Genomic DNA, 57,671 nt, shown 5'->3' with positions numbered 1-57,671 from the left:
GGCTGATGCATCGAGAACGGCTGTCGTGGTTCCCGTAGAGCTGGAAATTAAAGACCTGCGCACGATTGTGAAAGAAGTTGTAAGCAAAACGAGCGGAAAAGTGGATTTGTCCGAAGCGAAGGTAGTCATCTCTGGTGGTCGCGGAGTGAAGAGCGCAGAAGGCTTCCAGCCACTGTATGATCTGGCAGAAGTATTGGGTGCAGCTGTCGGTGCTTCTCGCGGTGCATGCGACGCTGACTACTGCGATTACTCGATGCAAATCGGTCAGACAGGTAAAGTGGTTACACCGGATTTGTACATTGCGTGCGGGATTTCCGGAGCTATTCAGCATTTGGCTGGCATGTCCAGCTCCAAAGTGATCGTGGCGATCAACAAGGACCCGGAAGCGCCGATCTTCCAAGTGGCCGATTACGGTATCGTTGGCGACTTGTTCGAGGTTTTGCCATTGCTTACGGCAGAGTTTAAAAAAGTGTTGGTGTAAGCCTGGTATATTCAGAAGCGAAGCGTCCCTTTTTAGGGGCGCTTTTTTTGCCTCTTACACTTACCCTATGCTTGGTTAGCTTGCCCTGGAATGCGTTGGAAACGATAAGAGAAGAGCGGGCTGGATAGACTAACAGTGAGAAGAAAGTGTTGTGCGCCGTAGTCATTTCGGTTTTGGGATGATATACTGTTTAGCGTATGGAACCTTTTAGTAATTGAATTTGAGGAGGTAACTTTCCATGGCAATTGTTAATGGAACTGACCAAAACTTTTCCCAGGAAGTAGAGCAAGGCGGTACAGTCCTGGTTGATTTCTGGGCTCCATGGTGCGGACCTTGCAAAATGATCGCTCCTGTATTGGAGCAAATTGATGGTGAAGTGGGCTCCCAGCTTAAAATCGTCAAAGTAAACGTGGATGACAACCCGGATTCAGCAGGCCGTTTTGGCGTGATGTCCATTCCTACCCTGATCGTATTCAAAGACGGTCAGCCAGTTGACAAAGTAATCGGCTTCCAACCAAAAGAAGCTCTGATGGCAACTGTAGGTAAACACCTGTAAGGAAAAGGGATTTTGTGCCAGAGAGCGGTATTTGCATGTATGTGCAGATGCCGCTCTTTTCATATGTAAACTAGATTGAATGGTTGGAAAATGATAGCGGTTTCAAATGGGTAATGGCGCCAAATAGGGACCAAAGCCATAAGTAAATTCTGAGCGGTCGTTTGTCAAAAAATTAAGTTTACTTAGAGAAAATTATTTGCGTTTTTATAATACTTTGATTAAACTTCTTGTATTCCATTTATTTAGAAAGAAAAAGGGAGGTTTTACAATGAAGGGGTTTCATTTATTACGATCTTTGGCAACAATCTCTTTAGGTGCCGTTCTTATGGTAGGATGTTCCAGCGGCAATACGAGCGCACCAGCAGCAACTGACGGAGGTGCCAAACAAGAAGCAAGTGCAGGTGGACAAGAGTTCACAGCCAAAATTGGTGTGGTTGGATTTCTGTCTGGATCTGGAGCTGCTTATGGTGAGGCACAAAAAGCAGGTTTGGAGCTGGCTTTGGGCGAGCTAAACGAAGCGAACAAAGGCAAACTCAAGATGGAATTAAAGTTTGAAGATTCTGGCGGAGACAAAGAAGGGGCAATTAATGCTGTAAATAAACTGATTAATCAGGATAATGTTGTAGCAATTATCGGCCCTACCTTATCCGGCGAAATGTTTGCTGCAGGACCTGTAGCGAACGAAGCTGAGACGCCAATCTTTGGAATTTCCAATACATCCGAAGGAATCAACGATATCGGTGAGTACGTGTTCCGTAACTCTCTGCCTGAGTCTATCGCGATTCCAACAGCGATGAAAGCTGCGGTAGAGAAACAAGGCTTTAAAAAGGTTGCGCTCATCTACGCATCAAACGACGATTTCTCCGTGAACGGATACAAAGTGATGAAGGCAACTGCAGAAAAAATGGGTCTGGAAATTACCGGTGAAGCGACATTCTCCAATGGCGATGTTGACTTCTCCGCACAATTGACCAAGCTGAAACAAACAAATCCCGACGCACTTCTGGTTTCCGCACTGTACAAAGAGGGTTCCATGGTTGTAAAAAAAGCGCGTGAATTGGGCATCACTGGCACGATTCTGGGCGGCAATGGCTTCAATAACCCGAAAGTATTTGAAATTGCTGGACCAGCAGCAGAAGGTTTGATTGTAGCAACCCCATTTAGCCCAGAGAAGCAAGATGAAAAGGTACAAGCTTTCGTAAAAGCTTTTGAAGCGAAGTACAACAAGAAGCCTGACCAATTTGCAGCACAAGCCTACGATTCCCTGTACATCATGTCGCAATCTCTGCTCGGAGCGGGCAAGGCTGATCGTGAAGAATTGCGCGGACAACTGGCAGGGCTGAAAGACTTTACAGGCGTATCCGGCAAGCTTTCCTTTGACGAAAAACGCAACCCAATCGGCGATGCAGTAGTCGTTGTTGCAAAAGACGGGAAGTTTGTACCGTTTGAATAGGAGGATTGCCCGGGCTCCCCGGGCTCTTCTTTGCAATAAGGGCACAAGTTTGGCTACTTCTTTTTTTTGAGATTGACCATCTGCTCCGCCAGTTTTGGCGGAGTAAAGTTTTCTCGCTGGATCAGAAAGTACGAGCCCGGGTCTATCGCTTCTTGATCCAGCGAGAACAACTCCAAATGTTCGAACGATTTAAACGACTTTCAGTGAGGTGAGGCAGTTTGTTTTGGCAGCAATTAGTCAATGGCTTAACGGTAGGCAGCACCTATTCCTTAATCGCATTGGGCTATACTCTTATTTTCGGTGTCTTGGGAATCATTAATATGGCTCATGGTCAAATCTTTATTTTCGGTTCACTTGTTGGACTTGTCCTGATGACCAGCCTGAACTTGCCGCTAGGTGTGGCGCTTATTGCGGCAGTTGTCATATCGGCGATTTTGGGACTTGTTCTGGAGTATACAGCGCTTCGACCACTTCGCAAGAAAAATGTTCCCCATCTGGCATCCCTGATTAGTACGATTGGGTTTGCAATTCTGGTAGAAGAAGCGATGCACAAATTGTTTGGTGCGGATTCCCGCGCTTTTCCCCAATCTTTTGGAGATAAGTCGTTTGATTTGGGTATCATTCAAATTCGCAGTGTGGATCTCATTATTTTAGGTATTTCATTAGTTTTGATGTTTGTTTTGCATTTTTGGATTCAGAAAACCAAAATGGGTAAAGCGATCCGTGCAACAGCGGAAAATACGGATACGGCTAACATTTTGGGGATCAATACCAACATGGTCATTGTCGTTACTGTCATGCTGGCGTCTGCTCTGGGGGGTGTCGCAGGTATTCTGATCGGAATGGCTTACTCTGCGCTGATTCCAACGATGGGAATGACGCTCGGATTCAAAGGCTTGGCGGTGCTGATCCTCGGTGGGGTCGGAAGCATTCCCGGTGCGATGGTGTGCGGGGTGCTGCTCGGAATCATTGAGGTGTTTACGGTCGCCTACGGAGATTCTTCCTATCGGGATGCCGTAGCTTTTGGACTGATCATTGTGATTCTGCTCTTGAAACCAGAAGGACTATTTGGACGCAAAGCGTAAGGAGGTGCAAACATTGGATATTCTCAATCCTTATAATCTACAGGTATTAACCTTTATTTTGTTAAATAGCATACTCGCTATCAGTATTTACATTACGCTCTCTACTGGACAGCTTTCCTTGGGGCATGCAGGTTTCATGAGCATTGGCGCTTTTACTGCGAGTATCTTGACCAAGCAAGCGGACATGCCGCTGTTTATTGCCATCATCATCGGGGGGCTGGCAGCGGGGATCATCGCTCTTTTGATTGGGGCTCCTACCCTGAAACTCCACGGTTTGTACCTTGCGATTGCGACCTTAGGCTTTGGTGAGGTCATCCGGGTTATTCTGTTGAATTTGGAGATTACAAACGGTGCACTCGGTCTTACCGGGCTGCAATCGATCGGCAACTACTTGTATGACTTTGAAAAAGCGATTGGCTTAAAGGCTCAGACAGTCGGTGTCTCCGTTATGCAAATGAAAGCACTGTCGACGTTTCTTTTCATGCTGATTTTGTTCGCGGTCATTTTATTCCTGACGCTGCGTCTGAATCGTTCGCGGCTTGGCCGCGCGTTTGAAGCGATCAAAGCGGATGAAACAGCCGCGCGTGCGATGGGGCTGCAGGTGGCTTATTACAAAATGCTCGCTTTTATTATCGGCTCGGTCTTGGCTGGAATGTGTGGCGGGTTGTTTGCTCATATCACGACAACGATCACTCCGGACGATTTTAACTATCACAAGGTTGTAGAGATTTTGTCCTATGCCGTTATCGGCGGCAGCGAAGTCGTATGGGGGCCGCTGTTTGGTGCTCTCGTGCTGACCGCTTTGCCTGAGGTACTGCGCGGCCTTGCCGAATACAAGATGCTCATGTACGGCCTTATCATGGTCGGAGTGATGGCCTTCCGTCCGCACGGCTTGATTGGAACAGACACCTTCCAGAAGTTGCTGCGTCGCCGCAAGGGCAAATCGTCGGGGAATGAAGCGAAGGGGGGACTGTGACGTGTTGCTGGAACTGACTAACGTAGGAAAAAGCTTTGGCGGCATCACCGCCCTGCGCGATGTTTCCTTTTCCGTAGGCGAAGGCGAGATTGTTGGGCTGATCGGACCGAATGGAGCGGGCAAGACGACCATTTTTAATATGGCGACCGGTATTTTCGAGCCGACGACCGGAACATTCTCGTTTGCCGGTCAAACGCTGAACGGGACGCAGCCTAATAAGATTACCGAAATGGGCATCGCTAGAACCTTTCAAAATATTCGCTTGTTTGGCCATATGAATGCACTGGACAATGTCAAAGTGGGCTGCCATTCGCGGATGAAAGCTGGCTTCTGGGCTTCTTTGCTCAAAACTCCTGGACAGCGGGCAGAAGAGAAGGCCGTAACCAAAAAAGCAGAGGAGCTGCTTGAATTCGTTGGGTTGTCTGATGTAGCAGAGGTGCGCTCTGATACGCTTGCCTACGGGCAGCAGCGCAGGCTGGAAATTGCACGTGCGCTCGCTACCGAGCCGAAGCTGTTGCTCCTGGATGAGCCGGCAGCGGGGATGATTGAGAGCGAAACCAAGTCACTTATGGAGCTTGTGCGCAAAATTCGCGATAATGGGACGACCGTCCTCTTGGTTGAGCATGATATGGGACTGGTCATGAATTTGTGCGACAAAGTTGTCTGCATTAACTTTGGGGTAAAAATTGCTGATGGTACGCCGGGAGAGGTACAGAATAATCCAGACGTGATTGAAGCCTACCTCGGCAAGGAGGACGAATAGCATGTTGAGCTTACAAAACCTAACGACCTCCTACGGCCAGATCAAGGCGATCCGGGGGATTTCTCTGGAGGTGCCAGAAGGCAAGATCGTTTCTTTGATCGGGGCAAACGGCGCAGGGAAGACGACCACGATGCGGACGATTGCAGGTCAGCTCAAGCCAGAGGCAGGGACGATTACGTTTCGCGGACAGCGTATTGAGGGCGCAAAGCCGCATCAGATCGTTAAAGCTGGACTTGCACTCGTGCCAGAGGGACGTGCCATTTTAGGCAAAATGACCGTGCTGGAGAACCTGGAAATGGGTGCTTTCCAACGCAATGACGTACAGGGCATCAAGGATGATATGGAAAAAATGATGGCGTGGTTTCCAATTTTAAGGGAACGACTGACGCAATTGGGTGGAACCATGTCTGGTGGTCAACAGCAGATGCTGGCGATTGCTAGAGCGCTGATGTCGCGTCCCAAGCTGCTGCTCCTGGATGAACCGTCCATGGGTCTGGCACCGATTGTCGTTTCAGACATTTTCAAGGTGATCAAAGAGATCAATGCAGAAGGAACTACTGTGCTGATCGTGGAACAAAACGTCAAGCAAGCGCTCAAAATCGCTGATTTCGGCTACGTCCTGGAAGCGGGACAAATCGTGCTGGAGGGGACGGCTGAGTCCCTGTTAAATGATGAGCGGGTAAAAGAAGCATATCTGGGTGGACGCAAGCATTAGGCCTTCTGCTTTTTGAACAGGATTCTTAGGAAAAAACTGTCGCTGGAAACACGAGGCGGCAGTTTTTTTCATCTGTCATTCATGCTACTATGGAGAGTGGAACGTATATTCCTATCACGCAGTTAACGAGGAAGGATGCTTGACGCCCATGCCAGCAAAACTGACGAGAGAACAAACCGAATATCTTGTTCATCAAGTCCAGCGATATTTTCATGAAGAACGATCTGAACAGCTGGGAAATCTGGAAACAGAAGATTTACTTGCCTTTTTTTCCAAAGAGCTAGGTCCCTTCTTTTATAATCAAGGAGTACAAGATAGCCGGAAGCTGCTTACAGAACGCATGAGTTCTCTAGAGGATGAGCTGTACGTGCTGGAAAAGCCAATCAAAACCAAGTGAAGCCAATATTTTAGATAAATAGATGAAGGAGGGGAGCAGCCATGAATAGCTCCTTGAAAGATAAGCTGGCCGTCCTGCCAGAGAAGCCAGGCTGCTACCTGATGAAAAACGCAAGCGGGGAAATTATTTACGTGGGAAAGGCCAAAGTGCTCAAAAACCGCGTCCGCTCTTATTTTACAGGCAGTCATAATGGAAAGACGCAACTCTTGGTCAGTGAAATCGTAGACTTCGAGTACATTGTCGTATCTACTCCGATCGAAGCGCTTATTTTGGAGTGCAACCTGATCAAAAAGCATGATCCGCGCTACAATGTCATGCTCCGCGATGACAAAACCTACCCTTATATCAAAATTACGAATGAAGCCCAGCCGCGTCTGGAAATTACCCGCAAGGTCTTGAAAGACAAGGCACGTTATTTTGGTCCGTATCCGAATGCTGGGGATGCCTCCGAGGTGAAGAAGCTTTTGGATCGCCTCTATCCGCTGCGCAAATGCCGCAATATGCCTAAGCAAGTGTGTCTCTATTACCATTTGGGACAATGCCTCGCCCCCTGTGTGTACGAGGTGACAGCAGAGGAAAACCGCCGATTGGTAGAGGAAATCAGCCGATTCCTCGATGGCGGTCACGAAGAGATGAAGCAGCAGTTGACGGAGAAGATGATGCAAGCTTCAGAGAATATGGAGTTCGAGCGGGCAAAGGAATTCCGCGATCAGATCAAAAGCATCGAAGCGGTGATGGAAAAGCAGAAAATTACGTTTAACGATACGGTAGATCGGGATATTATCGGATTTGCTGTGGAGAAGGGCTGGATGTGCATCCAGATTTTCTATATGCGTCAGGGCAAGATGATTGAGCGCCAGACTACGTCTTTTCCTTATTACGGGGATGAAAGCGAAGACTTTATGTCCTACGTCAGTCAATTCTATTACGACAAACAGAACGCCTTGCCGAAAGAAATTCTGTTGCCCGAAGAAAGTGACACGGAATTGTTAAGTGATTGGTTAGGGGTCAAGGTGCATGCGCCCAAACGCAGCAAGAAGCGTGAACTGGTAAAAATGGCATCGGAAAACGCGCGGATTGCTTTGCAGGAGAAGTTTGCGCTCATGTCTAAAGACGATGCCCGTACCGTCCAGGCCGTGCACAATCTCGGTCACATTCTAGGTATCGGCGTTCCTCATCGCATCGAGGCCTTTGACAACTCCAACATACAAGGTACGGAGCCTGTATCGGCGATGATCGTCTTTACCGATGGCCGACCCGATAAAAAGGAATACCGCAAATTCAAAATCAAAACAGTCGAAGGTCCCGATGATTATGGATCCATGCGAGAGGTCATTCGTCGCCGCTATTCCCGGCTGCTCAAGGAAAACCAGCCGATGCCTGATCTCATCGTCATCGACGGGGGAAAAGGGCAAATCAGTGCAGCGATGGATGTATTGGAAAACGAGCTGGGGCTCTATATTCCGGTCTGTGGTTTGGCAAAAGACGATAAGCACAGGACAGCTCAGCTTATGTACGGAGATCCGCCTGAGCCTGTGAATTTGAAACGAGACAGCTACGAGTTTTATTTGTTGCAGCGTATTCAGGACGAGGTGCACCGGTTTGTTATCACCTTTCACAGGCAATCTCGAACCAAAACGATGCTCTCCTCCCAACTGGATGAGATTCCTGGCATTGGAGAAAAACGGCGCAAGCTCCTGTTTACTCATTTTGGTTCGATGAAGAAAATGCGTGAGGCAACCGTAGAGGATTTCCGCCAGTTAGGAATCGGTGACAAGCTGGCAAAAGAAATTATCGCCCATTTGCGGAAGGTAGATTCGTAATAAATCGTGAAAAACGATTGAACTGTTTGTCAGCCCATGATATAATGCCTTTCAAACAGAATAGTAAGCCTCACTTCCATATATGGAGTGAGGTAGAGGCGCGAAAACCAAAAGTACCACCCTGAGATCGGGTATCTGTGAAGGGTATGGGAAAGGGGAATTCGCCGAAGTGTGGAGGGGAACCCGCTTTTCTCCATGCTGGGTCTGCATTGAATAAATGCAGGACTGTCATCTCGGCAATCACCAGTTGCCAGATGGAGAGCTATCTCACGGTGAGTCCGTGTGAGTCATGATGGTTGATTCTGTCATGCTACATGGACTGGACCGCGTGTATTGGAGGGGAGGAACCGGTATGTCGAAACAATAGGCAGCGGCAGGTACTTATTCCTAGTCGATGCCTTTTTTTAATAGTACGAATTCATGTATACGATAGAGACCATACAGATAAAAATCAGACGAAACCATACAAAAAAAAACAGAAACCATACCTGATAAATCATTGGATATGAAAAGGGAGAGAAGCCGCATGGGGTTGATCGTGCAGAAATACGGAGGCACCTCTGTAGGTACCATTGAGCGAATTTTACGAGTAGCGGATCGAATCATCAACTATAAAGAGGAAGGGCATGATGTGGTCGTGGTCGTCTCGGCGATGGGCAAGTCTACGGATGTATTGGTAGACATGGCTAAGCAGATCACCGCGTACCCATCAGAGCGGGAAATGGATATGCTCTTGACCACGGGGGAACAGGTATCCATCTCGCTTTTGGCAATGGCTTTGCACACAAAAGGCTATGACGCTATTTCCTTGACTGGCTGGCAAGCAGGCGTTACGACGGAAGCGATTCACGGTCGAGCTCGAATCAAGCAGATTGATTCGGAAAGAATCCAAGCCGAACTGAGTCGTGGACGCGTCGTGATCGTAGCAGGCTTCCAGGGAATCAGCGATGAGGGTGAAATTACTACGCTTGGCCGAGGTGGATCGGATACATCTGCGGTCACATTAGCAGCCAGCCTGGGGGCAGAGAAATGCGAGATCTTTACAGACGTGTCAGGCGTATACACAGCTGATCCACGTATGGTCCCGGCAGCAAGCAAGCTGGACACGATCTCCTATGATGAGATGCTTGAGCTAGCGAATCTTGGAGCTGGAGTCTTGCATCCGCGTTCGGTGGAGGCTGCTAAGAAATACAAGGTACGGCTGGTGGTCCGCTCCAGCTTTACTGGTGAAGATGGTACGTACGTTGAGGAGGTTGCCAATATGGAAACAGGAAGAGTAGTAAGTGGAGTCGCGCATGACGAAGATGTAGCAAAGATTACGGTTGTCGGTATGCCTGCCAAGGTAGGAACCCTCTCCCGCCTGTTCAATACTTTGGCTGACAACCAGGTGAACGTGGATATTATTATCCAGAGCTCCTATGATGCCGCGGTAACGAACATTTCTTTTACAGTAGCAGCAGATGATTTGAAAAAGGCGCTGGATACGCTTGGCGCGAATCAGACGGTGCTGGGCTTTGAAAAAGTAGACTTCGAGGAAAACCTGACCAAGGTTTCCATTGTAGGCTCCGGCATGATCAATAATCCAGGAGTTGCAGCTGAAATGTTCCGCGTCCTGGCTGAAAAGGAAATTTCTATTAAAATGGTATCTACTTCTGATATCAAAGTATCATGCGTGATTCCAGCAAGCCTGACAGAGCTGGCAGTTTGCAGTCTCCACACAGCCTATGGCCTGGATGTAGCTGAAACAGCTGTCGTGCACGGCTGAGAAAAATCCCCCTCTCCCCGCAGGTAGAGGGGGCTACTTATGTGAGCGATTGCTCATTTTTGGCTACGTGTGACAATCCGAACATCATCGTTGCTTGCTATTTCTAGCTGGGCTACGATTTCTGTTCCTTTCCACCTCTCCAAGGCCCCGGCGACGATCCCCGATTCTAGAGAAAGCGTTCGAGACAGACGTTCCGGTGACTGGTAGCTATGAATCGTATGCGAGAGTTTATAGGTCGTGCACTCCTCTGTGGCCTCCAGTAGGTCTAATTGCCCGAGACCAAGTCTCATAAACGGCAGAATGATGCCATTTGCCGATTGAATAGGGATTTTCCGACCAATATCTTTGCCTAGCCAGTAGAGAATGGGGCTTTCGCTATTACCGAGCAGGGTGTTGGTCAACGTTTCGCGGAGGAAATGATAGCCAAGATAGGGCATGTTCATCCGTTCAGCATAAGGAATCGTTTGGGCAGGCAACAGGGCTGCCAGTTGATCCGTCTCTTTCATTGTGCTCCCTCCTGTCTGTACTAGATTATGAGGAGGGGGCAGTTTTCATGACCAATTTAAGAGAGAAAAATAGCGGAATTGAGCATTGTTATTCTAACAATAGATTTAGTCTATTGATTGGCTTGACGCTCTCAGTCGACAAGAGTACAATTGGATTTGGTCAAAGTTTTGCCCAACTTTTTTTCGTATTTTGACACATTACGACAAGGTTGGACGAGAAGAAAGACGGTTTTTCGTCATGTCTAACGAGAATCGCAATGGGTTAGGATATGGGAGAAAGGTCTATCAAAACGGCCAAGGCCGTTTTGTCGACCGAAAGCGGGCATATGAAATGAGCACTACATACATCGAAAGGGGGACCATTGTATGGCGAAAGGCCATAGCTTTCTCAGCCACAAGCTGCACTCACTTCTTGGTTTGTTTCCGATCGGGCTCTTCTTGCTGTTCCACTTGATAGCCAACTATCAAGCAACCCACGGAGCAGAAGCATTCAACCAGACGGTTAGTCTGATTGATCGCGTTCCACTTATCTTGATTGTTGAATTCGTCTTCATCTACATCCCGATCCTGTTCCACGCTGTTTACGGTCTCTACATCGCATTCCAAGCGAAGCAAAACGTAGGGAACTTCAGTTACTTCAGGAACCAAATGTTCCTGTGGCAGCGTCTGACAGGGGTTATTACCCTCATTTTCATTGTTTGGCACGTTTGGTCAACGCGCATCGCAAAAGCAATGGGTGCTACAGTAGATTTTGACATGATGGCTAACATTCTTAGTAGTCCGGCAATGATCGTATTCTACACAATTGGGATTATTAGTACGGTTTTCCACTTCTCCAACGGACTGTGGTCGTTCTTGGTTCACTGGGGAATTACGGTTGGACCGCGTTCCCAGCGAATTGCAACATACTTGACTATGGCCGTTTTCGTAGTCGTAACTTACATCGGCTTGCGTGCGATGTCGGCTTTCATTCTGTAGGGATAGGGGGACTAAACAATGGCAAAAGGTAAACTAATCATTGTCGGTGGCGGTTTGGCCGGCTTGATGGCTACCATCAAAGCAGCAGAAAAAGGCGTTCCCGTTGAGCTTTTCTCCCTGGTTCCGGTAAAACGTTCCCACTCTGTTTGTGCACAGGGCGGTATTAACGGTGCGGTAAATACCAAAGGGGAAGGCGACTCCACATGGGAGCACTTCGACGATACAGTATATGGCGGAGACTTTTTGGCGAACCAACCGCCAGTAAAAGCAATGACTGATGCGGCACCAGGTATTATTTACATGCTGGACCGCATGGGCGTAATGTTCAACCGTACTCCGGAAGGTCTTTTGGATTTCCGTCGTTTCGGTGGAACCAAACATCACCGCACAGCGTTTGCAGGTGCAACAACTGGACAACAGCTGCTTTACGCATTGGACGAGCAAGTTCGCCGTTATGAAGCAGAGGGTCTGGTTACTAAGTACGAATATTGGGATTTCCTCGGAGCCGTTTTGGACGATACAGGAACCTGTCGCGGGATTACTGCGCAAAACATGCGTTCCGGTGAAATTCAATCCTTCCGTGCAGATGCCGTCATTTTGGCAACAGGCGGTCCTGGGATCATCTTTGGTAAATCGACGAACTCGATTATCAACACAGGTACAGCAGCTTCTGCGGCTTACCAACAGGGCGTTATCTACTCTAACGGCGAAATGATCCAGATTCACCCGACTGCAATTCCTGGCGACGACAAGCTGCGTCTGATGTCCGAATCTGCTCGCGGTGAGGGTGGACGCGTTTGGACTTACAAAGACGGGAAACCTTGGTACTTCCTGGAGGAAAAATATCCAGCTTACGGTAACTTGGTACCGCGTGACATCGCGACACGCGAAATTTTCTCTGTCTGCGTAGATATGAAACTGGGTGTAAACGGCGAAAACATGGTATACCTCGACCTGTCCCACAAAGATCCGAAAGAACTGGATGTAAAATTGGGCGGTATCATTGAGATTTACGAAAAATTCGTTGGGGACGACCCGCGCAAGGTTCCAATGAAGATTTTCCCTGCCGTTCACTACTCCATGGGCGGTATGTGGGTAGACTACAACCAAATGACCAACATTCCTGGTCTGTTCGCCGCAGGTGAGTGCGATTACTCTCAACACGGTGCAAACCGTCTGGGTGCAAACTCCCTCTTGTCCGCGATCTATGGCGGTATGGTTGCCGGTCCAAAAGCGATTGAGTACATCAAAGGCTTGAACCAATCTTCGGATGACTTGTCTTCTGCACTCTTTGACAGCCACGCAAGTAAAGAACAAGCAAAATACGACAACATCCTGAAAATGGACGGAACAGAAAATGCTTACCTGATCCACAAGGAACTGGGTGAGTGGATGACTGACAACGTAACAGTGGTACGTTACAATGACCGTCTGCAAAGAACGGATGACAAAATCGTTGAATTGATGGAGCGCTACAAGAAAATCAACATCAACGATACGAATAAATGGAGCAACGCAGGTGCTTCCTTTACCCGTCACCTGTGGAACATGCTGGTATTGTCCCGTGCGATCACGATCGGCGCGCTCAAGCGTGACGAGAGCCGCGGTGCTCACTACAAGCCTGACTTCCCAGAACGTGATGACGAGAACTTCATGAAAACGACAATGGCGAAGTTCAACGCTGAAACGACTGCACCAGAAATCTACTACGAAGACATTGACGTTTCGTTGATCGCACCACGCAAACGTGACTATACGTCTGACAAGAAGCACTAAGAGAGGAGGAAACTGATCATGGCCGAAAAATTGATTCATCTGATTATCACTCGCCAAGATAGCCCTGACAGCACTCCGTACAAGGAAGAGTTCAAGATTCCATACCGTCCTGGCATGAACGTAATTAGTGCGCTGATGGAGATTCAACGCAATCCGCTCAACGCGCAAGGACAAAAAACGTCTCCAGTTAACTGGGAATCGAACTGCTTGGAAGAAGTTTGCGGTGCGTGCTCGATGGTGATTAATGGAAGACCGCGCCAAGCGTGCTCTGCATTGGTTGATAAGCTGGAACAGCCTATTCGTCTCGAACCAATGAGTACCTTCCCTGTACAACGTGACCTGTCAATTGACCGCAGCCGCATGTTTGATGCATTGAAACGTGTAAAAGCGTGGGTCCCAATTGATGGTACGCATGATCTTGGACCTGGTCCTCGCATGCCTGAAGTAGAGCGTCAATGGGCGTATGAGCTCTCTAAATGCATGACTTGCGGTGTTTGCCTGGAGGCATGCCCGAACGTGAATGCGAAGTCCGACTTCATTGGACCGTTTGCGATTTCTCAAGTCCGCCTGTTCAATCAGCATCCAACTGGTATGATGAACAAGCATGAGCGTCTGGAAGCCTTGATGGAGGATGGCGGTATCGGTGATTGCGGTAACTCGCAAAACTGCGTACAAGCTTGTCCAAAAGGAATTCCACTCACCACTTCGATTGCTCATATGAACAAAGAAACAACCAAACATGCGGTGAAGAAATTCTTCTTCTCGTAAATGATTGCCATGAAAAAGGCGTGCACCGGTTATCCGGTTTGCACGCCTTTTTTTACTGTAGGTAAGCTTATGTCCCCTGGTATTAACGCTTTCTCAAAGTAACGGCTCACTCTTTCTTCGGTGCATGTACCGCAAGGGCTAATTTTTCAAAACAAGATACAAAGCTCTCCATTTCTTCGGGAGAAAGAGCGGAGAAATGCTGCTGCAGTGTATCTTGCCTTTTTTGTTTGGCCTGACTCAAAATGTCTTTGCCTCCGTCTGTCATGCGAATGTGGACCACTCGCCGATCCTCTTCATCGCGGTCGCGGATAACGTAGTCATGCTTATCTAAACGATCAATCATGGCTGTTATGGCACTAGGCTTGACACACATGGAATCCGCCAATTCGCCGACAGTGCATCTCCCCTTTTGTTCAAGTTGATACAGAATGTAATATTGTTGGCCTGTTAATCCTGGGACGGGCTCAGACAACTGAGGCCCGATTACACGCATGATAGAACGAAACGCCTCCTGCAGACGCTCAATACTTTCTTTTAGATTGGATGACATGCTGGTTTCAGCTCCTTGTACCGATAGGCATCAAAACTTATTATACCAAAAATGATTCCACATAATGTTTGACGTATTTCGATATATTTCAACCCGGCTTGTTTATTGACTGTTCATTTGCAACGAAGGGAATACCTTAGAGCTTCCCTGTGAAAACTTAAATCAATGGATGCTTTACCAAAAAGGGGGCAAACGATGAAAAAACAGGTTTTCAGCTTAGGGTTGGCGTTAGTTTTGCTTCCCGTGACGACAGTAAATACAAGTAGGGTTGAGGCACTTGCTGGAATAGACACCACCGCATTTCAAACACAGATCATGCAGGACTTGCATGATGCAAATTGGCCTTTGACTGCAGGAGTGCGGGCAATGATGACAGAGAGTGACGCCCGGTTTCTGGCGGCAGATGAGTGGCTACGTACGGAGCACTCCTTTTTAGGTGAAAAGGTATCGTCACCCCAGACCTCCTCATTGGAGATGATTGAGGCGACAAAGGCTTGGCAGGAAGGGGATGTAAAAGGAGAAGGCATGCTGGTATCTGTAATCGATACGGGAGTCAATCCTAAGCATCCTGATATGCCCGTCCCACGTGACAAAAGGCTGGCACAACAAAAATCAGGTTCGACAAAAAAGGTGCTCCCTGGATACAACTGGGCTGACCGTAATCAAACGACAGAGGACGTGGGCGAATCTCAGCACGGAGTTCACGTGGCAGGAATTATTGCGGCAAATGGAAAAATGAAGGGAGTCGCTCCAGAGGCTCAGATCCTGAGCCAAAAGGTTTTTTCGAACTATCAAGGGGAGGTGCCTGGACTCAGTGAGTCGATCTTGTTCGCGATTAACGATTCGATTACAAAAAAAGCGGATGTCATCAATCTCAGTCTCGGTTCCTCAGCGGGCTATGTAGACGAGGGCAATACGGAGCAAATGGCGGTCAAAAGGGCGGTAGACAACGGTGTGATAGTGGTTGCAGCGGCAGGAAATGACGCGTACTTCGGCAGTAATAAGGTACAAGCGCAAAATCCTGATGTGGCGATGATCGGTTCTCCAGGATTGGCTCCGGATGCATTGGCTGTCGCCTCTGTCAATGCTACCACTTTGGCAGGCTATAGCTTCGGCGTGCAGGGCGTAGTGGGTCTGGAACGTGTCGTCTACCTTCACGGGCATGTGGGGACTGGAGCGGCGATCAACCCCGTTACAACCCTTTTGAAGTCGTATCCGCTCGTTTATATGGGGAAAGGGAAGAAGGAAGACTACAATGTCTCGGTAAAAGAAAAAATAGTGCTTCTGGAGCGCGGAGACATTTCCTTTGATGAAAAACTCCGCTTAGCTAAGGAGGCTGGTGCCGTTGGAGCGATCATCTACAATAACGAAACCGGGCCGCTTTTGATCAGCGCGGATCATCTCAAACAGATTCCTGCCGTCTCTGTCTTGAAGCAAATGGGTGAACAACTGGCGCAAGCTATAAAAAAAGGTAAGAAAGTGAGCATCACATTCGATGGGGAGTTTGCTCAAAATCCGATGCCTTATCCCGATGGCGGGACGATCTCCGCGTTTTCATCCTGGGGACCAACACCCGACTTGCAATTCAAGCCGGAGATTTCTGCCCCTGGCGGAGGGATTTTATCGACAGTCAAAGACTCGGAGTATGCAGTGAAAAGCGGAACGTCCATGGCAACCCCGCATGTGGCAGGAGGCATGGCTCTCCTGAAGCAAGCTTATCAAAAGCAAGGGAGAAATCTGCAGGGTAGGCAGCTCGTGGAGACGCTGAAAGCAGCGGCTATGAATACAGCAAAACCGATCATGGATCCACAGCAAAGCGTAGCAGTCTTTGAGAAAGCCCGTATGCCCAAAATGCCCTATAGTCCGCGTGTACAAGGCGCAGGAATGATGCAAATTGCCAAGGCTATCCAGACTCCAACCATCGTCGTTGATGGGAAAGGAAAGGCAGGGGTATCACTCGGAGAGATTGGCCCCACAACTTCATTTTCATTGTTTGTAGACAATAAATTTGGCAAAAAACCGATAACGTACCAGTTGCAGGATGAATTCGGGGTGTTGACGGATTTACGAAAGGATGGGGTGAATCTCTTGACGGAGGGGCCTCTTGAGGGGGCCAAGCTACAATTTTCCGCACCCCACGTCACGGTTGCTCCAGGCAATCGGGCTGAGGTAAAAGTGACGCTCCAGATTCCAGAGGGAACAGCACGTAATTTGTTCGCAGAAGGCTATATTTCGTTTCAGCCAGACGACAAGACACTTCCTACACTGCACGTACCCTACTTTGGATTTTATGGGAATTGGAACGAGCCGCGGGTCATGGATCAACCAATGTGGGAAGCAGGAAGCCAGGAAAAACGGACAGGCATCAAAACGACCTGGTACCATGACAAGCGCAATGACAAGTGGAAGTACCGCGATTACTTAGGCGTTATAGGAGTAAGCGAGGATGGAGCGGTCCAGATTGATCCAAATCAGATAGCTTTTTCACCGAACGGAGACGGTCATTACGATATCGCAGCCCCTTCCATTACCTTTTTGCGCAATGCGAGGCAGGTCATCGTGGAAATAACCGACCAATCGGGTAAGCCGATTCGTACTCTCGTTCGGGATGAAAAGGTAAGCAAATTTGACCAATCCAAACTGGGTACAGCCTATTATTATACGGAGCGAGAAGCATGGAGCTGGGATGGCAAAGCATACGTACCTGAAAAAGGAAGCTATGAGCAAGTGGCAGACGGGAACTACCATTTCGCCATTAAGGCTAAAATCGACGGGCGAAACGCGAACTGGCAATCCTTGACTTTGCCGATCCGGGTCGACACCAAGCCCCCTGTGATCTCAGCATCGCTCTCAGGAAATCGTGTCCACTGGAGTAGCCGGGACAGAGACGTACAAGGCTATGTACTCTACGTCAATGGTAAAAAAGCAGGAGGACCTTATTCGCCAAAAGTGACGAGCACCATCATCAATCAGCCGGATAAAAAGATAAGTGTAGTGGCGTTTGACTACGCAGGCAATATTAGTGTGGTTGATTTGAACGGGAAAAGTGATACGACACCTCCATTCGTTGAGTTTCCTGATGATCTATTCTCGTATCTGAAAATATCCAAACAGCCGGACGTCGCCATACGCGGAAAAGTTTCGGGTGAGGATATGATGGACCGAGTACGTCTGTCTATTAACAAGACTCCCGTAAAGGTTGAAGTAGACGGGGCGTTTGAGACGATTTTGCGATTGCCAGAGGGACTCAATTATGTCGTGTACCACGCCCGTGACATGTATGGGAACTCGCGACAATTTACACAGCGAGTCATCGTAGACACGACACCCCCGATTCTTCAGTTCCAAAATGACGGTGTAGAGGACGTCCAGTTTGATCCGGAAACGAAGCAAGTGATGGTTCCTATTCGATTCATGTATCGGGATCAGACTTACAAAGGTCAAATCAGCATCAATGGCCAGATTGTATCCAGCTTTGAAGAAGATCAGCTGGAAGTGCCAGTGCAAAAGTATTTGACACAAACCCTGCCATTAAAGCATGGAGAGAATCGGATTCTCATTGAAGGAAAAGATGGAGCGGGAAATCAAAGCTCGCTTTTGGTTTACGGCTATGTCGATGCGAGTGCCGGTGCAGTTGTTCTGCACAATGGGGAACAACGCCTGACATACAAAGCGAGATCTGTACCTGCTCCGACAATAAAGCTGATGCAAAACCAGATAGAAGGAAAAGGTGGAGAATCCCTTCCCATTGAAGGAAAAGTAACGGGTACGGGTGCTTTGAGTCTGCAAATCATTTATGGAGATCAGTCCTTGCAGGCTGATGTTAACGATCAGGGCGGATTTCGACTCGTGCTTGATCGCGTAGAAGAAGGGAAGCAAAAGCTGACTGTCATTGCGACGGATTCATTGGGGCGGGAAACACGAGCTGAAATGCACGTCATTGGAAAAAAGAGGTAGTGTAATGGGAAAATACCCGGAGAAGCACATGAATATAGCTGCCTCCGGGTATTTGTTTCATGGGAGGGAAAATTTGATGTTTTATCACGGAATAAAGTGGGAATATGTAATGAGGGAGTATCCACTGCTTTCGCCGCGACGAACTGTGAGTAAGCACCGAAAGGAACAAGCACTCGATCGCAAGCATTTACTTGCGCAGTTTGGGTTGGAGCCCGTCCATTTGCTGGAGGCAGATAAGACCTATCCACACGAACACTGCATTCGGGAATGCTTGGAGTTTGGTGATACGGTTTTTGCTTTCGACCGTTTGGACATCCCCATGTGGCAGTTGAGCAGCCACGAGGTAGGGGTTGAGGTGCTGGATTTACGCTCCTGCATGGCTATTTATACCACGAGAAACGATATCAAAGTCGAAGCGTTCTTTCCAGGAATTCCTTGTGAAAGAGACTTTTTTCCTGCGAATTTTTGGCAATGAGTCTTGCAACTGCCAAAAATCGACATTATGATATTTCTATACAGAGATAATTGCCCGGGAAAGGAAGAGAATGAAGATGCTAGTCCAATACCTAGATCCTTTTTTAGAATCTGCCTCATCGGTGATATCGCAGGTGTGCAATGTAGATATATCACGAGGAGAACTGGCTGAAAAGGAATGGAGTTTTCGTGAAGGCCATACATGGATTCGTATTGGGATGACTGGTCAATTACAAGGAGATGTGTTTTTCGGTCTCCAGGAAGAATTGGCCTTGCGAATTATCTCTGCCATGATGGGGGGGTTCCCCGTAAGTGAGATGGACGAGATCGGAAAAAGTGCGATTTCAGAGTTAGGAAATATGATTTCAGGGAATGCGAGTACGATTTTGTCCAATCGAGGAGTGGTAGTTGATATTACCCCGCCTTTGTTTTTACTGAATCAAGAGATGCAAGAAATGACGGGTACTGCGCTTACTGCACCACTCGATCTGCATGATATGGGCACGATGGAAATTCAGATGGTGGTGCTTAAATAGGCGGCAATCAGCCGTCTTTTTTCTATTGCATCAGACAAAAGAAAGCCTGGGGCCATCCATAAACGGGGAGGGAAATGATGATGATTGAATTCGATATTAGCACGAGCGTACTTCCTTTGAAAAAGCGTGATCAAGTAAAAGATCACTGGTTGCAGGTCAGACTGGACACAATTCTGCCAATGATCATGCATAAACATCAGGTAGACATGTGGGTGATTCTTGGGCGAGAGTATCACGAGGATCCTATCATGGAAACATTGTTGCCAGCAGATGTTGACAGTTCTAGACGATTGGCCATCATCGTATTTTCCCTGAATCCTGACAAAACGGTGGACCGTTATGTCATCCATTTGAATCCAAGCTTTGAACCATTTTATGAGCGGGTCTGGCAACCGGCAAATGAAGATCAGTGGGGATGTCTGGCACGGATTGTAGAGGAGAAGAAGCCAAGTAGAATCGGAGTGAACATCTCCAAGCACTATAGCTTTTGCGATGGATTGTCTCATTCTTACTATGAAAAACTGGTAGAGATACTGGGAACCGAGCACGCAGGCAAAATCATGAGTGCTGAATCGGTGGCGCTAGACTGGCTGCAGATCCGAACCGAAGAACAGATGATGGCGTACCCGGGCATTGCCGAAATAGCCAGAAAGTTGGCGCAAAAGGCTCTCTCCAATGAAGTGATACATCCGGGGATTACTACAACGACCGACGTAGTCGACTGGATCAGGCAACGAGTTAGCGAGTTAGGACTGTTGACTTCCTTTTATCCAACAGTGGATGTGATTCGCAAAGGGATGGGCAAGCTAGAAGAGGTGGTCATTTTGCCTGGCGATGTGGTTCATATCGACTTCGGCATCCACTATTTAGGGCTATGTACGGATACACAACAGTTGGCGTATGTATTACGGATGGACGAACAAGATGTTCCCGAAGGCTTGCAGGCGGCAATGCGCACAGCTAACCGTTTGGAAGATATCATTTCGGATAACTTTCTGGATCAGCGAACAGGCAACGAAATTTTTGCGGCATGCATCAAACAGGCTGAAGATGAGAACATCAAGGCCATGATTTACTCGCATCCAATCGGAAACCATTGTCATGCCGCAGGTCCGTTTATGGGTATGTATGACAGACAGGGTGCTATCCCGGTAAAAGGGGAGCTCCCGATACAAAACAATACGTGCTACGCCATGGAATTCAACATTCGGCAATACATTCCTGAGTGGGATCAGGAAATACCGATTTATTTGGAAGAGCCGATCGCATATAAAGATGGCAAGGTCCATTATTTGGCGAAGAGGCAAACATCCTATTATGTGATTCGATAAAGAATAGGAGAGAAATCGCACCCATTCTACTTTCATTCAGTCCAAGCTAGCAGGGGAATGAGTGATTATAGAAGGGGTTTTTACCTTTGTGCGAGAATCTGTTATCTGAAATATAAAAAAACATAAAATATTTTTGATTGTCTGGATGAATTTTTTTAGATGGTGTATTGTTGGAAATAGTAAGGGGGTATGAATGCTTGTCATATGTAAAACAACTGCTAGGAATGTTTTTTTTGGTGATCGCCGTTTGTGGCGGGCCGTTCATGTTGTATACGGTCAAAGAAGAGATTGTCTTTGCCCCGGAGAATATTGTGGTACGGACAGTTTACTTAATCCAGCAGATCGCAGGTGGATCACTGGGAACCTACTATCTGGGAGAGAATGAGAGAAGCATTGCAGAGGATGTTCTTCCATTCGCTTTGAGCACGTTTGAACTGTTATTTTCGAGTGTTTTGATCGCGGTAGTAGCAAGTCTGGTGTTCGGTTTGTTTCTCCAGAGATTCGGGATGGTGCGTCAGTTCCAAAAAATCCTCAATCTCATCTCTACTATACCCGATTTTATTCTGATTTTTTTGTCGATTTTGGCAGCAGTCGGATTTTACAAGCTGACCAACATCCGGATTATTACGTTATCTCCTACAAGTGATTCCGCTAACATCTGGTTTCCGATGACGCTTTTGGCAATTGGTCCGACGATCTTCCTGATGAAGGTAGTCAGTCTGAAGTACACCCAGATTGGTGGCGAAGATTATATAAAGACCGCGCTTGCCAAAGGAATGGGAATTTGGCATGTTCTCGTCCATCACGTTTATAAAAATATTAAGCCGTTTTTGCTGGCTGATTTGAAAAAGACCATCGCGATTACGGTTGCCAATTTATTTATCGTAGAATATTTGCTCAACGTGGTTGGACTGACCCGATTTATCTTTAGCAAAAGTGGTCCTTATCAATTTAATTCAGCAGTAATGGGACTTTTAGGCATTATTCTTCTGTCTCTTCTCGTCTATTTCCTGATTCGCGCGATTCTGTACCTGTTTGAGCGAGCGGTCGTCTATAAATAATCGCTACATTTATCGGTATGAGTGAGGTTGTTCTATGCAGAAACGAATTAATTGGTCTTTATGGCTAGGCTCCATTTTTGTGTTGCTCCTGCTGGTGATCGGACTGCTTGGTCCCAGTCTTGCACCGTACGAGCTGGATTATCAGGTAAAGCTGCGCAATGAGGTAGTAAACGGTAAGACAGTAATTATATCCCCGCCACTTGCACCATCGAGTGACCATTTATTTGGTACCGACAAGTGGGGCTATGATTTGCTTACCTTGATCTTGCACGGCGCTCCCTACACGTTGTTCGTGACGCTGGTAGTAGCAATCGTGCGTGTGCTCATCGGCTCTGTATTGGGGCTATACATTGGCATTCAGGACAAGCCGCAGCGCTGGTGGCTAGCAATCGAAAACGCCTGGGGCTACATGCCAATTTTCATTCCGGTCTACTTTTTGTTAAAAGGCGTCAGTATTAATCCGCTGATGCCGTCATCGACGTTAATCACCATGTTTATCGGGATCGTCGCTATATTGGGTGCTCCAAGTGTAGCGTCTTCCATCCGACAAAAGACCGAGCAAATCAAGGAGACCCAGTACGTATTGGCTGCTACGTCTCTTGGGGCAGGCCGTGAACAGATCATTTTCCGGCACATCCTGCCTCATTTAAAGGAACAGCTCATCATCATCTTGGTGACAGAAATGGTCGCGATCATGACCTTGATGGGTCTACTCGGCATGTTTGACCTGTTCGTTGGCGGGACCAAAATGACGACTGACCCCGTCATCTACCACTCGATCACACATGAGTGGGCGGGTCTTCTCGGGTCGTATCGGGGCTTTGTTTACAGCAATTACACCTGGATTTTTCTCACCCCCCTGGCGGCTTTTGTCGTGGCTATCGGTTCTTTTACACTGCTGGCAAAGGGCCTGCGCGAGAAATTCGAACAAACCTATCATCGCACACCCTTTATTTAACGAAATGAAAGGACTCCCTTTACCGCGTGCTGAAGGGAGTTTTTTTGTACGGCCAAAAGGATCATGGCTTCGACTCATCGTAACACGTATAGGGAGGGTACGAATATGGAAAGTAAACCGAAATAAAATGAGGGCGAAAAGAGTGGGAGCAGTACGTGTGTCAACTGAATAGACTGGAGTGTCGGGGGCGGTGTTGGCCTCGGGTTCCGACGCCCGCTTCCTCTGGATCAATAGACCATGCGTTGCCGGAAGCCAGAGAACACTGGCAGCCATCGTTGACCTTTGTACAGTGTGCTTGCGGTGTCTGTCGATGATCTTTGTGCAGGTGTTCGGAACCCATTGCCCATTTTCTGAATAGGATGTATGGCAAAAGCCTAAAATCCTTGAAATTCCGGCACCATCACCCACCCCCCATCATAGGATAAGGTGACTCTGTAATCCCTCAACCTTGTTCCTGTAGAGCCCACAAGGAGGGGTGGCACGATTGAAGGGTAGCGACCAAACCAAGCCGTTGTTAACGAATCGCGAAAGAGAAGTGTTTGAACTCTTGGTCCAAGATAAGACAACCAAAGAGATTGCCGGACAACTCTTCATCAGCGAAAAGACTGTACGCAATCACATTAGTAATGTAATGCAAAAATTAGGTGTCAAAGGTCGATCTCAGGCAGTAGTCGAACTCGTTCGACTTGGTGAACTAGAGATTTGAGCCCAGTCCACCCAGCCTCCCTTTTCTTCCCTTGGTCGGAAGGGAGGGTTTTTTATTTTTGAATGTAAAAGGGGGATAATTCTTAGGAGAAAAAGACTACTGAATATTATTTATTAAAAGGGAAAATTTCGCTTTTTAATTTTAAATCACTAAGAATGTAGTTATCTAAATTTGTTTCGATATAAGCATAAATTAATGGAAGCAAATTAGAGTTAGCGTTCTTATCGGTGTATATTATATTTATCTCAGCTAGATCAGCAGCCCAAAAATGAATGGTGCTGAGTCCTCGCAAAGTTTTCGTAACGTTCATAAGTGATTCCTCCTCAATGTTGAGGTAGTAAACGAATAGTCCAATTTACGGGAGTGCAGGACGATTTCTTTCATGATAACAGTCCAAAGCTGACAATTACTGTAAGTGTACTCTCGTAGTGTAAAAATCTATTTTGATCAAATGGATATCGGGCAGACAATTTTACAAGGTAGTTAATGACGTAACTTACTAAACAAAACAAACATCCCCATTGCGGCTGGAATAGTAATGATGAAGTATTTATAGAGATCGTTCTCATCTTCAGAAGAGTAGAACAAAGAATACCCGACATCTGCATCGGGATTCTCCTTTTGAATGGCTTCAATCTGCTTTTTAATTTCTTGAACCGTCTTATATTCGTCATACTTTTCTGCAGCGAAAATGCAAATGAACACCATAAGATGAATGACTAGTGAAAAAAAGAGGGGTTTATACAAGTTCTTCATCCGGACCATCCCAAACCAAGTATTTTCTTCAATATTACTAACAATTTCCATTTTGTACTAGCCTTTTAATGATTTTACAGTATCGGTAATTATGAAGCACTGGACAAAAAAAGGGGGCCAGCAATTGACGCGGCCACCCTAACCATAAACGAATTTACAAAGGAGAATGAATTTACCTGTTCAGTGGAGTTACCCTTCCGTCCACTCGGTTCGTAACAAAGAAAACATGATCAAATCTACAAATTCTCCTTTGGATTTTTCATATTGTCTGAGTTTACCTTCTTCAACGAAACGTAATTTTTTTAAAACTTTTATCGAGTTGAGGTTCTCTGGTTCTACCTTTGCTTCAACTCTATTGAGACGGAGGCTTTCAAAGCCAAAGCTAATTAGAGCTCGTATTGCCTCAGGGGCATATCCTTTTCCCCAATAGGGATATCCGAGGTCATAGCCAATTTCTGCTCGTTCGTTTTCATAATCAAGATAATTAAACCCGCACGAACCGATAACCTCGTTTGAGTGTTTCAAAAGGATTGTCCAACGAATTGCTTTATTTTCCGTGAACAGCCCCTGGAGCAATTCAATCATCTGTTGAGCCTGTGAAACATCCGTAAATGATACGTTCATATGTTTGGTGACCATTGGATCAGACCAAAATCCAAATAAAAAGGGGGCGTCATTGAGTTGCATCGGTCTTAATAATAATCGTTCGGATGTCATTTGGTACATGTTAAACACAAACCTCCTAAGTAATTAAGCTAATTGGAATCTATCAACCTACCTGGGCATAAATCAGTCCTTTCACCTAATAACTGGAGGTTCATGGATTACCTCAACCTAAGTTTGAGAAGGGCGATAAGGTGATCACAGCTGGTTATGGTACCGGAACTGTGTCTTATATTTCATTTGAATGTAACGTTTGTGTACAGAACATAATTTAAAACTCCTATAAGGATCTGGATGAAAAAAGAGGCAGCAGCTATATATAAAGCTGTTCGTCCGACACTTTTGAATTGCTGGTTTTGGTTGAACAATGAAACGATCCATACAATCAGTCCGATGGGAAACAAAATAAAGCTAAAAAAATAAACAATTCCTTTTTCGAGTTTCCTCACAGTTTTTACTCCTTAGCGTTTTCATAATTTTACATTAAATGTAGATAACTTGCAAAACACACCATTTGCTATGGGGTTAAGGTATAACCATGTTCAGGAGAGCCATGTGTAGAGGTACCAGCTAAACCACCCCCCAAGGAGTATCCAGATCATAATGAAAAGGAAACCCATAAGCCAGTTCTTCGGCTTACCTTTAGCAAGAAGTTCTTGAGCTTTTTCTCGGCAATCACTAATTACGGCTTTAGGGATTAGTTTCAACGCTAACCATATGCCCAGAGGAACTAAAATGATGTCATCTAAATAACCCAATAGGGGGATAAAGTCAGGAATCAAATCGATTGGGCTGAAAGCGTAGGCAACGACGCAAATGGCAAACATTTTCGCATACCAAGAAACGCGGGAGTCTCTGTATGCAAAGTAGAGAACGTACGCCTCTAATTTTAACTTCTTGGCTTTGCTTTTTATCATTTGAAAGACAGTTGCTTCACTCAAATAAATCACCTCATGCAAAATGTAACAGATTGCATTGCTTTATTATCATCTAACCATAAGAAAACCTCTATCGAGGTCTCCTCAAGGAGGAGCGACCGCGTTATAGCGGAATGTTTTCATGGGCTCCAGAATTCATAAGCGTAGCGCTTATAAATTCTTATACGTTAAAAAAACCTGCGCAGGTAGAGTTCTATCCTGTGCAGGCTACCAACCTCTTTTCTAGCAGGTTGTTTTTTTCGTTAGAAAGGTCTTCTAACAACTTTAATTGTACGTGCTCCATTGCGGATAAGTCTTCGTGCTTGTTCCCGATTGATTCTAACAAGTACGGAAGTATCGGTTGCGTTTTCAACGTCGAAAACGGAGAAAAATCGACCATTCGCGAACAGCACACCTTTAAACTCAACATCAAAACCGGGTCTAGGTTGCGGGCGTGTATTTTGAATGGTTGTTCGCATCACACCTGCATTGAGGAGTCTTTGTGCCTGCTGGCGGGTTATACGGACGGCAAATACTGGGTCAATTTCAACACCAGGTACCTTTGCTTCGACCTCAACAATCAGGAAAAATCGTTCACCGATCTGAGCAATGCTATTTGCTCCAATAAAAATGGGGGGCATTGTTGGCATGTTTTCCCACCTCCTTGTACCAAAATATGCAGGAGGTGTTGTAGTGGACAAGGGCAAGGGCACAATATCAATTAAACAAAAAGGGTGTCAGAACTCTTTGCTACAATAAGGTTACTTTCAGTACCAAAACCATTCAGGAGCGCATTATGGTGAGCGATGATTTGTTCGGCTTTTAAGACAGGACTATCGAGTGTTGAATGACAATTATTAACGAGTGTAACATCATAACCAAGTGAAATGGCTCGTCTGCTGGTTGTATCGATACAGTATTCGGTTTGTAAACCAGCGATTACAAGATGATTGATTTCTCTAGACTCGAGTTCATCTCTTAATGTCGTATCGAGAAAAGAATCACATGCAAATTTGCGAATAACAGGTTCATGTTCTTTTGGGGTAATGGTTTGATGTATTTGCCAGGTTGGAGTCCCAATTTCGAACTCACCTTCTGACTCACAATGCTGAATGTACAGGACGGGGATTTGGGAATCACGGGCTCGGGTTAACAGCTTTTGAATACGTTCCACTAATGCATGGCCCTGAAAAGCATGATCGATAAGGAATGCTTGGACATCAATGATAAGCAGTGCTGTATTTGTACTCATTGGAAAATCACCCTTCCCTTTTATGTACCTTCAAGAACAGTATAGGAGAAAAAGGGGGGCAGAAGAAAGAAGATAATTGCCCGGGGAGAAGGTTTGATTTATCAAAAAATCGCGTCTGCCTTCTCTGTCACTGAAGGTTGTTAGGATGTGGAGTCATACTTTTTACCTAAAATGGTCGCATTGAGATTTCGCTTAATCATAATGGAACAAGTATCATCTGACATGCCTGTCCCACCTAGGATTTTAGCAAAACGGTTGCGTAAATTTTTTGGTATTTTCTTTTTTGCTCCTCCTTATGCTTACTTGCTGCATAATAGGAAGAGGAAAAAAAGATGTACTAGACATACGACAAAATGGGTGTAAGGACTAGGTGTGATAGTAGGTCAGAAACAAAGTACCCACTCAGCTATGAGTGGGCATGAGGATTGTTACTCTGTTTATGGTTCACTCTTTAAGGACTCGATCCAATCTGCATGACAGACATCACAAAGAAGTTCGTCGCGATCCTGCTTGCCTTGGAAAAATGAGATTTGGCGTACGCTGTCAGTTTCTTTTTCGCAGTAATAACAGCGGTATTTCCCCAAGTCGTCCCCTCCTTAAGAGTAAGTAAGAGTAACGATGAGTATTTTTCCCACTTCACACCGGAATCATGAATGATCGGAGCGTCTACAAAATCGAGGAGACAAATCGCTTGTACCTAGTAAAAAAACAAAAAGTCAGATTGAAATAGTACACTTAAATAGAATGGACAGCACGTAGGCAAAGAATTGCTGTATTGTGAAAGGGAAATCGAATAATTAGCCGTTCTATCCACATTGTACAGTCAGAGGAGGGCGATTATTTATGATCGGGAGTTCTGATGATTTTCCTAAAGTGATGGAGTTGCTAGATAACCAAGGAGAGATCAGTGAAGCTAGGGCGGTTGCTGAAAAAGGCCATTTCTTTGCAAAGCGTTTGGTCGAATACTATGACAAGATCAAACGCGGTGACAACAGCTCAATGACAAAGCGCTATCTTGTTGCAGCGTATCAGGATTATCGGAAAAAATGTTCAGCGTTTTTATCGCAATAGGCCATGTCTCAATTACAAACGCGCATGCTTCATCTTCTTTGGTATTCCCTTGATAGTTTACCCATCCCTTGCTCTATTCAACGATAACCGTCACAGTCTCAGACTTGGTGTCGTACTTGGATTTCGCTTTCACTTTGATTTTGAACTCCCCAGTTTTGTCAGATGTAAACAGTACAACTTACCTGCGAAGCTGCGATGTTTCGCTTGGTACGTCACGAGATATGTACCAGGCGAGGTGGGAGTGAGGTATCCTGTTGTTGTGTAGGTGTACTTATATTTTTTGTAGGATGTTTCAACACGGGGATCTCCTTTCACGTACAAAATTGGCAAATAAAAAACACTCGGTCAGGTTCATGTAGACAAGATGAATCCAGCATTAAATGGGGGAATTCTATGTTTCCAAGATCAAATGCGCTAGGGATCTTACTTAGGGGTAATCAAATACTGGTTGAACGTTTCGAAGGCATGCACTCCAAGGGAGACGGCACGTATTATCGACCCATTGGCGGGACCATCGAATTTGGCGAATACTCCAAACAAACCATTGTTCGGGAGTTTTTAGAGGAACTAAGCGTAGAAATAAAAATAGGTAGGTACATAGGATGCTTAGAGAACATTTACCGAGTGGGTGATGAAATCGGTCATGAAATCACACAGTTGTATTTGGTTGAATTTGCAGATCGAAGGAAATACAGCAAAGATCGTTTTGTGGTGAGGGAAGGAGAAAGGACGAGTGAAGCGCATTGGGTAGATATCGATGATTTTATTACCAGAAGCAAATTCATTTACCCAAACGGTTTGGAGGATTTACTCTCTGATTGGAGGAGTATTTCATATACGAGTGTAGAGCGAACCTAAATACGATTTGCGTCGATCCGTCTCCCTTTTTCTTCGTTTGGCCGGTAAGAGAATGTATTCGTTTGGGCTCAAAAAAGAAACGGGCCAAAAACCCGTTTCTAGTCTTCGGGAGTACGGTCAAGAAAGAGCTTGGTGACAGAGGTGTACTCTCCTTTTTCTACTTCTTCCGTGCTCGCTTTTTCTTCAAGGGGATCATGACCATTCATACTTGGGGCCACTGTCGGTTCATGCTTGGGAGTACGTTTTTTCTCGTCCATGATTATCCACCCCCTTTTTGGTTAGGGTGTGGAGGAATGTCGTTCCTTATGCAATATAGTAGGCAAGCGTAGTGAAGAACCTGTAAGTGATTAGAAGTAAATAAAAAACCCCCTTTAAAGGGAGTCTAAGAAGCCATTAGCGTCGCAAAGAATGAATCATCCTTCTGTGATGATGTGCTCTCATACGGTGGAAATGCTCCCTTTCAGCAAACGTGTGATGTCGCATTCGATCATGGCGATGTTCAATAGCTAACGCGCGAAAGTGTTCGGCTCGCCGTAAGTGATGCCGCATTCTCTGCCGATGGAAATCAATAGGATCCATAATGCTTCCCCCTTAACCATGATTCCTTCATTGTATGAGGACAGCATTTATTCTGTTTAGGCATACGTGGATATTAAAAAAATAAAAAAGGAAGCAAGCCCATGACTGAATCGCAGAGCATCATCGAGACTGACGATAAAGTACAGATGCTTTGTCATAGTAATCACCTCCTTCCGCACCTAACCGTAGCAGAAGGGAAGTAGGACAAAAAATGGGAAAGTTACCTCAGTTACTATCGAATGAGCTAGCGACTCAGCTTAAGGACGAACGGAAAGGCGGACACGAAGGTCTACGGGAATTCCACTTGAGAAGGGTATTTGACAACAGGCCATTTTTCTTTTCTTAGCGCGTTCATGAGCTCAGGACCGACATCTACGTTTTCTTGAACCAGCTCTTTCGGAGTTAACGCCATCCACTGGTTGAGGGAAACATCCTCAAAGCGATCGCTTTTGAACATCTCGAGAAACCACACGCTGTTGTTTCCGAGATTCTGGATGTAGTGACCGAAGGCAAAAGGGACGTATCCGACATCACCTGCTCGGTAGTCGAACGTGCGGGCCGTTCCATTGGCCGCGAAAACAGTCATTCGCCCGGTGCCTGACAGGTAATACTGCCACTCGTCGTTCGTTGGGTGCCAATGCATTTCCCTCATTCCACCTGGCTTGATTTCTACTAGTGCTGCTGCAATTTTGGTTGAAATCGGGAAGTTGGTGGAGTCGACTACACCGTTCCGCCTGGGGTGACTATAGGCTTTTGTGCGAGCAGTCGATGTGTGAAGCTCAACGGTACAGGACCATAAGGATCCGGGACTTTCTGACATTCAAGCGGACCAGGTACTTCTGCTTGAAAAATGTATCGCTGCTTGCTGGGGATATGGGCAAACGCACTTTCCGGAACACCGAAATTGGCGGCCAAAACCTCCCGCGGTGTATGCGCAAACCAGTCAGAAATGGAAAAGGTATTGAGGTCAGAGAAGCCACCGTCATCGAAAACGAGTAAAAATTCACAGCCCTCCTCTAATCCTTGAATGGAATGGGGAATCCCTGGGGGGAAGTACCACAAATCGCCTTTACCAACATCAGCGATAAAATTTCGTCCGTTTTGGTCGACAGCAGTGATACGTGCACGTCCCAGAATAAGAAAGGCCCACTCTGCTTGCGTATGCCAGTGTAACTCACGGACACCGCCTGGCGTCAAGGCGATGTTCACCCCAGCTAGGGTGGTGGCAATCGGCAGTTCTCTAACTGTCACCTCTCTCGACCAACCACCATGATTCAACTGCATATGCGTGTCTGAGAAAGAGAACTTCATGTTTGGCATGGTTCCGGCATCCGTAGCGGGTGGAACCAGCAAATCGGGGTTTTCACGATCTCGCATCACATCTCGAGGGCCAAAATCGGTTGTGCCAGTACCATCACTTCTTATAGGTTGAGGCAGATTTTCGAAAGAGGAATGATTCTGTGGTCGGTTGTTCATAAAAAATGCTCCTCTCTTTTTCATAACGCTAAATAATGAATCCTGACTTTCACTTCAGTAACTTATGTCGATGATTGCAAAATTAGGTCAACAACAAGACTTTTTACTGACTGTGCCAAACGGCTATAGGGATCTCTTTCTTGGGTGAAGAAGGTAAGCTCAAATAAAAAGACAGTGGAAGTTTCGGACGTGAAAAAAGTCCTGAACTACCGCTGTCTTTATTCATGTAAAAAATGTAACGTAGTTTATTTAAGCGACAACAGGAATGCACCACATTAGGAGGACTAACTATCCGTACGTTTAAATAGAAGAAATCAAAGAGGAATTCCATTAATAGCACTAGCCGTACGGATGGCAGATTGAATCGCTCCCTGAATCCAACCGTGATAATCGGAAGCGTGCTCACCAGCGAAGTGGACTCTGCCCTCTGGTGTTGAAATGTAAGGGGATAGTTCTGATTCCTGTAAAGGTTTAAACATTGCGAAAGCCCCAGCGGCGAATGGATGCAAAGACCAATTATGCGCAGCTCCCGTAACAAATGATTTGTAGACCTGATCTCCGTGAATGTCTGCCAAGTTTTTGAGTGCTTCCATCACCTGTTCTTCTTTCGACAAGCTAACCCAAGGCAGTGCGTCATCCTCCCATGTATAGCTCGCCAAAACAACACCGCCTGCTTGGCCGAAATCATGACTGGGGAACCAGGATAAACGAATGGGCAGGTCCGTGACGGTTTGGCCTCCATAAAGCCCGTTTTCTTCCCAGAACCTATGTGAAAATTGAAGGCCTATTTTTGTGGAGGCGACATAGTGAAGCTGGCGAATTGCATTCCATTTTGGAAAGGAGAATGAAGAGTAGGGTTCCACTTTAACAAACTGCAGGGCAGTAAAAGGAATCGTAATAATGGCCAGATCACCAGTTATTTGAAACGGCTCTGAAGTAATTGTCTGTGTGCCAGCAATTGTTACATAGTTGTCGTGTTGAGTAATTTTTGTCATTTTGCAGTTGAAGTAAATGTTTTCTTTTAACTGGGGAAGGAATGCTCTGGGCAGCTTGTCAAAGCCTCCTGATATTTCATAAAACTGGGTAGTTGGGGTGAAAAGGATGAAGTCGCGCAAAATCTCTATGAAGGAGAGCTCGGGAAACCCTTCAAAACCAGACATGACCTTAATCATGTTAATTGCCCCAGTCGAAAGGGAAGGGCCAACAGGGTTGTCGCGCATAAATGTATCCATCGAATATTTATCATATTTTTTGATTACGATCGGCCAATGCTTTGCAGGATCTTGATTGATGAAATCCACAATCGGTTTGACTGCGAGTTGTGCTAATTCGTCAGCTGTTTTTCCTCTTTCGTTCGAAGCTAACGGAAAACGAAGAACATCGGAATCTTGTTCATACACCCAACGGCGTGTTTTTATGCCATTCACATAGATCAAATCATTTGGGGTGATGTTCATAAATTCATTCATAGGTAGACGAAATTTTGAGATGTATTCCAAAGTTAGTTGGTGGGTGCTTGGAATTCGCATTGCCCCAGCCTCTATGTATTCACCTCTGTAAAAAGGGGAACGAAGCGTGAAGACTCGTCCGCCAATCCGTTCAGAGCCTTCGAGGATCGTCACCTGATGTCCTGCTTCCTTCAAGAGGGAGGCAGAAACTAGACCAGCCATACCTGCACCTACGATGACGATATGTTTTGGAGAGGGCGTTTTGGGTAACCCAGTTCTGATGATCGATACCATTCCGGATTCCGAAAGGATTGATGAATACACCATAGCTGTCTCCTTGGAGGTTCGTTTTGATGCCATCTTATTCGGGGGTTTGCCTAGATGTGATCTGTAAAGCCTAAAAAATCAGGCAAGCTGATGACGAGATAAGTAATCACGAAAATGAGAAAAAACCGCACGCTGCTGTTCACCCCTTTGCTAAAATGATATCTGTAATCACTTTCCAGGCAATGGATATTCATCAAAACGGAAAATAAAAAAAGCCCTCCACGGACGTTTTGCATGATTCGTACACAAAAGGATTGATGGAGGGAGAAAAAGTGAAGCAGCTTATTATTTTTGGCTTTCAGTCGCCTGTTACTGTACTGAAGTGCCTTCCTGCTGGTCTGGAAGGGCCTTGATAAATGCAAGGGCATTATAGATGATCTCCGCAGCCTCTTTTCGAGTAATTCCATCTTTCGGATGCAAATTCTTATCCGCATCTAACTTGGCGATACCAAGAACAATTGCCCGCTGAATGGAGCCTTGATAACTTGGCGTGAGTTCGTCCATATCTCCAAACTCTGCGGGAGCGATCTTGATTTTAGGGAGATTGTTATGCTGCTCAAGAGCCAGCATAAGCTGATGAATAAACTCCTCTTTTGTCCATAACTGATTGGGCTCCAGATCGGCCGGTAAATCAAACCCGTTATGTGCAGCAATAATCAGGGCATTCGCATACCATCCATTGTTATCCACCTTGGCGAAATAATCGGTTGCTTGTGGTTGCTTGATGAAACGGATTCTATCCAGATTCAGCTCCAGGGCATTGACAATCAGTTGAATTCCTTGCGCAGCGGTAATGGTCGCGTCTGGCATAAATTGATTGTCTTCCACACCACGGAGGGCTCCCATTTGTTGCAAGGCAAGAATTTTGTCTTTTCCAGATACATTCGCAAGATCAGTAAACGGAGTAGGTGCCGCAAAGCCTTGTTGGGCGATGGAAAGCGTGAGTAGTGCGAAAGTGGAAAAAGCGAGTAGAGTACGCGTCGTTTTCAAGAATATCACCTCGTCTAGTTGTGGGGCATTACATTCCATTTGACGAGGAATGTTTTGGAACGTTTCACGAACAGCACATGCAAAGGGGATGAAACGATGAATCTAGAAAAAGTAGGTACCTATTCATAATGAAGGTCAAAAAAATCTTCCGTTCACGGTTGAATTTATTTTTAAATATTCCTTGACGGGAATATTCGTTGTGAAGTATATTTTGAATATAAGTATGGAATAGCAAAATGAAACGAGCTGGCTTGATATGACTTACTTAGGGAGAATACCCGGAAAGGCCCCCTCCTTCAAAAGGGATTTAAAAAAGGAACAATCGACATCATGGATATAACAACATTTAGCGCACTGGCTGAACCCAATCGGTTACGCATCGTGGAGCTCCTGCGTAACGGTCCCCTGACTGTAGGGGAAATTGCGGATCGGCTGGGGCTCCGTCAGCCGCAAGCTTCAAAGCATCTGAAGGTCCTGTTGGAGGCGGGATTGGTCGAGGTACAGCCAGAAGCCAATCGCCGCAACTACATCCTTCGATTGGAGCCGTTCCAGGCACTGGACTCTTGGCTTGAGTCCTACCGCAAAGTTTGGGATGAACGATTCGACAATCTTGAGATTTACCTGCAAAAACTGCAGTCAAATGAAAAAAAGCAAAACTAAATTTCTGGAGGAATGATCAATGTCGAGCAAAATGATTTCCAAGGTAGAGGGTCAAGAACTGGTATTGGAGCGTATTTTCAATGCACCGCGCGAGCTTGTATTCAAAGCATTTTCAGAGGCAGAGCATTTGAAGAACTGGTGGGGACCTCGCGGCTGGACGCTTACGGTTTGCAACGTCGACTTCAGACCAGGTGGCATTTGGCACTACTGCATGAAGTGCATAGATGAGAACCAAGGCGATTTTTACGGCTTCGAATCATGGGGAAAAGCGGTCTACCAGGAAATAGTAGAGGCAGAAAAGATTGTCTATATCGACTACTTCTCGGATGCTGAAGGCAATGAAGCGGAAGGGATGCCCAGCTCGGATATTACCATGATTTTTGAAGAGCACGAAGGTAAGACGAAGCTGGTCAGCCGAGCGAAGTACGCCTCCGCAGAAGCACTCAAAAAGGTAATGGAAATGGGGATGGAACAAGGAATTACAGAAACATGGGACCGTCTCGACGAGCATTTGCAAACGATTCAATAAGGGGAATCAAAAGGTACCGGAGAAGAGGAAGACCAGCAGCATCGAAGAAAACGGGCAGTCATCGCGGGAACTGCCTGTTTTTCTTGAGCTTATAAGCATCCTGAACAAGTATAAGGTATCCAAAATAGGACACAAATAACGATATTTGATCCATCAAAAAAAGGATGATTTTGTGCATGAACAACCAGACGACATTTCGAATAGGTAGACCTACTCATGATGTATTCGAAGCCTTTGTGGACCCGGTAAAAATCGGGAATTTTTGGTTCACTTCTAGTTCTGAAAGATGGGAAGCAGGCAAGACGATTACAATGAAATATGAGGAATACAATGCTCTCGTAGATATTCGAGTAACGGAAATCGTTGTAAACAGGAAGATCGTCTTTCAGTGGGGCGAAAATGAGGATGAGCATGAAGTAACGATTACACTGAAAGAGCTAGATCATGCAAGTACCATTATTGAAGTGAACGAAGAAGGATTCAAAGAAAACGACGAAGCTCTGCTAAGCAAATTAGTTGATAATAAAGAAGGCTGGGTTTTTATGCTGACCTGTTTAAAGGCCTATCTTGAATGTGGTGTTACTCAATTGAGAACAGGAATCGTGAAATAATGTGATACCCTACGACGTCCCCCAGATGTTGTAGGGTATTTTTGTCTATCAAGAAGGCACGATGAAGTGTACCCTACAGGTACAGGATTTGAGCTTCATGCCTTGTTGGGTTTTCCATTGACAAAAGTGGAAGATCGTTGCAGAAAATGTTCAGATTGAAGAGCTAAAATAGAAACATAAACCGAACTTCTTCATGTGGGGAAGTTCTTTCCTATTAATTGGCCTTTTGACTCATATGGTTTCGCGCAGTGGTTCATGTATGATAAAAACTATGGGGCATTTTGGCAATCAAACGGGCCAATTGTCATAGAATTAGCAAGTAAAGGGGTCGCAACATGCGGGGAAAAAACAAAATCACAATCATCGTTATCGCGCTGATCGTCGTAGTGGCACTAGGGCTTGGAGGCTATCGTTTTTTTAGTCCGCTTTCACTGGCGGAAGGGTATTTGTATGAGGACGAAAACCGAATTGTTTATGCAAAGGTAACTCAGGACCAAGACAACGTGAACGTCGAGGTCATGGAGACAAAGGTAGAGACCGAAGACAGTATTCCTGTGCTGAAAAATAGTATGATCCAGTTTTCAGGGACGATAGAAGGAGGAAAATTGAATCTGAAGCCGCAGACAGAAGGTGGACAAGAGATGAATGCCACTGTGAGCGCGGACGAGCTGGTTTTCCTGGGACCTATCGCTACGCCAGATACAAATGGAACCAAACTTCTCGCAAGTCAGATGGCGGTCTATCAGAATAAGCTGCAAGCTTTGACCACCCGCGTCAATGAGGAAGCGGAAGTAAAGAAAAAAGAGGTTGCCGAGCGCAGAGCAAAAGAAGCGGCACGCGTTGAATTTGCGAAAAAAGTAGAGCGATCGACGAAATTAGCAGCAGACTTGATCGAGAGTGCAAAGTATTTGAATGAAATCCAATTTGAGGATGAGACTCGTTTCAATAAAGAACAAGTGACAGAATTGCAAGGACTTTTGGACGAGATTACGTTGTATGCTACCCAACCTGGCTTGAAAAAGACCGAATACGAAGTCATGCAAGGAACGGCGGGCAGCATGAAAGTATTGCTCGACGGAATGAATACGATGGATGCCACGATCCAAGAAAAGAAAAAGAGGATGACTGATCTGATCGCTGTTTTGGAGGCCGATATCGCCGATAGTAAAGCTGTATGGGAAGAAATCAAGGCCAGTGTTCCAGACGCACAAAAGCGTGAAGAAGCAGTGAACCAGGCGATAAAAGAAGCGACCCAGGCAGTAGAACAGGCAAAACAGCGGAGGGCCGCCATTGAAAAAGAACAAGCGAGCTTGAAACAGTCGGCAAACAAGCTTTATCAGAACGCAGTAGGAGTAGTGAGCCAGACAAAGACGAAGCATGCTTTTTAAAAGGAACAGGGAATAATAGAGGAGCTCACTTGTTTCCATATTCGTATGGAGAAAGTGAGCTTTCTTCGTTCCAGTCGCTTTTCGGGTTTTCAGGAGCGGTTAATTGTATTATTCTTATTGTAATACTGAGAATTTGGTCAGCTTTTAGACAAGAACTTGTTTTCCAGGAGGATGACGATGAGCGTCTATCAAAATATAACGGAATTAATCGGAAACACACCGCTTGTTCGACTGAATCGGATGGTTCCAGACGGAGCGGCAGAAGTGTATGTAAAGCTGGAAAAATTCAATCCCTCCGGAAGTGTAAAGGATCGTGCTGCCTACAATCTGATCCTGACGGCTGAACAGGCTGGCTTGATCCGACCGGGAGATACGATTATCGAGCCCACGAGTGGCAATACAGGAATTGGGCTTGCGATGAATGCGGCTGCGAAAGGCTATCGAGCGATACTGGTCATGCCTGACAACATGTCAAAAGAAAGAATCAATATATTGAAAGCGTATGGTGCCGAAGTGGTATTGACCCCCAGTGAATTGCGGATGCCTGGAGCAATTGCCAAAGCGGAGGAGCTGAAAAAAGAGATTCCGCGCAGCTTTATTCCTCAGCAATTCGAAAACAAGGCCAACCCGGACATTCATCGGATCACGACTGCCAAAGAGATCTATGAGCAGACAAATGGCCGTCTGGATGCATTCGTCGCTACTGCAGGAACGGGCGGAACGATTACGGGAACAGGCGAAGCCTTGCGTGAGAAATGGCCTGAGCTGTACATTGCTGTCGTCGAACCCAAGGGCTCGCCGGTCTTGTCTGGTGGAAAACCGGGGCCGCATAAGCTGGTTGGGACAAGTCCAGGCTTTATCCCTAAAATCCTCAATACAAGCATCTATAACGAAATCATGCAAATCGCAGATGAAGATGCCCTGGATAGCATGAGGAAAATGGCTGCACTAGAAGGGATATTAGTAGGGCCGTCGTCAGGCGCTTCGGTGTTTGCAGCTATTACGATTGCCAAGCGGTTAGGTGCTGGCAAGCGAGTCGTATGCATTGCTCCGGATACGGGAGAGCGGTATCTCAGCATGAATCTCTTTTAAAAAAGAAAAAGGCGGGGAAGTGATCCCTGCCTTTTCGTTATTTCTATGATTGATGACGCGCTTGATAGGCGAGCAATGCCGCAATAAATACTTGGCCAGTCTGAATCATGGAGCGCTCATCCACATCGAATTTCGGATGATGGTGAGGGTAGGTAGCGTTGATATCCGGATTGCGGCCACCTACCATAAAGAAGGTTGCGGGACGCTCCTGTGCGTAGTAGGCAAAATCTTCGCCACCCATTCCAGGAGGGATACGCAGAAGACCGTCTTCTCCAAAAAGGCGAAGAACTTCTGCCTCTACATGTGCGGTCTCTTCTGGATTGTTCCAGGTTGCAGGATAGCCACGCTCGTAAGTCACTTCACAGCTAGCGCCAACTGCCTGGCAGCTCGCTTCGACAATCCGCTTCAGGGACGCTTCGACTGCCGTTCTTACCTCTTCATCATAGGTACGAACGGTTCCTTTCAATTTTACTTGATCAGGAATCACGTTGTAAGCTTCTCCGCCACCGACAAAAGAGCATACGGACAAAACGACTTGCTTCAGTGGATCGACTTGACGGCTGGCAATCTGCTGCAGGTTCATGACCACTTGGCTACCGAGTACGATCGGGTCGATCGCTGTATGCGGATACGCGCCATGACCACCTTTTCCGTACAGCACGATCTCAAAGCTGTCGGCAGCCGCAGTGACGAATCCAGTTGCGATTCCTACCTTGCCAACGGGGAAATCGGAAGCAACGTGCGCACCGTATACGACATCTACGCCATCGAGGCAACCAGCCTCGACCATGGCTTTCGCTCCGCCCGGAGGCAGTTCTTCTGCAAATTGGTGCAGGAAGACGACATTTCCTGGCAGTTCATCTCTGAATTCACTCAATACTTGAGCGACACCTAAGAGGCCTGACGTATGAATATCATGTCCGCATGCATGCATGACACCTGGGATGCGGGATTTGTATTCGACCTCTTTTTCATCTTGGATCGGCAATGCATCGAAGTCGGCACGTAGCGCAACGGTTTTTCCCGGTTTTCCTCCTTTGAGGAGTCCAACTACTCCCATGCCCCCTACGCCTGTGCGCACCTCGATACCCAGCGAGGTCAGTTTGTCAGCCACTTTTTTCGCTGTGTTTTCCTCTTTAAAGGAAAGCTCCGGGTACATATGCAGGTCACGTCTGAATTGAACCAGCTCGGGATAAATCTCCTGCAATCTGGCAAACAGTTTTTCTTGCATGGAACCCACTCCTTTCAACTGGTAAGAAATTGATAATTCGACTCCATTCATTATAAAAATATTCCAAATGATATTTCAATCTATGTTTTCCTGATCTATGCTGGTCGTGATCTTTAGAAAGGAAGGAAAGTAGATATTATCAAAAGAAATCGACTAGAATGGTATGGATAGAGTCGATATACGTCGGATGTTGTTGGAGAGAACATGGCTACCACTTCTTTTAAGAATCCGAGAGTGCTCATCATCCTCTTGATATCAGGCATTCTTTTTTTAATCATGACCTGTATAAGCGTAGCAGCGTCCTATTTTAACCTGTGCAAATCACCTATCAGTTTCGGCTTTATCCCACGCCAGAACAGGAACACAGCCGGGTGCGGTAGCAAAAACATTTGCCAAAGAAGAGTGTGTGTACCTATCCAAGATCGGCTTCGTTACGATGAATGCTCATCGGGAGTTTGACCATTCCACGTTACGCAAATCAATGTCAAGCGATATGCTGACCAGTGGATGATCAATATCAGTGTGAAAGTGCCGGATACTAAAGCAGTACCAACCATTCAATCAGCCGTTGGCATTGATGTGGGGCCGAAAGCATTTGCAGTTCTTTCCAACGAGACGGTCATTAAAAATCCTCGGCATTTTCGAAAAAGCGGAGAGGCTAACAGCTCTTCGTGAATGGCTATACGCCATAGGAAGCGACAGATAATACGGCGCGAGGTACTGGTCTATATATCGTACAAGACGTGGTCCACAAGCACAGAGGCACTATTGAAATGAAGTCCAATCACAAAGTGACACGGTTTACTGTACACTAGCCTGTCAAGTAAGCCTGGGAATCGATCGTCTTTCTTCACTTGAGAACGAAAAAAAGCCGTCAGCGAACGGCTTTTTTTGCTGTTTTGATCAAAATATTTGCAAGAGTTCTTCTAGGCAGTTTGGTTAGAAACCGCTTGTCTCGTTGCTTCGGCGCCCTGCCTGATCGGACGTGTAATGGAAAAAATAGCACAGCCAAAGGACAAAAGGACAAACATAGCGCCCACCCAAGGTGTGTAGATCACCGAAGATTGTTCGATCACCATGCCGCCTGCGATTGAGCCAAAAGCAATCCCCAGATGCAGGGCAGATGTATTAAGTCCCAACGGAATGTCAGGGGCAGCAGGGGAAGAGCGAATCAAATAATGCTGTTGGGCAGGGGAAATCGCCCAGCTCAGCGCACTCCAAATCACCATCATAACGAGGAACACGGGAAGTGAATTCGTAGCAAAAGGTAATGCACTCATTACAATAGCAAAAATTGGAACGATGAGGAGAATGGCTTTCACAGCCCCCCATTTGTCAGCAAACCAACCGCCAGCGCCACCACCAGCGACGGCTGCCAATCCAAACAAGAAGTAAATGAGGCCCAGTGTGTTTGCTTCCACGCCCATTGTTGATTTCAAATAAGGAGTGAAATAGGCGTACAAGGTCAGGTGTCCAGTCAGCATGAAGAGGGAGGTGAACAAGGCACCGACAATCTTTTTATCTTTAAGGATAGCGAATTGTTCGCGCAGCGGAACGGGAGCCGGGGTCTCGACCTTTGGCAGGAAAAAAAGCAGGCAAAGTATGGACAAAATGCTTAGTCCTGCGATCAACCAAAACGGTGCACGCCACCCAAAAGCATTTCCCAGTGCAAGCCCTACAGGTACACCGAGTACAAGAGAGCCGCTGATTCCCATGAAGATAATCCCGATCGCTCGGCCGCGGTACGCAGGATCAACAATGCTGGCTGCGATGGTAATGGATAAAACCACTAATAATGAGCTGCTAGCGGCAGAAAGGATGCGTGCCACCATGAGTATGGAATAGGTAGGGCTTATGGCAGCAAGCACATTGCTGAGGAAAAAGATGGCCAGCGTATATAAATACAACGACTTGCGCTCCATTCGTCTGGTCATATGCAGCAGGATCGGAGCAGAAATGGCAAAGGCGAGTGAAAAAATAGTGATCAGTTGTCCGGCGGAGCTGATGGAAACCTGCAGATCCTGAGCAATCAGGTCAAGAGTACCACCGATTATCAGCTCTACCGTTCCAACGACAAAGGTAGCAATCGCCAGAATGAAAACACGTGGGTTCAAAACAAAAGCTCCTCTCACAAAAAGGTTACTACCATGATAGTAACCTTTTTGTGATTGTGCAACTAGAAATTGATGTTTGTACAAAAAAAGGGCTCAAGCAAGAGACCAGCGAGTCACACTGGCAGTGATTAAGTCAATTGGTGACTGGACTTTGCCACCAAACAGGAAACGACCCCGAACGATGTAAAAGTTCGGAGTCGTAATGTAACCCGTTGGTTTCGCTTGGATGACGACCAAGTGAATTCCCTTATTTGATGGAGGCTTCATAAATGTCCTGAATGGATTTGGACAACATCGCATTGAATTCCTCTTCGGTTTGCCCCACGTTTAGTCCCTCAGACAATGCACGTGAGAAGCTGGCGATCAATCCATGATTACGAGCCAGCTTTTCATTTGCTTCCGTTTGTGTATAGCCGCCTGACAAAACCACCACCCGTAAAACATGCGGATCATCTATCAAATCACTGTAGAAATTGTCTTCCGTCGGTATAGAGAGCTTTAGCATGACTTTTGCGTCCTTGCTAAGGGCTGCTAACTGTTCGAAAATCTCATCTTTTAATCGTTTTTCCGACGTTGCCTTATCCGCGCTGTGAATATCGACTTCCGGCTCGATAATCGGAACAAGCCCCAGCTCCATGATTTGATTTCCGATGGCAAATTGTTGCTCTACCACTTTTTTGATTCCGACAGCATTGGCTTCCTTAATAACTGAGCGCATTTTCGTCCCAAAGATGTTTCGATCAGCTGCCCGCTTCAGAAGGTCGTCTAGACCGGAAATGGGCTTCATGAGCTGAACCCCGTCTTTAAGGTCGGCAAGCCCTTTATCTACTTTTAAAAAAGGTACGATGCCTTTCTGCTCCCAAAGATAATCAGCAGTAAATTGTCCGTCAACGGATCGATCCATTGTGTTCTCGAATAAAATCGCACCCAAAATGAACCGGGAATCAAACGCGGAGCTCTTGATAATACGCGTCCTCATCTCGTGCACTAAGGCATACATCTCTTCTTCATTGGAATAGCTGTTTTCCGTAATACCATACTGCAGCAAAGCCTTAGGCGTACTTCCGCCGCTTTGGTCCAAGGCCGCTATGAAGCCTTTTCCTGTTTGGATTCGGTCTAATTGCTTCGTGTTCATCGATGTTTCTCCTTCCCTATCGTGGACTGAATGACATCTTGAATCTTATTCATTATAGCACTTCAACTTACAGGCAACCCCTCAAAAAAGGATCGAGTGGAAATATGCAGAGCCAAAAAGCTGTTTTAATAGCGTAGACGGATCAACATGCTGCGGATCTCATCATCGTCAAACAGCAGATCGAAGTGCTTCTGTGTAATGCGGCTAAGCGCGACATCGTGGTAAAAGAAGTCAGCAAAAAATTTGACAAAAGGCTGGGCACGAGTTTTGATAGCCTGCCAACCGCTGTCCTCCTCGCCTGCAAAAATCATTTCTTCCTGGTCGGCCACGATCAGTTGGAATCGTTCTAATTCTTTGTGTTCCTTTGCTGGGACAAAGGAGTGGACGCGAGACAAATTTGTATGGTTTTGCCCGATAATGAGTGCTTCTACCTCTACGCCACTTTGCTCCTTTTCCTCCAATAACGGCAAAAATGCTTGAAAATCATCTTCCCAGGCGGATATCCGAATGGAGCGGGTTGCCCTTTGAATCAACTGCTTGCACTCCGCCCGAATGGATGCGTCCACTTTCAAGCTCCAGACACGATCATCACGCACAGTCTTATGTGAGAGGGAAGTCGTCAATTGTTTGACATCAGCTTGAAACTGTTGCGTCAATTTTTCCACCAGACTCGTCAATGGAAGAGCGGTATACCTTTTTTTCTTTTCTGAGATTGTATCAAGAACCATCCCTTTTTCTACGAGGCGGTTCAGAACTTCATAAATTTTGGCTTTGGGAACACCAGAGTGTTTCACCACCATAGCGGCATCCAGAGGTTCACCGCTCGAAGCCAGTGCTTCGTATACTTTACTCTCATAGAGGGAAAAACCGAATGACTGCAGCATAAAATCCTCCAAGTAATCACGATCACTTTGATGGTACCCATTATACTTGGTTTTTGCAACATATTGGAGATGGTGGCAGGGAATTAGAGCTAGCACGGTGGATCTGGTCTGACGCTCGGTTAGGCGCTGTGAAACTCCTTCATGGTCTTTTCCTTTCTTTTTAAAAAAGGCGTAAAGAATAAAGTCGCAGCTGCGATAATCAATCCAATAGAGCCTGCAAGCAAGGCGATCCGCATTCCAAATATGTCGCCGATTACACCGCCGGCAAGCGAGCCGAGTGGATACGCTCCCCAGGCAACGAAACGGACAGTGGCATTGACCCGCCCCTGCAACTGAGTAGGTACGATTGTCTGCCGCAGACTGAGGGTACTAATACTCCACATGGACATGCCGAGGCCGAAGAAAAACTGACCGCTCATCAAAACAAGCGCTGCCGATCCACCAGTCCCGGTAGCGAGTGGGGCAAAGGGTCCCCCACAAGAAGCAATCATGGCTGAACCGACTATGACCGGTCCCATCCCGAACCGCCGGATCGCTTTATGTACGAGCAGGGCTCCCAGGAAAAATCCGGCTCCCATACCTCCATAGACCAATCCAAGCCAACCGGAAGAAATTTGAAGCAATGAGATGGCATACAGGACATATATGCTAAACATCACATTCCAAGAAAAGTTGAAGATCGCCGAACACCGAATGACGCCAAAAAGCAACGGATCGGTAAAGGAGAGATGCAATCCCTCGCGGATATCTTGCCAAAGACTTCGGGATCTGTCTGGACGCACAGGGACGATCTCTTCTTTTTTTATGAAGCACAAGGAAAGGGCAGAAAGAAAAAAGGAGAGTGACGTAACCAACATCGCCACAGGTGCTGTAACCAGTTGGATGATTGCTCCTGATAGTCCAGGCCCAGCCATTTGTGCGGCGGAGCGGCTGCCCTCTAGCAAGCTGTTTGTGCCGACGATTCTCTCTCGATTGACTAGTGTGGGCAGATAGGATTGATAGGCGATGTCAAAAAAGACGGTGCAGACTCCGGTCAGAAAAGCAATCGCATAAAGCCATTCCATGCGCAGGATACCGATAAAGGAGACGATGGGGATCAGCACCAGTAGCAGAGCCCTACACATATTAGAGACGAATAAAACGGGACGTCTGCGAGCTCGGTCTACCCAGACGCCAGCGAACAAGCCGATCAATAGGAATGGTGCATATTCCAGAGCGCCAAGAACGCCCATCTGGAGCGGAGTAGCAGCAAGAGTGAGCGACGCCACCAAGGGCAGTCCCAGCAAAGCTACCTGAGTACCGAATTGAGTGGCTGTATGACTAAGCCAAAATGTTCGAAAATCTTTGTGGCGCAACATATTTTCTTGTTTCTGGGACATCGTGTGCTCCTCCCTGTCATGTTGGATATTTGACACGTGTTAGCATAGGGGATGGCGCCAATTGCCGTCTTTCCAGATCTTGCTCTCCCATTTTTTCGAAAATGTTGCTCTTCCATTCCATGGCGCTTACGTATGGGAGTTAACGTAAGATATACTAAGGGAAGAAAAAGTGAAAGGGAGGATGGCAAATGAATGAAGAACACTGGCAGGCTATTGTTTCGTGTGATGATTCTTATGACGGACGATTTTGGTACGGTGTGTTGACAACAGGGATTTTTTGCCGTCCATCCTGCAAATCCCGGGTGCCAAAGCAGGAAAACATTCGTCTCTTCGCTACGACCGAAGAAGCAGAGAAGATAGGTTTGCGTCCTTGCAAGAGATGCCAGCCGCAGTCGGTGCAGTGGCGACCACCGGATGAGGAGCTGGCGTTACGCGTAGAACGGCTCATTGACGAGTGCTATCAGGAGCCGCTGAACCTAACTGAAATCGCTTCTCGCTTATTTGTCAGCCCGTATTACATGCAGCGTTCTTTTACAAGGCTGAAGAGCTGTTCACCAAGCCAGTATTTGAGCCAAAAGCGGGTAGAGGCGGCGAAAAGGCTGCTGACGGAAACCTCAAACAGTGTGACGGATATTGCCATGCAGGTTGGCTTTCGCACAAGTGCTTACTTTGCCCAGGTGTTTCATAAGCTGACGGGGCAGACACCGACACAGTACCGTGCAGAGTACGGTCAAAGGATCGAGCAAATAGGGAGAAAGAGTGAAACAGGTAGTTGAGCGTAGGCCTCGACTGCCTGTTTTTGTTTTTTCCACAAGAAGTAACCCCATCGTCATGGATGTCTAAACCACTCGCATAACGACAATACTGAATGACAAGATTTGCAATGCATAGCCAAGGGAGATCTCAATGAAATTTAAGGACTTTTGGAACCGCTCCGTGTCAGCAGTTCGCTCGACTGTTGATCCAGTCGATGTGCAGCCATTGCTGTCAAGTCTTCAGCAAAATATACAAAAAATCAAAAGCGATCTTGGCAACAGCACCGACATTATCATTCGCGAAGTGCGGATCGGGAAAACGGGCGGCCAGTCGGTGGGAATTATGTATACCGACGGCTTGGCAGATAAAAGTGTCATCATTGACTTCATCTTGGAGACGCTCGCACTGGATACGCGGATTACACAGGCGGAGCCATTGATTTCTTCCGCCCAAGACGCTTTCCAGGCTCTGAAGGAATATGCCCTACCAATCGGTGACATCAAGGAGATTGACGACTTTGAAACCTTGTACGTCTCGCTTTTGTCTGGTGAGGCAATTATCATCCTCGACGGGTATACACAAGGATTTGCGGCAAGTACACGGGGGTGGAAAGACCGAGGTGTGACCGAGCCCTCCGCGGAATCTGTCGTACGCGGACCAAGAGAAGCGTTCTCGGAAACGCTGCGGACGAATACTGCCTTGATCCGGCGTAAAATCAAAGATCCGAATCTATGGCTGGAAACAAAACAAATTGGACGCGTGACCAAGACCGATGTCGCCGTCATGTTCATCAAAGGAATTGCGAATGAAAAAGTGGTGAATGAGGTTCGGGCGCGTCTCGATCGGATCGACATTGACGGCATTCTGGAAAGTGGTTATATCGAGGAATTGATTCAAGACGAAGCGTATACGCCGTTTCCAACCATCTACAATACGGAACGGCCGGATGTAATCGCTGCCGAACTGCTGGAGGGGAAAGTGGCGATACTGGTCGATGGAACCCCGTTCGTTCTCGTCGTCCCTGCACTCTTTGTATCTTTTCTGCATGCAGCAGAGGATTATTATCACCGAGCGGATGTCGCCAGTCTCGTTCGTCTTCTACGCTACATCGGGGTTGCGATCGCCCTGTTCGGTCCGTCGATGTATGTGGCGATCACGACGTTTCATCAGGAAATGCTGCCGACGCAATTGCTTGTCAGCTTGGCCGCTCAACGGGAAGGCATTCCGTTCCCGGCCTTTATTGAAGCGATTATGATGGAGGTCGCTTTTGAAATTCTGCGGGAAGCGGGTCTGCGCATGCCGCGAACGATTGGGCCCGCGGTGTCCATCGTAGGTACACTCGTCATCGGACAAGCAGCGGTAGAGGCGGGGATCATTTCGGCTGCGATGGTCATTGTCGTTTCCACAACAGCGATTGCAGGATTTGTTTTCCCATCGTACAGCCTGGCTAATTCCTTCCGAATGCTGCGTTTTCCGTTCATTATTCTTGCCGCGACCTTCGGGTTATTCGGGATTATCGTTGGGGTTATTGCCATCGTGCTGCATTTGTGCAGTCTGCGTTCGTTCGGGATTCCTTACATGAGTCCTTTTGCACCCATGAACATGAGTGATCAGAAGGATGCAATCATCAGGCTGCCCCAGTGGGCCATGCTTTCCCGTCCTCGTTTAATCAGCCAGAAGAACGTGAAGCGCCAAAAATTTACGCCGACCAAAAAACCGGAATCGCGGCGATAAAGCGGCGAAAACACGTTCAAGCGGAAAGGAAGTGTAGCTGTGATTCGTAATGCAGCCCTGTTCTTCGTGTTACTTGCTCTATTGCTGTTCACAACAGGCTGCTGGAGCCGCAGGGAATTGAATGATCTCGCCATTGTAACGGCAATCGGTATCGATAAGGTTGGTAAAAAATACTATCTTTCCGTTCAAGTTGTGGACCCAGGAGAAGTGGCCAAAAGGAAAGGGGACAGCGGTCGTTCACCCGTCACGATGTATAATGAGACGGGCGATACGATGTTTGAGGCCATCCGAAAAATGACCACAGTTACTCCCAGGAAGCTTTATTTTTCTCATCTCCGTATTTTCGTGATAGGCGAAGAGTTGGCAAAGGAAGGGATCGGAAAAACGCTGGATCTTTTTTCTCGAGATCAGGAACTTCGCACAGATTTCTACATTGTCGTTTCCAAAGGGTTGAAAGCCAAAGAAATCTTGAACATCCTAACCCCACTGGAAAAAATCCCGGCAACCAAAATGTTCACTTCCCTTGAAGTATCGGAGAAAGCTTGGGCGCCAACGGTATCCATCCAATTGGATGAACTGATCACCGATATGGTAACCGAGGGCAAACATGCGGTGTTGACCGGCATACGCTTTCAAGGCGATCCGGAAAGAGCCAAGGGAAAGAACAATGTCGTTGTGGTTGACGCTCCTGTCAATTTGCAGTATTGGGGGATTGCCGTCTTTAAAAGAGATAAACTGGTTGGCTGGTTGAACGAGGACGAAAGCAAAGGATTCAGCAGCCTGACAAACAGATTGGACAGTACCGTGATTGAAGTAGCTTGTCCGAAAGGCGGAACAGTCGGGATTGAGGTGATGCGCTCGAAAACAAAAGTCAAAGGAAAGGTAAAAAACGGAAAACCGGAAGTCGAGGTTACCATTCTTACAGAAGCAAATGTAGCGGATGTCGAATGTGAGCTCGATCTCCAAAAAGTCAAAACGTTATACGGTTTGGAACAAGAAGTGGAACAGGTAATGCAAACCAATGCTGAGCGTGCATTACGCAAGGCAAAGAAATGGCAAAGCGATGTCTTTGGTTTCGGCGAGGCGATTCATCGGGCTGACCCAAAATATTGGAAGAAAATCAAGAAAGATTGGAGCAAACAATTTCAGGAATTACCCGTTCATTTCAAGATAGATGTCAAAATCAGACGACTGGGAACGATTGGAGATTCCTTTCTAAATAATATCAAGGAGTAAAATTGCTATGGTTGTAGTCTTGGGAATCCTGGCAGCAATTGCAGTCATCATCAAGCTCGAAGTACCCTCCCTTTTAAAAAAAGGTCTTATGAAGGAACTGCGGGTATTTTCGTTTCTGCTTCTGTTTGGTGCGGGCATTAGTATTGCTCAAAGTTTGAACGTCAAGCTTCCAAATCCGTTAGATTGGATCGATTTTATATACAGGCCGGTAAGTAGGTTCATAGAAGGTGTTTTACAATAACGGGAGGAAGACAAACTGCAAATTGACCTCACCAAACGGATAAAAGGGGAGGGGTAAACATGATTCATGATGCCAAAATAAATGCTCGCCAATTTGGCATTCTAGTAGCTTTATATTCGATTGGCACGACGATCTTAATCATTCCCTCAGGCCTTGCTGCTCAGGCAAAACAAGACGCCTGGATTGCGGCAGTGCTCGGTGTGGCACTGGGCTTGCTGCTAGTAGGATTATACAGTACGCTAGGCAATCTGTTGCCGACAATGACCCTGGTGGAAATGAATGAATACCTGCTTGGAAAATGGGTAGGCAAGGCGATTTCCACTACATTTGTTTTTTTTAATCTTGTCACTGCCGCAGAATTGTTATATTTTGTCGGTAATTTCTTGACCACTCAAATTATGCCGGAAACGCCAATGGAACCGATTAACATCATTTTTGCGTGTGTTATCATCATGGGAGTCCAGCTTGGAATTGAAACGTTGGCTCGTTCCGCAGAACTCTTATTTCCTTTGTTCATTTTCCTTTTTTTTATTTTAATTATTTTTGTCTCTCCTCAAATCGAGCTTGAAAGAATACAACCTGTTTTGGAAGCCGACTTCAAAGTTTTGCTCAGAGCAGCTTTCTATTTTTCAAGCGTATTTTCTATTCCTATTGTTGTATTGTTAATGGTTTTTCCTGTTTCTGTAAACCGGACAAAGGCAGCGCAAAAAACTTTTTTTTCGGGGATGTTGATAGGCGGAATCGTGTTAATCATCATCATCGCACTCAGTATTCTCGTTCTTGGTCCTGATACGACTGCGAGACAAACGTATCCAAGCTACGCGTTAGCCAAAAAAATCAACGTTGGCAAAATTTTTACACGCATCGAGATCGTTATGGCAGTAATGTGGTTTATTTCGATTTTTTTCAAGGTGTCGTTTTACTTTTACGCCGCTGTTGTAGGTCTTGCGCAAACGTTGAATTTGAAAGAATATCGGTTTCTGGTTCTCCCGATGGGGATCATCATGATCGTACTTTCGATGATCGTCCATCCTAATGTATTGCATTCAGAGGAATATAATAAGCATACGTGGTTACTGTTTGTGGCTACATTTGGGGTGTTTCTTCCCTTGTTATTATTGGGTGTAGCCGTAATCCGCAAAAAAGGGAAGGCTTCTCCAGAGCAAGAGATGGGGAGCAGAGAAGAACAAGAGTAAGAAATGGAAAAACCAGCGGTGGCTTGCCAGGGCAGTGGAAAAAGGAATGAGCGTATTGGTCTAAGCCAGCACGTTATGCAATAGGTTATAACAATGAATGACATGCTGCCCGAAGTATTGCGCGAAAAAGAGACAACCTTTTGCCTTTAGGAAGTTCAAAAAGTCCGGGAAACATAGCTGTCGAATTTCCGCGTTGCGTTGCCCCTCCGCTGCTCACGTAGACTCACCTACGCTGCGCTGCTCGGGCCTGCCGCGCCTTGAACTTCTCGGCTCTGTTTGTCCTCCTTTTTGAACAGGATCTTAAGGATCATCAATCACGCGCCCGGCAGTCAAAGGGGGATGATTCATGCTGCATATAGTTGCTTGTATCAAACAGGTGCCGGATACCAAGATCATCAAGATGAATCCCAAAACCAATACGATGGACCGTTCCAGCGCACCCGCCATCCTCAATCCATATGATGCACATGCAGTAGAGGAGGCCGTCCGTCTAAAGCAGCGTTACGGCGGGGTTGTTTCTGTTGTTACGATGGGACCTCCTCCAGCAGTAAAAGCAATCCGCAAATGCGTAGAGATTGGGGCTGACGCTGGATATTTGGTCACAGACCGGGCCTTTGCCGGAGCGGATACATTAGCTACCAGCTATGCCATTACAAAGGCGATTGAGAAAATCGCCGAAACACAGCCGGTTGATCTAATCATCTGTGGAAAGATGACCATTGACGGTGATACAGGGCAGGTTGGGCCTGGAATTGCCAGAAGATTGGATATTCCGCCACTGACCAGTGTGAAAAAAGTGGTGGAGGTAAACAAAGAGCAAGGCTATGCCATTGTTCACCGCAAGCTAGAGGATGGATATGAGGTCATCCAGTCTACCCTGCCGTGTCTGTTTTCTGTAGAGAAAGAAATTAACGAGGTTCCTTACTCGCCGTTGCCAAACATGCTGCGAGCTGCTCGCTACGATCCTGTCATCTGGTCTGTGAACGATCTGGGCGATATCGATCGGACGCTGCTCGGGCTAAAGGGCTCTCCTACCATCGTGGCCAAAGTCTGGCCCCCGGAAAAGCCAAAGGGAGGCGAGATGCTGGAGGGATCTTCCCAAGAGCAGGTGGCACGCCTGATGGACATTTTACACGAGAAACAGGGATTGTTTCGGGGTGAATGTTCCCACCGCCTTTAACAGCGGGGGCTTCTTGCTTCGACGACCGTTGCCTTTCGCTAGAAAAAGGTCTTACATGATCTCCACAAGCGTTTGATACCAAAGGCATCCCGTTCGGGGCAAACCCTCCCTACGGTCAATCTTGAATCAAGCAATTAAACTCATGGCACGTTGCAGAATAACTTTCGCTGACACTAAATCCCTGTCCTGAATAATTCCACAAGTTAGGCATTCATGTATCCGTACAGATAATGTTTTGGGTACATCTGCACCACACAGACAGATCTGCGATGTGCCGTGTGCAGGCACTTTTACGAATCGCTTTCCTTGTCGTTTGGCTTTGTATGATAGATAAGTAATAAATTGACTCCAACCTGCATCGAAAATACTTTTAGCCAAACGGCGGTTTCGCAACATGTTCTTGATTTTCAGTTGTTCCACTGCAATCAGGTCATGATCACGGACGATAAGAGAAGATTGTTTATGTAAAAAGTCCCTTCGTTGTCGTGCCACTTGTTGATACGCTTTTGCTACTTTTTGTCTGGATTTTTCCCGGTTGGAAGAGGCTTTCTGCTTGCGGGAATGTCGTCTTTGATAACGTTTCAACCTTTTTTCCGCTTTCCGCAGGTAGCGTGGGGTATTGATGATGGTTTCATTGGAAAGAGTCGCAAATGAACTTAGTCCGAGATCGATACCAACAACCTTTTCAGGTCTGGAAACCGTTTCAGTCTCCTCCACTTTTACTTGAATATTGGTCATCCATTTGTCGGCATAACGTTTGACGTTAATCTGAGTCACTTTAGCGCGGTCAAAGTTACGGTGGGCATTCATTTTGACATGACCGATTTTGGAGAGATAAATGTAGCCTTCTTCGGCAAATGTTTTTTTGATGGTACCATGCTGCGGATAGGTAAATGAAAGATACTTGTCTCTCGACTTGAACCGCGGGTACCCCGCTTCTCTGCGGAAAAAACGCAGAAACGCATCATCCAGCCGCCGCAGGCAGTCCTGGATAACTTGCGAATGGATTTCCTTGTAAGAGGGAAATTCGGTTTTTAGTACTGGCAGTTCACTTTGTTGCATGGAATAGAATACAGCTTGTCCGAATTGCTTGTAGGCAATTTCACGTTGTTCCTTTGCAGCATTATACAATCTCCGGAGCAGTTCCAAGGTCCTATTCATCTTTTCGACTTGTTCCGGTGTGGGATAAAGGCGGAATTGATACGTTATTTGCATCAGGAAACACCTCTATAAGAACGTATATTCCCATTTTAACATAACATTGTCTGTCAGTCATCCACCACTTTAGAAGTGAGGAAACTTCTGGCGGGTCAGGTTAAGGAGGGTAAGTATGAATCTGGATGAGTATAGGGGCATATGGGTATACGTAGAGGTGCGAGACAATCAGATCGCCCCCGTTTCCCTTGAGCTCTTAGGTGCAGGGCGTCAGATGGCCGATAAACGGGGCGTACCACTCGCAGGATTGCTGATTGGTGACGGGGTACGAGAGCTCGCTGAAACGGTTTTTCCGTATGGTGCTGACCAGATTTATGTGTACGACAATCGGATCTTTAGCGATTACCGAACAGAATCCTACATGCGTGCCGTCATCGAGTGTGTGGAAAAGCACAAGCCCGAGATTATTTTGTACGGAGCGACTTCGACGGGAAAAGACCTGGCGAGTGCAGTGGCGACAGATCTGGAGACCGGACTTACGGCAGATACGACGATGCTCGATGTGAATGCAGAAACGGGATTGCTCGAAGCGAGCCGTCCTGCTTTTGGCGGGAATATTATGGCGACTATTCTTTGCAAGAAACATAGACCGCAAATGGCGACAGTACGTCCAAAAGTAATGAAAGCGCTGGAACCAGACTATACACGCACCGGCGAAATCATTGAGGAGCATATTGCGCTGCATGAGGACGATATCCGTACCAAAGTATTGAAAATCGTTCGTGAAACACGAGAAAAAGTACGACTGGATGAAGCAGACGTGATCGTGGCTGGTGGGAAAGGGTTGGGCAGCAAAGAAGGCTTTGAACTCATTCATCGCTTTGCAGCAAAAATTGGTGCCACGGTTGGGGCGAGCAGAGACGCGGTGGAAGCAGGGTGGATTGACCATGAGCATCAAGTAGGGCAGACAGGGGTAACGGTAACACCGAAAATTTACTTTGCCATCGGTATTTCAGGTGCGATTCAGCACTTGGTCGGAATGCGCAATTCCGGCTTGATCATTGCCATCAACAAGGACCCCGACGCTCTCATTTTCCAATCCAGCCATTTTGGAATTGTTGGAGATGCCTTTGAAATCGTCCCATTGCTAATGGAAGCGTTCCATGAGGAGCTGAAGAAGGAGGTTTCATATGGCTGAAAAATTTGACGTAATCGTAGTCGGAGCAGGACCGGCTGGTACGGCATGCGCATACACTTTGGCAAAAGCGGGTGTGAATGTCCTATTGATGGAAAGAGGAGAGTATCCCGGGTCTAAAAACGTAATGGGAGGTGTTTTGTACCGCAAGACACTAGAAGACATCATCCCTGGATTTTACAAGGAGGCTCCTGTAGAACGGCCAATTGTCGAGCAAAGGTTCATGATGCTGGATAAGGATTCCGCTGTTAATTTCAGTTACAAAGGGATGGAGTGGGCGCAGGAGCCATATAACAACTTTACTGTGCTGCGAGCCAAGTTCGATCAATGGTTCGCGGATAAGGCTGTACAGGAAGGGGCTCTTTTGCTCAACGAAACGGTCGCACTGGAATGCATCCAGGAAAATGGGAAAGTTGTAGGAATTCGAACAGACCGTCCAGATGGCGATGTATATGCCGATGTGGTGGTCTTGGCGGATGGTGTCAATTCGCTTTTAGCCAAATCGCTTGGCTTCCACAAGGAGTTTCGCCCTGATGAGGTAGCGCTTGCTGTCATGGAAGTGCTCAAGCTGGATCGGAAAATCATAGAGGATCGCTTCAATCTAGAAGGCGATCACGGTTGTACGATCGAAATTTTCGGTGATTCTACCAAAGGCATCCTGGGTACGGCCTGGCTTTATACGAACAAGGATAGTCTGAACATCGGTGTAGGCACGATGTTATCAGGATTGATTAAGAACAAGATCAAGCCGTATGATCTCTTGGATTATGTAAAAAACCATCCCATGATTCGCCCTTATATTCAAGGGTGTGAACAGCAGGAATATTTGGCACACCTGATTCCAGAGGGTGGATACCGCTCCATGCCAAAAGTCGTTGGCAATGGTGTGATGGTCATCGGTGACGCTGCGCAGTTAGTCAATGCGATTCACAGGGAAGGATCCAATATGGCTATGGCCTCCGGGGTAATGGCTGCCGAAACGATCATAAAGGCACGTGAGGCTGAGGATTTCTCGGAAAAAATGCTCGATTCATACCGGACGAATCTGTTGAATAGCTTCGTTGGGCAGGATCTAAAAAAATACAAGGACGCTACTCATCATTTTGAAAAATACCCGCAATATTTTGAACAGTATATCCCTCTGATGAACAAGGCAGCGAGCCAGATGTTTACGGTGGATGGAAGCTCGAAGTGGAGCAAGCAGAAAAAAATCTGGCGTGATCTCGGTACAGCCAAGGAAAAATGGAAAATGGCGCGCGATCTGATGAATGCATGGAGGGTGATGAAGTAATGTCGGAGATCCCCAAAGGCCAGTCGATCGAAGAAAAGCAGTATCTCGTACGCTTCAAAGCGGATACGCAGTCCCACCTGCATGTTTTGAGCGCTGATGTATGTGCGACGCAATGCCCGGATAAGCTCTGCACCATTTTCTGTCCAGCAGAAGTATACAAGTGGGAAGAGGTGCGGATGCATGTTGGATACGAAGGCTGTCACGAATGCGGAAGCTGCCGCATCGGGTGTCCCTATGAAAACATCAAGTGGGAGTACCCGAAAGGCGGTCATGGAATCATCTTCAGACTCGGTTAAAGGGACGCGATGCGGTATGATACAGGTTGGCGATATGGTCGTATTTTTAAAGGATGGGGTCAGTGGTATCGTCATCCGTATCGAGGAGGATCGATGCCATGTGATGTGGGAGGATGAATTTGTCAGCTGGGAGAAAACGGAGTGGCTGGAGTTGGAGAAAAAACAAAAGCAGGAGTAGTGGCTCCCGCTTTGTTGACCTGGCTAAAACAGAACAAAACTACGAGGCAAGGCATGCATGCCCTTAATGTGGAAACATCCAAGGGCGGGCTTGGGTCCTGCGAGCGACAGGATCAGGTAGGCTACATCTGTGTAAGATGAGTATGCAATATCTTCGCTAGATGGATAGGGGGGAGCAGTCGGATGGGAGTGATAGATTCCCACTAACTGTTCCCCTCGATTGCTGATTATCTGGAATACTTGTTGGATTTGTCTTGAATCCATGCTAAAGGAATCAGGACTTCGATCCATATTTACCATTCTCCATAGGGTTTCCACACGCCCATATCTTCCCGAAAGAAGTCCGCAAGCTTCAAATGGCTGTTCCGTTAAACAATGGTTGAGCATTTCACGCCATACGATCCTGCTTATCGGAAGAGCGATTTCCAATGGACTAACCCTGACTGCGCCGTCTCCCGCAGCAGCCACCCGTAGATCTGGAGTTTGGGAGGGGGTTGACGATACGAACACTGGTGTTGGATGGGTTTTGCGAAGCCCTTGGGACGGATGTTTGGCTCATTTGAGGATTGGGTTGGTGATTTCTAACTGGTCTCATTTGACGTTGCTGGTATAATCTGCGAATTTCTTCAGGTGTCATTGTAATCCCTTCCTTTCGCTGGATATATATTATGTTGTATTCTTCATCCTTTTCAGAGGGAACGGCTGCTGCACATTCGTCTGAGGTGGAAGATTGGAATATCATTTTGGAAGAATCCAGATCTAGGTTTGTGGTTACTTCAGACCGTTTTGAAAAGGATTAAACGTGCTGGATTGTGGGGCATGATGAGGTTTAAAAAAGGTGGTGTGGGCATTTGATGGCAATCGTACGACAGGGGGGGAACTTGCGGGTCTTTGCGCTTGTGCCCCTCTAGTTTGCTCATATCCCAACCTGCTTCGGTTTTCTTTTGAGGTAAAATCCAGTATGGCCTGTTTGTACTTCTCTTCTTTTTCTTGATATTCTTTAATCGTTCGATTCAGGCCTTCGTACGTTTTCTTCCAGGTTGCTTCCTGAATCTGATACTGCCCAATGACCTCGTCTTTTTCCTCCAGCAGCTTTTGAAACCCGATTTCCAGTTCGGAAATGGAGTCCTGTGCCTCCATTCCCTCCTTTGCTCGTTCGATAGCGAGTTTCCATTCAGCTTCCTGCTCTTGGTAACGGATAATGGTCTCTTCGCGCTCTTTAAGAAGCTGCTCGGATTTCGTTACTTTCTGACGGTACTCCTCAAGTTGTTGGTTCAGCTCTTCGATCGTTTCACTCCAGCGGTTTTCTGTATGGCGGGAGTCCTTGAGCTGGCGATTCAACCGTTCGTAGGTTTGGTTCCATTCCAACTCCAGCTCCTGAAAATTAGCGATGGTTTCTTCTTGATTCTTGAGAAGATGATTAAGTCTGGCTTCTTTTTGTTTTGCACGTTCCAATTGTCCGGTAAGCTCTTCCAGTTTTTCGTTCCATTGGTCTTCCGTGTGTGAAACTTCTTCCAGACGCCGGTTCAGAAGTGCAACTGTTTCATTCCATTCCAATTCCTTTTGACGGGATTCTTCCAACTGTTGGTTGATCAGAGTGAGGGATTCATTCGTTTCCGATAATTGGGCTTGATAGTGAGCGATATTCTCGACATGTTGCCCGTGGAGCTGTTCGTATTCTGTTTCTTTTTGTGAGTAGGTCGCCAGTTGCCGGTGGAGCTCTTCCAGCGTTTCGTTCAAACGGGCTTCTGTTTGCTTAGAGCTTTCGAGTTCTTGACGCAGCTGCTCGAGTGTCATGCTCCATTCCGTATCCTGTGACGCATAATTTGCAATCGTCTCTACATGCTGCCTGAGAAGCTGGGAATATTCCGTTTCTTTTTGTGAGTAGGTCTCCAGTTGCCGGTGGAGCTCTTCCAGCGTTTCGTTCAAATGGGCTTCTGTTTGCTTAGAGCTTTCGAGTTCTTGACGCAGCTGCTCGAGTGTCATGCTCCATTCCGTATCCTGTGACGCATAATTTGCAATCGTCTCTTCATGCTGCCTGAGAAGCTGGGCATATCCTGTTTCTTTTTGTGAGTAGGTCTCCAGTTGCCGGTGGAGCTCTTCCAGCGTTTCGTTCAAATGGGCTTCTGTTTGCTTAGAGATTTCGAGTTCTTGACGCAGCTGCTCGAGTGTCATGCTCCAATCCGTATCCTGTGACGTATAATTTGCAATCGTCTCTTCATGCTGGTTGAGAAGCTGT

General features: G+C 46.6%; 58 protein-coding genes, 1 pseudogene and 1 riboswitch (1 of these 60 running past the window's edge). Of the genes and pseudogenes, 38 read left to right on the top strand and 21 right to left on the bottom strand.

From position 1 onward, the window contains the following. The 10 genes from ACIFQN_RS21000 to ACIFQN_RS20955 all read left to right on the top strand — a co-directional run. A protein-coding gene (locus ACIFQN_RS21000) for an electron transfer flavoprotein subunit alpha/FixB family protein (protein WP_429834985.1) crosses the window boundary here: on the top strand, positions 1 to 481 show its 3' portion. The gene continues 479 nt to the left of window position 1, outside the view; 481 of the gene's 960 nt are visible here — the last part of the coding sequence; its start codon lies beyond the left edge, outside the window; it ends in the stop codon at positions 479 to 481. Positions 482 to 719: 238 nt separating this feature from the next. Further along, entirely contained in the window at positions 720 to 1,037 is a 318-nt protein-coding gene (trxA, locus tag ACIFQN_RS20995; RefSeq protein ID WP_429820444.1) for a thioredoxin, read from the top strand. A gap of 268 nt (positions 1,038 to 1,305) precedes the next feature. Beyond that, positions 1,306 to 2,490: an ABC transporter substrate-binding protein gene (locus ACIFQN_RS20990; RefSeq protein WP_429834984.1), complete on the top strand. Its 1,185-nt coding sequence runs from the start codon at positions 1,306 to 1,308 to the stop codon at positions 2,488 to 2,490. A 218-nt stretch (positions 2,491 to 2,708) separates the two neighbouring features. Continuing rightward, positions 2,709 to 3,575 (top strand): branched-chain amino acid ABC transporter permease, encoded by an 867-nt coding sequence (locus ACIFQN_RS20985; RefSeq protein ID WP_429834983.1) that lies wholly within the window; start codon positions 2,709 to 2,711, stop codon positions 3,573 to 3,575. Positions 3,576 to 3,579: 4 nt separating this feature from the next. After that, on the top strand, positions 3,580 to 4,551 hold the full coding sequence (locus ACIFQN_RS20980; protein WP_429835100.1) for a branched-chain amino acid ABC transporter permease: 972 nt from the start codon (positions 3,580 to 3,582) through the stop codon (positions 4,549 to 4,551). Between the two features lies 1 nt (position 4,552). Next, on the top strand, positions 4,553 to 5,314 hold the full coding sequence (locus ACIFQN_RS20975; RefSeq protein WP_429834982.1) for an ABC transporter ATP-binding protein: 762 nt from the start codon (positions 4,553 to 4,555) through the stop codon (positions 5,312 to 5,314). A 1-nt stretch (position 5,315) separates the two neighbouring features. Next, positions 5,316 to 6,029: an ABC transporter ATP-binding protein gene (locus ACIFQN_RS20970; RefSeq protein ID WP_429834981.1), complete on the top strand. Its 714-nt coding sequence runs from the start codon at positions 5,316 to 5,318 to the stop codon at positions 6,027 to 6,029. 148 nt (positions 6,030 to 6,177) lie between these two features. Continuing rightward, the gene (locus ACIFQN_RS20965; protein WP_429834980.1) at positions 6,178 to 6,426 is read left to right on the top strand and encodes a DUF2164 domain-containing protein; all 249 of its coding nucleotides are present in this window, start codon (positions 6,178 to 6,180) and stop codon (positions 6,424 to 6,426) included. Positions 6,427 to 6,467: 41 nt separating this feature from the next. Beyond that, on the top strand, positions 6,468 to 8,249 hold the full coding sequence (gene uvrC / locus ACIFQN_RS20960) for an excinuclease ABC subunit UvrC (protein WP_429834979.1): 1,782 nt from the start codon (positions 6,468 to 6,470) through the stop codon (positions 8,247 to 8,249). Between the two features lie 85 nt (positions 8,250 to 8,334). Next, positions 8,335 to 8,522, top strand: a riboswitch (Lysine riboswitch). 253 nt (positions 8,523 to 8,775) lie between these two features. Then, positions 8,776 to 10,014 carry an aspartate kinase gene (locus ACIFQN_RS20955; RefSeq protein WP_429834978.1) on the top strand — a complete coding sequence of 413 codons (1,239 nt, stop codon included), beginning with the start codon at positions 8,776 to 8,778 and terminating at the stop codon, positions 10,012 to 10,014. 53 nt (positions 10,015 to 10,067) lie between these two features. On the opposite strand, the gene ACIFQN_RS20950 is transcribed toward ACIFQN_RS20955, so the two are convergent. Then, positions 10,068 to 10,520 carry a DUF2507 domain-containing protein gene (locus tag ACIFQN_RS20950; protein WP_429834977.1) on the bottom strand — a complete coding sequence of 151 codons (453 nt, stop codon included), beginning with the start codon at positions 10,518 to 10,520 and terminating at the stop codon, positions 10,068 to 10,070. A 366-nt stretch (positions 10,521 to 10,886) separates the two neighbouring features. On the opposite strand from ACIFQN_RS20950, the gene ACIFQN_RS20945 reads away from it, so the two are divergent. From ACIFQN_RS20945 to sdhB, 3 genes are read left to right on the top strand one after another with little or no spacing between them, the layout of a single operon-like run. Beyond that, positions 10,887 to 11,498: a succinate dehydrogenase cytochrome b558 subunit gene (locus ACIFQN_RS20945; protein ID WP_429834976.1), complete on the top strand. Its 612-nt coding sequence runs from the start codon at positions 10,887 to 10,889 to the stop codon at positions 11,496 to 11,498. Between the two features lie 18 nt (positions 11,499 to 11,516). Next, positions 11,517 to 13,274, top strand: a complete 1,758-nt coding sequence (gene sdhA, locus ACIFQN_RS20940) for a succinate dehydrogenase flavoprotein subunit (RefSeq protein WP_429834975.1) — start codon at positions 11,517 to 11,519, stop codon at positions 13,272 to 13,274. Positions 13,275 to 13,292: 18 nt separating this feature from the next. Further along, complete coding sequence (gene sdhB / locus ACIFQN_RS20935) at positions 13,293 to 14,042, top strand: succinate dehydrogenase iron-sulfur subunit (RefSeq protein ID WP_012685406.1); 750 nt, start codon at positions 13,293 to 13,295, stop codon at positions 14,040 to 14,042. Positions 14,043 to 14,148: 106 nt separating this feature from the next. Here the strand turns inward: sdhB and ACIFQN_RS20930 are convergent, their stop codons facing one another. Next, complete coding sequence (locus tag ACIFQN_RS20930; RefSeq protein ID WP_429834974.1) at positions 14,149 to 14,592, bottom strand: MarR family winged helix-turn-helix transcriptional regulator; 444 nt, start codon at positions 14,590 to 14,592, stop codon at positions 14,149 to 14,151. A 195-nt stretch (positions 14,593 to 14,787) separates the two neighbouring features. On the opposite strand from ACIFQN_RS20930, the gene ACIFQN_RS20925 reads away from it, so the two are divergent. The 7 genes from ACIFQN_RS20925 (at position 14,788) to ACIFQN_RS20895 (ending at position 23,615) form a co-directional block, all read left to right on the top strand. Beyond that, entirely contained in the window at positions 14,788 to 18,549 is a 3,762-nt protein-coding gene (locus tag ACIFQN_RS20925; protein ID WP_429834973.1) for a S8 family serine peptidase, read from the top strand. A gap of 76 nt (positions 18,550 to 18,625) precedes the next feature. Then, positions 18,626 to 19,024 carry a hypothetical protein gene (locus ACIFQN_RS20920; RefSeq protein ID WP_429834972.1) on the top strand — a complete coding sequence of 133 codons (399 nt, stop codon included), beginning with the start codon at positions 18,626 to 18,628 and terminating at the stop codon, positions 19,022 to 19,024. A gap of 76 nt (positions 19,025 to 19,100) precedes the next feature. After that, positions 19,101 to 19,559, top strand: a complete 459-nt coding sequence (locus ACIFQN_RS20915) for a chemotaxis protein CheX (RefSeq protein ID WP_429834971.1) — start codon at positions 19,101 to 19,103, stop codon at positions 19,557 to 19,559. A 74-nt stretch (positions 19,560 to 19,633) separates the two neighbouring features. After that, entirely contained in the window at positions 19,634 to 20,890 is a 1,257-nt protein-coding gene (locus tag ACIFQN_RS20910; RefSeq protein WP_429834970.1) for a M24 family metallopeptidase, read from the top strand. Positions 20,891 to 21,087: 197 nt separating this feature from the next. Beyond that, positions 21,088 to 21,951, top strand: a complete 864-nt coding sequence (locus ACIFQN_RS20905) for an ABC transporter permease subunit (protein WP_429834969.1) — start codon at positions 21,088 to 21,090, stop codon at positions 21,949 to 21,951. 34 nt (positions 21,952 to 21,985) lie between these two features. Continuing rightward, positions 21,986 to 22,909, top strand: a complete 924-nt coding sequence (locus tag ACIFQN_RS20900) for an ABC transporter permease (protein WP_429834968.1) — start codon at positions 21,986 to 21,988, stop codon at positions 22,907 to 22,909. Positions 22,910 to 23,393: 484 nt separating this feature from the next. Then, positions 23,394 to 23,615 carry a helix-turn-helix domain-containing protein gene (locus tag ACIFQN_RS20895; RefSeq protein ID WP_003387736.1) on the top strand — a complete coding sequence of 74 codons (222 nt, stop codon included), beginning with the start codon at positions 23,394 to 23,396 and terminating at the stop codon, positions 23,613 to 23,615. 106 nt (positions 23,616 to 23,721) lie between these two features. On the opposite strand, the gene ACIFQN_RS20890 is transcribed toward ACIFQN_RS20895, so the two are convergent. The 7 genes from ACIFQN_RS20890 to ACIFQN_RS20860 all read right to left on the bottom strand — a co-directional run bounded on the left by ACIFQN_RS20890 (position 23,722) and on the right by ACIFQN_RS20860 (position 27,787). Then, the gene (locus tag ACIFQN_RS20890) at positions 23,722 to 23,925 is read right to left on the bottom strand and encodes a hypothetical protein (protein WP_429834967.1); all 204 of its coding nucleotides are present in this window, start codon (positions 23,923 to 23,925) and stop codon (positions 23,722 to 23,724) included. A gap of 173 nt (positions 23,926 to 24,098) precedes the next feature. After that, a complete protein-coding gene (locus ACIFQN_RS20885) occupies positions 24,099 to 24,371 on the bottom strand; it encodes a hypothetical protein (protein WP_429834966.1) in 273 nt (90 codons plus the stop codon). Positions 24,372 to 24,560: 189 nt separating this feature from the next. Then, a complete protein-coding gene (locus ACIFQN_RS20880; RefSeq protein WP_429834965.1) occupies positions 24,561 to 25,097 on the bottom strand; it encodes a GNAT family N-acetyltransferase in 537 nt (178 codons plus the stop codon). Positions 25,098 to 25,576: 479 nt separating this feature from the next. Beyond that, positions 25,577 to 25,975 carry a YkvA family protein gene (locus ACIFQN_RS20875; protein ID WP_429834964.1) on the bottom strand — a complete coding sequence of 133 codons (399 nt, stop codon included), beginning with the start codon at positions 25,973 to 25,975 and terminating at the stop codon, positions 25,577 to 25,579. 239 nt (positions 25,976 to 26,214) lie between these two features. Beyond that, a complete protein-coding gene (locus tag ACIFQN_RS20870) occupies positions 26,215 to 26,601 on the bottom strand; it encodes a hypothetical protein (RefSeq protein WP_429834963.1) in 387 nt (128 codons plus the stop codon). A 71-nt stretch (positions 26,602 to 26,672) separates the two neighbouring features. Next, positions 26,673 to 27,203: a cysteine hydrolase family protein gene (locus ACIFQN_RS20865; RefSeq protein ID WP_429834962.1), complete on the bottom strand. Its 531-nt coding sequence runs from the start codon at positions 27,201 to 27,203 to the stop codon at positions 26,673 to 26,675. A gap of 437 nt (positions 27,204 to 27,640) precedes the next feature. After that, positions 27,641 to 27,787, bottom strand: a complete 147-nt coding sequence (locus tag ACIFQN_RS20860) for a hypothetical protein (protein WP_429834961.1) — start codon at positions 27,785 to 27,787, stop codon at positions 27,641 to 27,643. 259 nt (positions 27,788 to 28,046) lie between these two features. Between ACIFQN_RS20860 and ACIFQN_RS20855 the strand changes: the two genes are divergently transcribed. Continuing rightward, positions 28,047 to 28,274 (top strand): hypothetical protein, encoded by a 228-nt coding sequence (locus ACIFQN_RS20855; protein WP_429834960.1) that lies wholly within the window; start codon positions 28,047 to 28,049, stop codon positions 28,272 to 28,274. Positions 28,275 to 28,667: 393 nt separating this feature from the next. Further along, on the top strand, positions 28,668 to 29,132 hold the full coding sequence (locus ACIFQN_RS20850) for an NUDIX hydrolase (protein WP_429834959.1): 465 nt from the start codon (positions 28,668 to 28,670) through the stop codon (positions 29,130 to 29,132). Between the two features lie 98 nt (positions 29,133 to 29,230). Here the strand turns inward: ACIFQN_RS20850 and ACIFQN_RS20845 are convergent, their stop codons facing one another. The 4 genes and pseudogenes from ACIFQN_RS20845 to ACIFQN_RS20830 all read right to left on the bottom strand — a co-directional run bounded on the left by ACIFQN_RS20845 (position 29,231) and on the right by ACIFQN_RS20830 (position 33,952). Further along, entirely contained in the window at positions 29,231 to 29,389 is a 159-nt protein-coding gene (locus ACIFQN_RS20845; RefSeq protein ID WP_429834958.1) for a hypothetical protein, read from the bottom strand. 611 nt (positions 29,390 to 30,000) lie between these two features. After that, positions 30,001 to 31,187, bottom strand: a pseudogene (locus ACIFQN_RS20840) (oxalate decarboxylase family bicupin). A 314-nt stretch (positions 31,188 to 31,501) separates the two neighbouring features. After that, entirely contained in the window at positions 31,502 to 32,962 is a 1,461-nt protein-coding gene (locus tag ACIFQN_RS20835) for a flavin monoamine oxidase family protein (RefSeq protein ID WP_429834957.1), read from the bottom strand. 309 nt (positions 32,963 to 33,271) lie between these two features. After that, complete coding sequence (locus tag ACIFQN_RS20830; RefSeq protein ID WP_429834956.1) at positions 33,272 to 33,952, bottom strand: S-layer homology domain-containing protein; 681 nt, start codon at positions 33,950 to 33,952, stop codon at positions 33,272 to 33,274. A 330-nt stretch (positions 33,953 to 34,282) separates the two neighbouring features. Here ACIFQN_RS20830 and ACIFQN_RS20825 point away from each other — a divergent pair, with 330 nt between their 5' ends. From ACIFQN_RS20825 to cysK, 5 genes are all read left to right on the top strand, one after another. Next, positions 34,283 to 34,612, top strand: a complete 330-nt coding sequence (locus tag ACIFQN_RS20825) for an ArsR/SmtB family transcription factor (RefSeq protein ID WP_429834955.1) — start codon at positions 34,283 to 34,285, stop codon at positions 34,610 to 34,612. 19 nt (positions 34,613 to 34,631) lie between these two features. Continuing rightward, the gene (locus tag ACIFQN_RS20820) at positions 34,632 to 35,141 is read left to right on the top strand and encodes an SRPBCC domain-containing protein (protein ID WP_429834954.1); all 510 of its coding nucleotides are present in this window, start codon (positions 34,632 to 34,634) and stop codon (positions 35,139 to 35,141) included. A 176-nt stretch (positions 35,142 to 35,317) separates the two neighbouring features. Continuing rightward, the gene (locus ACIFQN_RS20815) at positions 35,318 to 35,752 is read left to right on the top strand and encodes an SRPBCC family protein (RefSeq protein ID WP_429834953.1); all 435 of its coding nucleotides are present in this window, start codon (positions 35,318 to 35,320) and stop codon (positions 35,750 to 35,752) included. Between the two features lie 335 nt (positions 35,753 to 36,087). Next, entirely contained in the window at positions 36,088 to 37,140 is a 1,053-nt protein-coding gene (locus ACIFQN_RS20810) for a hypothetical protein (RefSeq protein WP_429834952.1), read from the top strand. Positions 37,141 to 37,317: 177 nt separating this feature from the next. Continuing rightward, a complete protein-coding gene (gene cysK, locus ACIFQN_RS20805) occupies positions 37,318 to 38,232 on the top strand; it encodes a cysteine synthase A (protein ID WP_429834951.1) in 915 nt (304 codons plus the stop codon). Between the two features lie 43 nt (positions 38,233 to 38,275). Here the strand turns inward: cysK and ACIFQN_RS20800 are convergent, their stop codons facing one another. Further along, positions 38,276 to 39,463, bottom strand: coding sequence for an amidohydrolase (locus ACIFQN_RS20800; RefSeq protein WP_429834950.1), 1,188 nt, complete (start codon positions 39,461 to 39,463; stop codon positions 38,276 to 38,278). A 314-nt stretch (positions 39,464 to 39,777) separates the two neighbouring features. On the opposite strand from ACIFQN_RS20800, the gene ACIFQN_RS20795 reads away from it, so the two are divergent. Then, positions 39,778 to 39,843, top strand: a complete 66-nt coding sequence (locus ACIFQN_RS20795; protein WP_429835099.1) for a helix-turn-helix domain-containing protein — start codon at positions 39,778 to 39,780, stop codon at positions 39,841 to 39,843. Positions 39,844 to 40,389: 546 nt separating this feature from the next. Here the strand turns inward: ACIFQN_RS20795 and ACIFQN_RS20790 are convergent. The 4 genes from ACIFQN_RS20790 to ACIFQN_RS20775 all read right to left on the bottom strand — a co-directional run bounded on the left by ACIFQN_RS20790 (position 40,390) and on the right by ACIFQN_RS20775 (position 44,975). Then, positions 40,390 to 41,577, bottom strand: coding sequence for an MFS transporter (locus tag ACIFQN_RS20790; protein WP_429834949.1), 1,188 nt, complete (start codon positions 41,575 to 41,577; stop codon positions 40,390 to 40,392). Between the two features lie 247 nt (positions 41,578 to 41,824). Beyond that, entirely contained in the window at positions 41,825 to 42,712 is an 888-nt protein-coding gene (locus ACIFQN_RS20785) for a fructose bisphosphate aldolase (RefSeq protein ID WP_429834948.1), read from the bottom strand. A gap of 125 nt (positions 42,713 to 42,837) precedes the next feature. Next, complete coding sequence (locus tag ACIFQN_RS20780) at positions 42,838 to 43,596, bottom strand: TrmB family transcriptional regulator (RefSeq protein WP_429834947.1); 759 nt, start codon at positions 43,594 to 43,596, stop codon at positions 42,838 to 42,840. 119 nt (positions 43,597 to 43,715) lie between these two features. Then, entirely contained in the window at positions 43,716 to 44,975 is a 1,260-nt protein-coding gene (locus ACIFQN_RS20775) for an MFS transporter (protein WP_429834946.1), read from the bottom strand. Between the two features lie 188 nt (positions 44,976 to 45,163). Here ACIFQN_RS20775 and ACIFQN_RS20770 point away from each other — a divergent pair, with 188 nt between their 5' ends. From ACIFQN_RS20770 to ACIFQN_RS20745, 6 genes are all read left to right on the top strand, one after another. Continuing rightward, positions 45,164 to 45,751 (top strand): bifunctional transcriptional activator/DNA repair enzyme AdaA, encoded by a 588-nt coding sequence (locus ACIFQN_RS20770; protein WP_429834945.1) that lies wholly within the window; start codon positions 45,164 to 45,166, stop codon positions 45,749 to 45,751. 130 nt (positions 45,752 to 45,881) lie between these two features. Then, a complete protein-coding gene (locus ACIFQN_RS20765; RefSeq protein WP_429834944.1) occupies positions 45,882 to 47,465 on the top strand; it encodes a spore germination protein in 1,584 nt (527 codons plus the stop codon). A gap of 39 nt (positions 47,466 to 47,504) precedes the next feature. Then, positions 47,505 to 48,701, top strand: a complete 1,197-nt coding sequence (locus tag ACIFQN_RS20760; RefSeq protein ID WP_429834943.1) for a Ger(x)C family spore germination protein — start codon at positions 47,505 to 47,507, stop codon at positions 48,699 to 48,701. Between the two features lie 7 nt (positions 48,702 to 48,708). After that, complete coding sequence (locus ACIFQN_RS20755) at positions 48,709 to 48,942, top strand: hypothetical protein (protein ID WP_429834942.1); 234 nt, start codon at positions 48,709 to 48,711, stop codon at positions 48,940 to 48,942. A 59-nt stretch (positions 48,943 to 49,001) separates the two neighbouring features. Continuing rightward, positions 49,002 to 50,138, top strand: coding sequence for a GerAB/ArcD/ProY family transporter (locus ACIFQN_RS20750; RefSeq protein WP_429834941.1), 1,137 nt, complete (start codon positions 49,002 to 49,004; stop codon positions 50,136 to 50,138). 346 nt (positions 50,139 to 50,484) lie between these two features. Next, positions 50,485 to 51,318 (top strand): electron transfer flavoprotein subunit beta/FixA family protein, encoded by an 834-nt coding sequence (locus ACIFQN_RS20745; RefSeq protein WP_429834940.1) that lies wholly within the window; start codon positions 50,485 to 50,487, stop codon positions 51,316 to 51,318. Between the two features lie 126 nt (positions 51,319 to 51,444). Here ACIFQN_RS20745 and ACIFQN_RS20740 read toward each other — a convergent pair whose 3' ends face one another. Further along, complete coding sequence (locus ACIFQN_RS20740; RefSeq protein ID WP_429834939.1) at positions 51,445 to 52,533, bottom strand: RNA-guided endonuclease InsQ/TnpB family protein; 1,089 nt, start codon at positions 52,531 to 52,533, stop codon at positions 51,445 to 51,447. Positions 52,534 to 52,648: 115 nt separating this feature from the next. On the opposite strand from ACIFQN_RS20740, the gene ACIFQN_RS20735 reads away from it, so the two are divergent. Genes ACIFQN_RS20735 through ACIFQN_RS20720 form a run of 4 tightly spaced genes read left to right on the top strand, consistent with a single transcriptional unit; the run spans position 52,649 to position 55,433 of the window. Beyond that, positions 52,649 to 53,671: an electron transfer flavoprotein subunit alpha/FixB family protein gene (locus tag ACIFQN_RS20735; RefSeq protein ID WP_429834938.1), complete on the top strand. Its 1,023-nt coding sequence runs from the start codon at positions 52,649 to 52,651 to the stop codon at positions 53,669 to 53,671. Then, on the top strand, positions 53,664 to 54,959 hold the full coding sequence (locus ACIFQN_RS20730) for an FAD-dependent oxidoreductase (protein ID WP_429834937.1): 1,296 nt from the start codon (positions 53,664 to 53,666) through the stop codon (positions 54,957 to 54,959). The genes ACIFQN_RS20735 and ACIFQN_RS20730 overlap by 8 nt, the downstream gene beginning before the upstream one ends. Continuing rightward, on the top strand, positions 54,959 to 55,255 hold the full coding sequence (locus tag ACIFQN_RS20725) for a ferredoxin family protein (protein WP_429834936.1): 297 nt from the start codon (positions 54,959 to 54,961) through the stop codon (positions 55,253 to 55,255). Before ACIFQN_RS20730 ends, ACIFQN_RS20725 begins: the two co-directional genes overlap by 1 nt. Positions 55,256 to 55,271: 16 nt before the next feature. Beyond that, a complete protein-coding gene (locus ACIFQN_RS20720; RefSeq protein ID WP_429834935.1) occupies positions 55,272 to 55,433 on the top strand; it encodes a hypothetical protein in 162 nt (53 codons plus the stop codon). A 23-nt stretch (positions 55,434 to 55,456) separates the two neighbouring features. Here ACIFQN_RS20720 and ACIFQN_RS20715 read toward each other — a convergent pair whose 3' ends face one another. Together ACIFQN_RS20715 and ACIFQN_RS20710 are read right to left on the bottom strand one after the other, a co-directional pair. Next, entirely contained in the window at positions 55,457 to 55,900 is a 444-nt protein-coding gene (locus ACIFQN_RS20715; protein WP_429834934.1) for a M67 family metallopeptidase, read from the bottom strand. Positions 55,901 to 56,203: 303 nt separating this feature from the next. Beyond that, positions 56,204 to 57,671, bottom strand: a 1,468-nt coding sequence (locus tag ACIFQN_RS20710) for a hypothetical protein (protein WP_429834933.1), incomplete at its 5' end; no start/stop codon positions are given.

It is taken from the genome of Brevibacillus sp. NRS-1366, from assembly GCF_050467985.1.
Note: the sequence above shows the minus strand (reverse complement) of the source record. Positions and strands in the feature narration are given on the sequence as shown.

Bases quoted from the DNA above. Each gene is read 5' to 3' on its own strand.
- ACIFQN_RS20750 (WP_429834941.1), top strand. From the start codon at position 49,002: ATGATTCATGATGCCAAAATAAATGCTCGCCAATTTGGCATTCTAGTA.
- ACIFQN_RS20950 (WP_429834977.1), bottom strand. From the start codon at position 10,520: ATGAAAGAGACGGATCAACTGGCAGCCCTGTTGCCTGCCCAAACGATT.
- ACIFQN_RS20835 (WP_429834957.1), bottom strand. From the start codon at position 32,962: ATGGTGTATTCATCAATCCTTTCGGAATCCGGAATGGTATCGATCATC.
- ACIFQN_RS20865 (WP_429834962.1), bottom strand. From the start codon at position 27,203: ATGAGTACAAATACAGCACTGCTTATCATTGATGTCCAAGCATTCCTT.
- ACIFQN_RS20880 (WP_429834965.1), bottom strand. From the start codon at position 25,097: ATGTACCAAATGACATCCGAACGATTATTATTAAGACCGATGCAACTC.
- sdhA (WP_429834975.1), top strand. From the start codon at position 11,517: ATGGCAAAAGGTAAACTAATCATTGTCGGTGGCGGTTTGGCCGGCTTG.
- ACIFQN_RS20990 (WP_429834984.1), top strand. From the start codon at position 1,306: ATGAAGGGGTTTCATTTATTACGATCTTTGGCAACAATCTCTTTAGGT.
- ACIFQN_RS20890 (WP_429834967.1), bottom strand. From the start codon at position 23,925: ATGAACGTTACGAAAACTTTGCGAGGACTCAGCACCATTCATTTTTGG.
- ACIFQN_RS20825 (WP_429834955.1), top strand. From the start codon at position 34,283: ATGGATATAACAACATTTAGCGCACTGGCTGAACCCAATCGGTTACGC.
- ACIFQN_RS20765 (WP_429834944.1), top strand. From the start codon at position 45,882: ATGAAATTTAAGGACTTTTGGAACCGCTCCGTGTCAGCAGTTCGCTCG.
- ACIFQN_RS20920 (WP_429834972.1), top strand. From the start codon at position 18,626: ATGTTTTATCACGGAATAAAGTGGGAATATGTAATGAGGGAGTATCCA.
- ACIFQN_RS20855 (WP_429834960.1), top strand. From the start codon at position 28,047: ATGATCGGGAGTTCTGATGATTTTCCTAAAGTGATGGAGTTGCTAGAT.
- ACIFQN_RS20775 (WP_429834946.1), bottom strand. From the start codon at position 44,975: ATGTCCCAGAAACAAGAAAATATGTTGCGCCACAAAGATTTTCGAACA.
- trxA (WP_429820444.1), top strand. From the start codon at position 720: ATGGCAATTGTTAATGGAACTGACCAAAACTTTTCCCAGGAAGTAGAG.
- ACIFQN_RS20735 (WP_429834938.1), top strand. From the start codon at position 52,649: ATGAATCTGGATGAGTATAGGGGCATATGGGTATACGTAGAGGTGCGA.
- ACIFQN_RS20815 (WP_429834953.1), top strand. From the start codon at position 35,318: ATGAACAACCAGACGACATTTCGAATAGGTAGACCTACTCATGATGTA.
- ACIFQN_RS20925 (WP_429834973.1), top strand. From the start codon at position 14,788: ATGAAAAAACAGGTTTTCAGCTTAGGGTTGGCGTTAGTTTTGCTTCCC.
- ACIFQN_RS20770 (WP_429834945.1), top strand. From the start codon at position 45,164: ATGAATGAAGAACACTGGCAGGCTATTGTTTCGTGTGATGATTCTTAT.
- ACIFQN_RS20800 (WP_429834950.1), bottom strand. From the start codon at position 39,463: ATGCAAGAAAAACTGTTTGCCAGATTGCAGGAGATTTATCCCGAGCTG.
- ACIFQN_RS20910 (WP_429834970.1), top strand. From the start codon at position 19,634: ATGATGATGATTGAATTCGATATTAGCACGAGCGTACTTCCTTTGAAA.
- ACIFQN_RS20820 (WP_429834954.1), top strand. From the start codon at position 34,632: ATGTCGAGCAAAATGATTTCCAAGGTAGAGGGTCAAGAACTGGTATTG.
- ACIFQN_RS20915 (WP_429834971.1), top strand. From the start codon at position 19,101: ATGCTAGTCCAATACCTAGATCCTTTTTTAGAATCTGCCTCATCGGTG.
- ACIFQN_RS20850 (WP_429834959.1), top strand. From the start codon at position 28,668: ATGTTTCCAAGATCAAATGCGCTAGGGATCTTACTTAGGGGTAATCAA.
- ACIFQN_RS20725 (WP_429834936.1), top strand. From the start codon at position 54,959: ATGTCGGAGATCCCCAAAGGCCAGTCGATCGAAGAAAAGCAGTATCTC.
- ACIFQN_RS20970 (WP_429834981.1), top strand. From the start codon at position 5,316: ATGTTGAGCTTACAAAACCTAACGACCTCCTACGGCCAGATCAAGGCG.
- ACIFQN_RS20730 (WP_429834937.1), top strand. From the start codon at position 53,664: ATGGCTGAAAAATTTGACGTAATCGTAGTCGGAGCAGGACCGGCTGGT.
- ACIFQN_RS20755 (WP_429834942.1), top strand. From the start codon at position 48,709: ATGGTTGTAGTCTTGGGAATCCTGGCAGCAATTGCAGTCATCATCAAG.
- ACIFQN_RS20885 (WP_429834966.1), bottom strand. From the start codon at position 24,371: ATGAAGAACTTGTATAAACCCCTCTTTTTTTCACTAGTCATTCATCTT.
- ACIFQN_RS20785 (WP_429834948.1), bottom strand. From the start codon at position 42,712: ATGAACACGAAGCAATTAGACCGAATCCAAACAGGAAAAGGCTTCATA.
- ACIFQN_RS20870 (WP_429834963.1), bottom strand. From the start codon at position 26,601: ATGCCAACAATGCCCCCCATTTTTATTGGAGCAAATAGCATTGCTCAG.
- cysK (WP_429834951.1), top strand. From the start codon at position 37,318: ATGAGCGTCTATCAAAATATAACGGAATTAATCGGAAACACACCGCTT.
- ACIFQN_RS20965 (WP_429834980.1), top strand. From the start codon at position 6,178: ATGCCAGCAAAACTGACGAGAGAACAAACCGAATATCTTGTTCATCAA.
- sdhB (WP_012685406.1), top strand. From the start codon at position 13,293: ATGGCCGAAAAATTGATTCATCTGATTATCACTCGCCAAGATAGCCCT.
- ACIFQN_RS20780 (WP_429834947.1), bottom strand. From the start codon at position 43,596: ATGCTGCAGTCATTCGGTTTTTCCCTCTATGAGAGTAAAGTATACGAA.
- ACIFQN_RS20745 (WP_429834940.1), top strand. From the start codon at position 50,485: ATGCTGCATATAGTTGCTTGTATCAAACAGGTGCCGGATACCAAGATC.
- ACIFQN_RS20945 (WP_429834976.1), top strand. From the start codon at position 10,887: ATGGCGAAAGGCCATAGCTTTCTCAGCCACAAGCTGCACTCACTTCTT.
- uvrC (WP_429834979.1), top strand. From the start codon at position 6,468: ATGAATAGCTCCTTGAAAGATAAGCTGGCCGTCCTGCCAGAGAAGCCA.
- ACIFQN_RS20955 (WP_429834978.1), top strand. From the start codon at position 8,776: ATGGGGTTGATCGTGCAGAAATACGGAGGCACCTCTGTAGGTACCATT.
- ACIFQN_RS20810 (WP_429834952.1), top strand. From the start codon at position 36,088: ATGCGGGGAAAAAACAAAATCACAATCATCGTTATCGCGCTGATCGTC.
- ACIFQN_RS20720 (WP_429834935.1), top strand. From the start codon at position 55,272: ATGATACAGGTTGGCGATATGGTCGTATTTTTAAAGGATGGGGTCAGT.
- ACIFQN_RS20930 (WP_429834974.1), bottom strand. From the start codon at position 14,592: ATGTCATCCAATCTAAAAGAAAGTATTGAGCGTCTGCAGGAGGCGTTT.
- ACIFQN_RS20845 (WP_429834958.1), bottom strand. From the start codon at position 29,389: ATGGACGAGAAAAAACGTACTCCCAAGCATGAACCGACAGTGGCCCCA.
- ACIFQN_RS20740 (WP_429834939.1), bottom strand. From the start codon at position 52,533: ATGCAAATAACGTATCAATTCCGCCTTTATCCCACACCGGAACAAGTC.
- ACIFQN_RS20900 (WP_429834968.1), top strand. From the start codon at position 21,986: ATGCAGAAACGAATTAATTGGTCTTTATGGCTAGGCTCCATTTTTGTG.